Genomic DNA, 53,603 nt, shown 5'->3' with positions numbered 1-53,603 from the left:
AGATCCTCGTCACGGCCTGGTCCACCGGACAGCCGTTGCGGGTGCTGTCCGATGAAGTGGCGGAAAAAACCGCGCGGGGCTGGGAAGGCATCGCGGACTTTTCGCGCCAGCATTTCGAAGAAATGAAGCAGCTGATGATCGACGCTGACCCTTCCGTGCTCGATTGAGGACACCTCCATGACGTTTTCCGTTGTCGCCCGCTGCGCCGAGACGGGCCAGTTGGGCATTGCGATCAGCTCATCGAGCATTGCCGTGGGCGCGCGTTGCCCATGGCTGCGTCCCGGCGTGGGCGCGGTGGCATCGCAGAACATTACCTTGCCGAGCCTGGGGCCTCAGGTGCTGGATTTACTGGAGCAGGGCCTGACACCGAGTGAAGCGCTGGCGACGTTGGCCGGTCAGGATCACAGCGAGTATCGCCAGGTCAGCGTGATTGATCACTTGGGCCGCACCGCGCATTTCAGCGGTGCGCAGACCCTGGGTATTCACCACGCAGTGAGTGGCGAGCAATGCGTGGCGGCAGGGAACATGTTGGCCAACCCCGGCGTAATCGAGGCCATGGTGGCGGCGTTCGAAGCGGCCCCGGGGCACCTGGCCGACCGCCTGCTGGCCGCGATGCACGCCGGTGTGGCAGGTGGTGGTGAAGCGGGGCCGGTGCATTCGGCGGCGCTGGTGATTGTCGATGACCTGCTGTGGCCAGTGGTCAATCTGCGTGTGGATTGGGCCGATGCGGACCCGATCAGCGCCCTCGACCAACTCTGGCAAGCCTATCGCGGGCAACTGCAGGATTACATCGACCGCGCCCTCAACCCGCAGATCGCACCGGGTTATGCGGTGCCGGGAGATGACCGATGAACAGCCGCGACCTGCTGGCGCAACTGGTGCGTTTCGACACCACCAGCCGCGAATCCAACCTGGCCTTGATCGACTTCGTGCGCACCTATTTGCAAGACCACGGCGTGGCCTGTGAGCTGGTGTACAACGCGCACAAGAGCAAGGCCAACCTGCTTGCGACGATTGGTCCGGCGCAGGTGCCCGGCATCGTGTTGTCCGGGCATACCGATGTGGTGCCGGTGGACGGGCAGCGCTGGCGCGTGGCGCCGTTCGAGCTGACCGAACAGGACGGCAAGTTGTACGGTCGTGGCACGGCGGACATGAAGGGCTACATCGCTTGTGTGCTGGCGTGCGTGCCGGCGTTGGTGCAGGCGCCGTTGCGCATGCCGGTGCATATCGCGCTGTCCTACGATGAGGAAGTCGGTTGCCTGGGCGTGCGCTCGCTGATCGAGCGGTTCCACGGGCAGCCGGTCAAGCCGCTGCTGTGTGTGATTGGCGAACCCACCGAACTCAAGCCGGTGCTGGGCCACAAAGGCAAGCTGGCGATGCGCTGCCAGGTGCATGGCGCGGCGTGCCATTCGGCGTACGCGCCGGCGGGCGTGAACGCCATTGAATACGCGGCGCGCCTGGTCAGCGAATGGGTGCGGCTCGGCGAAACGCTCAAGGCGCCAGAGCATCTGGATGCGCGTTTCGACCCGGCGTTTTCTACGGTGCAGACTGGTTTGATCAGTGGCGGCAAGGCGCTCAATATCGTGCCGCAGGACTGCAGTTTCGACTTTGAAGTGCGCTCGCTGCCGGCCCAGGATCCCTGGCAGGTGGTGCAGCAACTGCGCGACTACGCCGAGTACTCCCTGTTGCCGGCGATGCGCGCGGTGAGTGCGCAATCGGCGATCAGCATCAGTGAGTTGTCGAGCTATCCCGGGCTGGCCACAGCGCCTGAAAGCCAGGCCGCCGAATGGGTGGCGCAGTTCTGTGGCTCGCAGGATTTTGGCACGGTGGCCTTTGGGACAGAGGGGGGTCTGTTCGACCAGGCCGGTATTCCTACGGTGGTGTGTGGGCCTGGCAGCATGGAGCAGGGCCACAAACCGGACGAGTTCATCAGCCTGGCGCAGTTGCAGGCCTGCGACCGGATGTTGGCGCGGGTGCTGAAGTTTGTGAGCGTGTAGGTTACCTGTGGGAGGGGGCTTGCCCCCGATGGCGATGGGTCAACTAACAATGCAGTGACTGGATGTCCGCAATCGGGGGCAAGCCCCCTCCCACCTTTGATCTTTGTTGTGCCCTCGAACTGTCAGTGCTTTGCCACGCCCACCCGCCACTGCGCAGGCGGCAGGACTCCATTGACCAGGTAATTGCCTACGATCCGCGACTTGTACACCCGCGGGTTATGGTTCGCCAGGGTGCGCGCATTGCGCCACAGCCGATCCAGCGCCTTGCTGCTGGCGGTGGCACTGGCGCCCAGGGCGTCGAACAAGGCGGTGGTCGCGGCCAGCGTCGCATCCACCACCGGGTTCACCGCCAGGCACACTTCCAGCTCGGCCAATGCAACCTGCGGATCATCGTCATGCAGTGGCTGGTCATGGGCAATCACAGACTGCGCGGTGTACTCCAGGCGTTGCGCCGCTTGCTGGGCAATCGCTTGAGCAGCGTAGGCTTGGCTCGCGACTTCGCCAATCACCTGTAGCAGTTGCACGTCCTGGCCTGCGGTGTCGGCATTGCCCGTGGTGAAGGTGCGGGCGCGCTGGCTGAGTTCTTCGGCACCGCTGAGGGCGGCGCGTCGGGCGATTCCGGCGAGGGTGCTGAGGTGGTAGAGCTGGAAGAACGACTGTCCATGGCCGAAGCGCTGTTGGGTGGGGCGCGCGTCGTTGTCCATCACCGGTGCGTGATCGAAGATGCAGGTGCCGCTGGCGGTGAGGCGTTGGCCGAAGCCGTTCCAGTCGTCGACGATCTTCACGCCGGGGGCTTTCAGGTCGACGACAACCGTATACACGGTGCCGTTTTCACCGGTCGCGATGGTATTGATCAGGTCGCTGTAGAGCGCGCCGGTGGTGTAGAACTTCTTGCCGCTGATGCGCAATGCGCCGGCGGCATCGCGGTGCAGGCGGGTGTCGAAATCGCCACGGGCTCCGTTGCCGACTTCGGTGCTGCCGGGGGAGAGCAGGGCGCCTTGGCCGAGGCGGTCCAGCCACTTGGCGCGCCAGTCGAGGTCCTTGGCGCTGAGTACGTCTTCGCAAAAACCAAAGTGGCCGCGCAGGGCCTGGGTGATGTTGGAGTCGGCGGCGGACAGTTCCGCAAGCAGCGTGAGCAGCTCGACCAGGGTCGCATCCTGGCCGCCATAACTGGCCGGCAGGCGCCAGCGCGGCAAACCCAGGGCGTTCAGTTGCTGGATCACCGTGGCGAGGCTGGCGCGTGTCTGATCCGCCTCGGCGGCCTGCGCGAGAATGTGCGCAAACAGTGGGCGAAACGGCGCGGCCAGTTGTTCGTAGCGGGCAGTGGGCGGAGCGCCCCAGATATTCAAAGCGGGAATCGACATGCAATGGACCTTGCTGAAAGTGGTTCAGGTGCTGGGGTCCAGTGGTCTGGTGACGTCACCCTAACCCAGCGGCAGCGAAGGTTTTAATACGAAAAGCAACTAGCGACCTGTGGGACGGTTCTATCGATAGTGCCCAACAGTATTAAACCCCGCGCTTTTATTGCGTTAGTTTCTACCTGACGCGACCAGACTGCATGCCCACAGATGGTTAAACCAACCCTCTAACCCTGTGGGATTTTTCATGATCAACCGTCGAACACTGCTGTCCTTGCTGGGCGTGGCCTCCCTTGCGCTCTATGGTCCGTCGGCCAGCGCCGCCGAGCCGTTGACCCTCGTCGTGGGTGACCAGTTCTTTTCCAACCGCATCGTGCTGGAGCTGTCCGGCGAGCTGAAGGACCTGCCGTACAAAGTCGACTTCAAGCGCTTCAACACCGGTTCCCCGGTAGCCTCGGCCGTGGCCAGCGGCGCGCTGGATGTGGGCATCGTCGGCGACACCCCGGTGATCAGCCTGGCCGCCAACGGCGCACCGGTAAAAGTCGTCGCCAGCACCCAGACCAGCCTTGATGGCGTGGGCATTGTGGCGCGCAAGGGCATTCACTCGGTGGCCGACCTCAAAGGCAAGACCGTCGCCATCTGGAACGGCTCATGGAGCCAGCAACTGGCGTACAAGGCGCTGGATGAAGCGGGGGTGCCACGCAGCAGCGTCAACTTCAAATACCTGCTGCCGGCCGAGGCCAGCCTGGCGTTGACCCAGGGCGACATCGACGCCTTCGGCACCTGGGAACCCTACGTGTCGTTGCAGGAAAAAGAAGGCAGCACCCTGATCCGCAACGCCAAGGGCCTGATGAGTGCGCCGACCTACATCGTGGCGTACGAGCCGGCCCTGGCGCAGAAAAGCGCGATCATCAAAGACTTCATTGCCCGCCTGACTCGCGCCCGAGCCTGGAGCAACACCCACGTCGATGAATACGCCGAAGCCTGGGCGAAGGCCAACCAGTCGGCGCCGGAAATCGCCAAGGTGTGGTTCAAGCGCGATGCAATCAAGGTGCTGCCGATCTCGCCGACGATTATCAGCGAGGCCCAGGCCACGGCGGACTTTTTGGTGGATGCACAGATGTTGAAGCAGCGGTATGACGTGGCGCCGTTGTTTGATCGGGTGCTTTAAACATTGGGGAAACAAGCGCTCATAGTATCCATCCGATGGTTGTGCAGGTGCTGAACCAGGGTTTTTTGTTCCGGCGCTCGCCGGAAACAACGAGACGATCCAGAAGCTGATGCTGGCCTTGGGCGTCGAGCTGACGGTACAGCCAATTGCAGGAGCGGGCGTGCTCGCGAAGAAAACCTAGGCATTGCGTTTATCCGGAGAGGACGCGTTATCGTTGGCGATCTTCGCGAGCAAGCTCGCTCCTGCAGGAAGGGGTTATCGCACCAGGCAGGGTTGCTTGTTGTTGAAGCGCCACCCCGGAATCAAGAATTGCATCGCCACGCTGTCATCCCGCGCGCCGAGGCCCATGCCTTTGTAGACTTCGTGGGCCTGGGCCACGGCGTCCAGGTCGATCTCCACACCCAGGCCTGGTTTGCTTGGGACCTTCACGTAACCACCTTCGATCTTCAGCGGCGCTTTGGTCAGGCGCTGGCCGTCCTGCCAGATCCAGTGGGTGTCGATGGCGGTGATGTCGCCCGGTGCTGCGGCGGCCACCTGGGTGAACATCGCCAGGGAAATATCGAAGTGGTTATTGGAGTGCGAGCCCCAGGTGAGGCCCCACTCATGGCACATCTGTGCAACACGCACCGAGCCCTGCAGGGTCCAGAAGTGCGGGTCGGCGAGGGGGATGTCGACCGATTGCAGCTGGATCGCGTGGCCCATCTCGCGCCAGTCGGTGGCGATCATATTGGTGGCGGTCTTAAGGCCGGTGGCACGGCGGAATTCGGCCATGACCTCACGACCTGAGTAACCGTTTTCTGCACCGCAGGGGTCTTCGGCATAGGCGAGTACGTGGTGCTGGTCGCGGCACAGGCGGATAGCCTCTTTCAGTGACCAGGCGCCGTTCGGGTCGAGGGTGATGCGTGCATCCGGGAAGCGTTCGGCCAAGGCGGTGACCGCTTCGATTTCGGCGTCGCCGCTCAATACGCCGCCTTTGAGCTTGAAGTCGTTGAAGCCGTATTTGGCCTGGGCGGCTTCGGCCAGGCGTACCACGGCGTCGCTGGTCAGGGCTGTTTCGTGGCGCAGGCGGAACCAGTCGTCGTCGCTGTCGGCTTCGTTGCGGTAGGCCAGATCGGTTGCGCTGCGGTCGCCGACATAAAAAAGGTAGCCGAGCATTTTTACCGCATCACGCTGCTGTCCTTCGCCGAGCAAGGCCGCCACCGGCACTTCGAGAAACTGGCCCAGCAAATCGAGCAGCGCCGCTTCCATGGCGGTGACGGCATGGATGGTGATGCGCAGGTCAAAGGTCTGCAGGCCGCGACCGGCGGCATCGCGTGAAGCAAAGGCGCTGCGCATCTGGTTGAGGATGCGCTGGTACTGGCCGATGGGCTGGCCGATCACCAGGCTGCGGGCGTCTTCCAGGGTTTCGCGGATGCGCTCGCCGCCGGGCACTTCGCCGACGCCGGTGTTGCCCGAACTGTCCTTGAGGATGACGATATTGCGCGTGAAGTATGGCCCATGGGCGCCGCTGAGATTGAGCAACATGCTGTCGTGGCCGGCGACGGGGATGACCTGGAAGTGCGTAACGACGGGAGTATTCATGGCAGGTTCCTGACGGGTCTCAAAGTGGTTTGCCGAGGGCGGCGGTGGGCACGCCGCTCGGTGGCTTCAATGCGGCAGAGGGGGCCGTCCTGGCAAAAAACACCAGGACCGCGGCGAGCACCGAGGTGCCGGCCAGGCCATAGAGGCCACCCTGGATCGAACCGGTGGTCTGCTCCAGAAAGCCGAAGGTGGTCGGCGCGACGAAGCCGCCCAGGTTACCGATGGAGTTGATCAGCGCGATCACCGCAGCGGCAATGCGCACATCCAGGTAGCCCTGGGGGATCGGCCAGAACAGTGACGACGCCGACTTGAAGCCGATGGCCGCAAAGCAGATCGCCACAAACGCGAAGATAGGCCCGCCGGTGGTCGACATGAACATCCCCGCCGCCGCAATCAGCAGTGCTGCCGCGACCCAGGCCTGCTGGAACTTGAACTTGCCGGACAACGACGCGAAGGCGTACATGGCGATGATCGAGATCAGCCACGGGATCGAGTTGAAGAAACCGACCTGAACATCACTCAAGTCGCCCATCTTCTTGATGATGCTCGGCAGCCAGAACGTGGCGGCATAGATCGTCAGCTGGATGCAGAAATACAACGCGCAGAACAGCAGGATCTGGCGGTCCTTGAGCAGCTTGCCTAGGGTCGGCTTGACGCGGGTGAGGGCTTCGCGGTCGCGTTGTTCCTGGTCGATGGCATTGACCAGTGCGTCCTGTTCCTCGCGGGTCATCCATTTGGCGTCGTGGGGTTTGGAGTCGAGCCAGAACCACACAAAGAACCCCAGCGCCACTGAGGCCAGGCCTTCAATGGCAAACATCCATTGCCAGCCGTGAAAGCCAAACCCTTCGATCTGCAACAGCGCGCCGGAAAGCGGACCGGAAATCAGTGACGCGACCGCCGAGCCACTGAGGAAAATCGCAATGGCTTTACCACGCTCCACACCGGGCAACCAGCGCGTGAAGTAGTAGATCACCCCCGGGAAAAAGCCGGCTTCAGCCACGCCCAGCAAGAAGCGCAGGATGTAGAAGTGGGTTTCGTTCTGAATGAACGCCATCAGCGTAGCGACGATGCCCCAGGTGAACATGATGCGGGTCAGCCAGATACGCGCGCCGACCTTTTGCAGCAGCATATTGGAGGGCACTTCGAAGAGGGCATAGCCGATGAAGAACAACCCGGCACCGAAGCCATACGCCGCTGCGCCGATGCCCAGGTCGTGTTCCATGTGCGTGCGCACAAAACCGATATTGACCCGGTCGATGTAGTTGAGGATGAACATGATCACGAACAGTGGGAGCACATGGCCCTTCACCTTGCTCACGGCGCGCGTGAGGACGGCATCATTTTCGGGTGTGGCAGATGCATGGCTTGAAGTGGTCACCATTCCAGACTCCCCCTGATTGTTTTTATGTGGGTTTGCGTGTCGAGTTGCCAGACATCATACAAGTTGTTTTATTTATTCTGCAACATCCTTGGGTTTTCTTGGTTGTAGAGAGCTTTACAAATTAGTTGTCATACAAGTCGATGGTTTTTTGCGCATCAACCACCCTGTAGGCGCGAGGGCCAGGTGGGGATGTTAAGCTTGCGGCTGCTCAACCCTGTGGACGCGTAATATGCCCATCGATAATGGAAGCTCTGTCCGCAGACGCTCCACCAACCTGGCCCAAGGCGTGGTCGACGCGCTGACCCAACGCATCCTGCTCGGCCAACTCAAACCCGGTGAAAAACTGCCCTCGGAATCCACCATCGTGCACGAGCACGGCGTGAGCCGAACGGTGGTGCGCGAGGCTATCTCCAAGTTGCAGGCGTCCGGCCTGGTCGAGACCCGCCACGGCATCGGCACCTTTGTGTTGGAGCAGCAGGCCCAGCAAGGTTTGCGCCTGCATGTGGACACGGTGGCCAGCGTGCGCAACATGCTGGAGTTGCGCCTGGGCCTTGAAGTACAAGCTGTCGCGCTGGCGGCCGTGCGCCGCACCGACGCCCAATTGGCCCACATGCGCCAGGCGCTGGACGACTACCAGGCTTCCCTGGCCAGTAACGACAGCTGCGTGGAGGAAGACAAACGCTTTCACCAACTGATCGCCGAGGCCACCGGCAACACCTTCTTCACCGAAATCATGCTGCACTTGGGCAATGCGATGATCCCGCGCACCCAGGTCAAGGGCGATGAGCGCGGCGGTGCCGACTTCGCCAGGCTGGGCCAGTTGGCGAACCTGGAACACGAGGCGATCTTCAACGCGATCAAACGCCAGGACCCGGACGCCGCCCGCGCCGCCATGGTGCTGCACCTGACCAACAGCCGCGATCGTTTTTCCGGGGAGCAGGGCCGTTGAACGAACACAGCTTATCCCTGCGCCTGGAGCGCGTGGCCGCTAACGTACCGGCGAGTGCGCGGCTGGCCGATATCGGCTCCGATCACGGTTATTTGCCGGTGGCGTTGCTGCGTCGCGGCCTGATCACGGCGGCAGTGGCGGGGGAGGTGGCGACCACGCCATTCCATGCGGCGCGACGTACCGTGCGCGACAATGGCCTGGAACAGCAGGTCACCGTGCGCCTGGCCGATGGGCTGGCGGCCATCGAACCCCATGACGGCATCACCGCTATCAGCGTCTGCGGCATGGGCGGCGAGACGATCCGCGACATTCTTGAAAGCGGCAAACGGCACCTGAGCGGCCAGGAGCGCCTGATCCTGCAACCCAACGGTGGCGAACAACCGCTGCGCCAGTGGCTGATGGACAACGGCTACGCGATCCTCCATGAAGAGCTGCTGCGCGAGAACCGTTTCTACTACGAGATCATCGTGGCCGAGCGCACCGGACCGGTGGCCTACACCGCCGAACAGCTGTACTTCGGCCCCCTGCAAATGCAGGCGCGCAGCCCGGCGTTCCTGGCCAAGTGGCAGCGCCTGTTGCAGCAAAAGCACAAGACCCTGGCCAGCTTCAAGCAGGCGCGGCAGGCGGTGCCGCAGGAAAAGTGGCAGGAGATTTCCCAACAGGCCAGGTGGATCACCGCGCTGCTGGCTTGATCGACCCTCATTCAAACCTGATGACCAAGGACAACCACCATGGCAGACGCCATCGACCCCACCTTCTACGACCGCGCCGACGCGCATATCGAGCTGTCGAACGCGCAGTTCCAGGCCCACGAAAACCTCGGCCAGGTCAGCGCCTCGATGATGTTTGGCACCACGCGCTTCAACGCCTGGGCGAGTGCGCGCAACTTCAAGTCCGGCGCGGAAATGGCCGATGCACGGGAGGCTATGTTGAAGTACTTCTGCGACCAGTACCGGATGATGCTTGAGGATAATCTGGATGATCACATCAATAACTTCAGCCGGTACATGGCCGGACAGACGCAAGGGTAAGCGAGGCTGTCGGGGAGTGAAAATGTAGGAGGGGGCTTGGATTTGTGGCGTGGTTACAAATCTGCGCTCAGTGATGGGTGGTTTTGCCCCATTTCAGGGCGCTTTGCGTGCACCGTCAGGTGCCAACCCGTCTGTATCCGGCCTCTCTACCAACGGCCCACATCTTGCTAGTGCCTTCCCAATCAATGACATGGCATTTTGCTGTTAGTCATTTCAAGGCTTCACCCGGCGGTGCACCGCCTGGGTCGTTTTTGGGGAGTGGTCGCACATGCACAGCCTTTTATCACCGGGTATCCGCCTGCTGGGGCGGTTCGGCTTTGCGCGCAAGTTCCAGATTCTATTCTTCCTGTTCATGCTGCCCCTGGCGGGCAGCCTGTGGATGATCGGCTCGGACTATCGCGACAAACTGACCGTGATTTCCAGCGAGCAATCCGGCGTTCGCCAACTGCTGGCCCTGGATGGGCTGGACGGCCAGTTGACGGCGCAGCGCAACCTGGCCGCACGCTGGAAAGCCGCCGATATCCTGCACGCCCCGACCCCGGCGGCGAAGGCGGCGATGGACAAGGTCGATGCGAATTTCCCACTGATCCTGCAGAGCCTGCAAGCCCTGGGGGATTCACTCAAGGCCCGGAATGCCGGCGCCGACGTGCTGGCCCGCTTCGATGCGTTGCAGGCCACGGTCAAGGGCATGGACTCCCAGTCTCTGCGCACCGTGGGCTGGTGGCCGGACGGTTACGACCGTTTCACCTCGGCCCTGACCGCCATGCAAACCCTGCGCGAACAGATCACCCTGGACGCCGGCCTGATTCTCGACCCGTGGCTGGAAACCTACCTGTTGATGCAGATTTCCACCCAGTACACGCCGGACCTGATCGAGCGCATCGGGCGCATGGCCAGTGTCGGCCAGTCGTCCATCGCCTCGGGGCAATTCACCTTGCAAAGCCGTTTGCAGATGCGTGACCTGCGCGGCCGTATCGGCGATGCGCGGGACCAATTGGTCAAGGCGGCGGCCTCGCTCAAGGCCAAGCAATATGCCGGCCTGGAACCCTGGACCACCCAGTACGACACCAGCCTGCAACGCCTGGACAACGAACTCAAAGTGCTCGACGACGGCGTGTTCGGCGGCACCATCAAGCTTGATACCGCGGCCTTTGAAACCAGTGTCGACGGCATGCTCGACAGCCTGGGCGCGCTGCGTAACCAATCCCTCGACTCGCTGGATGCGCGCCTGGGTCACTACCGTGACCGTTCGTTGCAGAAATTTGTCCCCGTCGCGGCCCTATTCAGTCTGCTGGCCCTGGCCGCACTGTACCTGTTCATGTGCCTGCAAGCCTCGATCCGCCGCAGCGCCAGCGGCATCACCACCCTGGCCGAGTCCCTGCGCGACGGCAACCTGTGCGTGGAGGTGGCGGTGGAAGGGCGCGACGAACTCGCGGCCATCAGCACCGCGCTGAACGTGGCGGTGGTGCAACTGCGCACCAGCCTGCTGGGGGTCAATCACGAGACGCAGCAACTCGGCTCGGCGGTGCTCACCCTCAATTCGCAATCGGGCAGCACCCTTACCGAAGTCGAAGACCAGCAACACCAAATCAGCCAGATTGCCGCCGCTGCGACCCAGCTGGCCGCCACTTCCCTGGGCGTCGCCAAAAGCTGCGAGCACGCCTCGGGCAGTGCCCAGCAGACCCGGCGTATTGCCGAAGACAGCAGCCGTGACAGCCAGCGCACCACGGCCAGCATCCAGCAACTCAACCAACGCCTGACTGATACCGCCGATGCGCTGGAGCAAGTCAGCCAGCAGGGCCAGCAGATTCAGTCGGTGGTCGACACCATTCGCGGCATCGCCGAACAGACCAACCTGCTGGCCCTCAACGCCGCCATCGAAGCCGCGCGCGCCGGCGAGCAGGGCCGTGGTTTTGCGGTGGTGGCCGATGAAGTGCGCAGTTTGTCGCAGCGCACCCAGGCCTCCACCGCACAGATCGCCGGTACCGTGGACAGCCTGCGCGCCACGGTCAGCCAGGCGGTCACCCTGATGGGCGCCGCGTGTGAACAAGCGCTGGCGGATGCGGAGTCCGTCACCGGGCTGGGCACCCGTCTGGGCGAGATCGCCGGGGCGGTGCAGCAGGTGACCGACACCCTGGCGCAGATCGCCACCGCCGTCGAGGAACAAGCGGCGACGGCGGATGAAGTGAGCGGCAACATCCAGCAAGTGGACCAGGCCGCCGGGCGCTTGCTCGACGGTGCGCGGGCAGTGAACCGCGCAGCCGACACCCTGAGCAAAGGCAGCCAGGCGTTGAGCGATAACACGGCGCGGTTCCGCCTGGGCTGAGCAATGGGATGAACCTTCGGCGGATATGGGGCTCACTTGTCAGGTAGCCCTGTGTTCTTGCCGAAAGGAATCCGCATGCCCGCCACGCCCCTCCCGCACGGCCCCGTGATTCGCGAACTGAGCCTGCGCGCCGTCATCACCGGCACCTTGCTCGGCATTCTGCTCACGCCCTCCAATGTGTACGCCGGGTTGAAGATCGGCTGGTCGTTCAACATGTCGATCATTGCCTTGCTGATCGGCTATGCCATCTTCCAGGGATTGGCCAAGCGTGCCACCGAACCACTGCCGTGGACCTTGCACGAAAGCAATATCAACCAGACCGTCGCATCGGCCGCCGCGTCGATCATTTCCGGCGGGTTAGTGGCGCCGATCCCGGCCTATACCTTGCTCACGGGCAACCAGTTGGACGCTGTGCCGATGATCGCGTGGGTGTTCTCGGTCAGTTTCCTGGGCATTTGGATCGCCTGGTATCTACGGCCGTCTCTGCTGAATGACCACGCGTTGAAATTCCCCGAAGGCATGGCCACCCTGGAAACCCTGTTGCACATTTACAACCACGGTCGCGAAGCCGCGACGCGTTTGAAGGTGCTGCTCAGCGCCGCGCTGCTCTCCGGTTTGGTCAAGTGGGTCGATACCTTTATGTGGGCGTTCCCGCGCTGGTCGCCCAGCGCGCACTTGGAGCGCCTGACGTTCACTGCCGACCCTTCGCTGTTGCTGGTGGGCTTTGGCGGCATCATCGGCATTCGCGTGGGCCTGACCCTGCTGCTCGGCGCCCTGCTCGCCTGGGGCGGGCTGGGCCCCTGGTTGTTGGCGCAACACCTGGTGACATTGCCTGCGGACACCAGCGGCCCACAGTTCGCCGCGCTGGTGGAGTGGTTGCTGTGGCCGGGTGTGAGCCTGATGGTGTGTTCCACCCTGGCCTCGTTGACGATACGTTTGTGGGGTTTGTACCGATCGACCCAGTCCAGCGGCGGCTCGACGTGGACCCTGCCCAAGCCCGGGCCCGCCGCTGGGTTTGCGCTGTCGATCGGGCTGGTGGTGAGTCTGCAGGCGCTGCTGTTCGGCATCGACCTGGGAATGGCGTTGCTCACCATTCCGCTGGCGATCTGCCTGGCTGCCGTCGCCGCGCGCGTGGTGGGGGCCACCGGCATCCCGCCCATCGGTGCCATCGGCCAACTGTCCCAATTGAGCTTCGGCATCGTTGCGCCGGGGCAGGTGCCGATCAACCTGATGAGCGCCAATACCGCTGGCGGTTCAGCCGGGCAATGCACGGACCTGATGAACGATTTCAAGGTGGGCAAGGCCATTGGCGCCACACCGCACAAACAAGTGATCGCGCAGATCCTGGGGGTTTTCATCGGCAGTATCGTCGGTGTATTCGCCTACCTGGCACTGATCCCCGACCCGCAATCCATGTTGCTCACCGAAGAGTGGCCGGCACCGGCGGTCGCCACCTGGAAAGCCGTGGCACAAACCCTCACCCATGGGCTCGACTCGCTATCGACCAGCATCCGCTGGGCGATTGCCATCGGCGGCTTGGTTGGCGTGCTGCTCGGCGTGCTGGACAGTACCTTGCCTGCCCATCGCGCCCGCTTCCTGCCGAGTGCCGCGGCATTGGGCCTGGCCTTCGTGCTGCCGGCTTCGGTTTCGCTGATGATGGCCCTGGGCGCCATACTGACCTGGCTGGTGAGCTGCCGCTGGCCGAGCCTCACCGAGCGTTTTGCGATTACCGCCGCTGCCGGCTTGATCGCGGGGGAGAGCATCACCGGCGTCGGTGCTTCATTGTGGTCGATGGTGAGGTGACGCATGGCTCGGCAAACGCCGAGCCTACCGTCCCGGCCTCAGGCGATCTTCACATTCATGGTGATCTTCGCCGTAAACACCTTCACCCCGCCCTCATCGAAAATATCCACCGGCACGATCTTGTCGCCAGCCGTTGACCAGTCAATGCCACTGCCATCCGCCACCGCACGTATGTTCGACTTGGCCTTCGCCAGGTACTCCACGGTCATGCCCTTGGGAATCCATCTGGCGCCTTGGGCAATCGACACATCCGTCATCGTGCCGCCGGCCAATTCCGCCGCGTTGCACAACGCAATCGCATGCACCGAGGCCAGGTGGTTGGTGATTTCCTTGCGAAACGGCACGTTGACCACCGCATGGCCTGGGCGCAGTTCGGCGATTTCAGGGTTGATGGTGCTGAAGTAGGGCGCCACCTGGCAGGCCATCTGGCTGAAGGCGGCTGGGCCTACGCTGTTGAACATGCTGAGAAACTGACTCATGGATTTCCTCCTGATAGGTTTACAGAATAATATTCTGTGACGGAACAATATTCTGTAAATTCCAAGGGTGTCAAGCCATGCCTTCTCTAGCGGCTGCTGTACCTTTAGACTCCGCACATTTGGCGAGCGACTTCATGCACGCACCTGATCTGATCGAGCGCACCTTCCCGGGCCGACGCAGCGACCTCAAGCGCAGCATCCTGCGCGAGGCGCTGGCCTGCTTTAACGAAGTGGGTATTGAAGCCACGAACATCGAAACCATCCGCGCGCGGTGCGACACCAGCGTGGGTGCCATCTACCACCATTTCGGCAGCAAGGAAGGCATCGTCGCCGCGCTGTTTTTTGCCGCGCTGGAGGACCAGGCCGCCCTGCGTGAGCACTACCTGACGCAGGCGCAAACCGCCCAGGCAGGTGTGCAAGCGTTGGTGTGCAGCTATGTGGAGTGGGTGGACGCACAACCCGACTGGGCGCGCTTTGTGTTCCAGAGCCGTTTCGCCGTGGCCAACGGCCCGTTCAAGGATGAATTGCTCACCCGCAACAAACAGCGCAATCGGCAATTGACCGAGTGGATGAGCGAGGAGGGCCGCGCTGAAGCGTTCAGCCACATTCCCGCCGAGCTTTTGCTCTCGCTGATCATTGGCGCAGCGGAAAACTACGCCCGGGCGTGGTTGTCCGGGCGGGTCAAGAAAAGCCCGAATGCCTATGCGTCGTTGTTGGCCCAGGCGGCGTGGGCGTCGATCAGCCAAACGCCTCCTCAATAAACGCCTCGAGTGTCTTCTCTTCCAGGATCTCCATGGAGAAGTGCCCGAAGCGCTTGGGCAGCCAGATAATGCGCCCGCCAGAAGGTGACTGCAGGTTCTCGCGGGCCAGGGGCACGCCGTTTTCATTCTCGGGTTGCACACCGGCGGCGATCAGCTCGTCATAGGCGACCTCGATGTCCGGCGTGGTGTAGCAGTGGCGGTAAATCATGCCTTCGCCGTGGGCGTCCAACAGCTCGCGCAGATTCCCGACAATCGGCTGGACCAGCATGAACCGCTCTTGCCCCATCAGCACCACGGCATAGCGCACATGCAGACCGCCGCGTTCCCACACGAAAGTCTTTGAGATGCGTGCGTTGAGGATGTACGCGTAATAGGCGCAAGCCTCCTCGAGGTTTTCAACCAGTATGTCGACGTGACTGAACTTCAGGTCCATGGAGGAACTCCTGTGAAATCGATCCCCATGGTAACCACGCGTGTTTGTCGCGTTGAAATTTAATTGTCGGCACTCCCGGACGCTGGCGTAGTCTGTTTCCAAGACATCCTTTCGCTCCGCGGAGTACTCAATGATCATCGTCCACCACCTCAACAACTCACGTTCGCAACGCATCCTGTGGCTGCTCGAAGAACTCGGCCTGCCTTACGAGATCAAGCGCTACCAGCGTGACCCAAAGACCAACCTGGCGCCGCCGGAACTCAAGGCCATCCACCCGCTGGGCAAATCCCCGGTGATCGAAGACGGTGGCCAGGTGTTGATCGAGTCCGCCGCGATCATCGACTACCTTATCCGCCATCACGGCCAGGGCCGCCTGCAACCGGACCCGGCCAGCGCTGCCTATGACACCTACGTGCAATGGCTGCACTTCGCCGAGGGCTCGGCCATGTTGCCGTTGATGCTCAACCTCTATGTTGGCCGCCTGGGTGAAGCCGGCGCGCCGTTGCATCCGCGTATTGAATCGGAAGTGGCCAACTACCTGGGTTATCTGAACGACGCGCTGGCGGATAAAGCATACTTGCTGGGCGACGAGCTGAGCGGTGCGGATATCCAGATGAGCTTTATCGGCGAAGTCGCCGGGGCCCAGGGCAAATTGCAGGCCTACCCGCACCTGGCGGCTTGGGTGGCAAAATTCCAGGCCCGACCTGCGTATCGCAAGGCAGTGGAGCAGGGTGGGGAGTATGCGTTTGCCAAGTGACGCGGGCTAGGCAAAGCGGGCCAGGCTCATCAAACACCTGGTCCGCCGCACTTGCAATCAAACGAACAGCGTAATCGCCCCGGTCAACAACGACACCCCGATCATCAGCAGCGAGAGCAATACCGCCCACTTGACTGTGCTCTTCTGAAAGTCCCCGAGGTCTCGGTCAATCATCCCCACCAGCAACAAGGTCGATGCCACCAGCGGGCTGATTTGATGCACTGGTTGACCCAGTACCGACGCGCGGGCAATGTCCATCGGGCTGATGCCGTAAGCCGCCGCCGCGTTAGCCAGGATCGGCACCACGCCAAAGTAATAGGCGTCGTTGGACAGCAGGAACGTCAACGGCATACTAGTAATTGCCACCACTAGGGGAAACAAATGCCCCCAGGACGGCGGGATGGCGTGGACCAGTAACTGGGCAATTGCGTCGACCATCCTGGTGCCGGAAAAGATCCCCGCAAACACCCCGGCTGCAAACACCAGCAGCACCACGACCATGGCATTGCCGGCATGGGCGAGCATCCGTTCTTTCTGCAGGTTCAGGTGCGGGTAGTTCATCACCAGCGCCACCATGAAGCCCAGCAAAAAACTGATCACCGAATTCAGCAGCCCGGTGACCAGGCACACCATCACGATCAGCACGAGGATCAGGTTGGGCACCACCATCCGTGGTTTTTTATGTTCTCCCTGGCCGATGATCGATTCGATGTAGCAATCATCACCGCCACTGGCCAGGTTCACCACGCCCATGCGCCTGCGCTCGCGCCGCCCCAGCAGGAATGCGCTGTAGAGCACACCGAGCGCACCCACTGCCATGGTCGGTAGCAAGGGGATGAAGTACTCGGCGGCATCCAGCCCGAGTACGGCGATCACCCGTGTGGCCGGGCCACCCCAGGGGGTCATACCGCCCATGACGCTGAGCGACAACACGCACAGGCTCGCCAGGATCATCGGGTTCATGCCGATCCGCTTGTACAGCGGCAGCATCGCCGCGCAGGTGATCATGTAGGTCGTGGTGCCGTCACCATCCAGGGCGGTGGTCAACGACAGGATCGCGGTGCCCATGGCGATCTTGACCGGGTCCCCGTTTACCACCCTGAGGATCAGTTTGATCATGGGGTCGAACAAGCCGGCGTCAAACAGCACGCCGAAAAACAGAATCGCGAACAGCAACAAGGCGGCCGATGGCGCGACCAGCTTGATGCCGTCGAGCATCATTTTGTCAGTGGTGAGCGCGAAACCTGCCAGGATCGAAAAGATCACTGGCACCACGACCAACGCCACAATCGGCGAAAGCCGCTTCGCCATGATCAGGTAGGTAAACACCACGACCATCGATAAGCCGAGAAATGCCAACATGTCAGGTACTCTTGTTTTTATTGGGAATGTCGCAGGCGTTGTCAGTGGGCGACGGTGGCACCCACTATTCCGTGGCGTTCGAGGGCCTTGGCGACGAAGCCGCTGGCCTTGGCCCGCTCGACGAATTGGTGCAGCAGGTCGGCGGCTTCCTTGCCATACGCATGGGGCACGCCCATGGCCTGGCGGATCTGCATGAAGCGCCCCGGCAGCAAGCGCAGGCCGGGCAACCGCGCGGCATCGAACTCCAGCTGCTGCTTTACGCCCGCCGCCACATTGGCACCGCTGGCCAAGAAGGTCTCGACCACGGCAGGCGAGGTGGGGGAGCGAACAATTGTGGCGTGCTTGAGCTCGCGTGTCAGGTGCAAGTCATAGGCGCTGCCTTTGCCCACCACCAGTTCAATTCCGGGCATATCCACTTGGGCGTTGTCGTCCAGGGGCGAATCGTCCCTGACCAGGTAGCAGCCTTCGATCAACACGTAGGGTTCGGTAAACGCCAGTTGCTCGGCCCGCGCCGGGTCGATGGCGAAGAAGCCGAAATCGGCGCGGCCCGCTGAAACCGCCGCAACTGATTCCCCGGCACTCTTGAACACGCACAGCGCCAGCGTCAGCCCGAGCTCGGCGGCGAAGGCGTGGGCCAGGTCCACCGATACGCCAACGGCCTGGCCGGCGTCATCCAGTCGCGCGAGGATAGGGTTGCCCACATTGATTGAGGCTCGGATCACACCGGTGGGGGCCAGTGTGAAAGGGGATCGGTTCATCTCAGGCCACCCGGCTTGCGTACAGGTCAAGCAAGCGCTGGGTCGGGGCCTCCACCGGCACGCCGTCGCGCAGATAGCGCTGCATCTTCTTCAACTCGATTTCACCGGGGACAATCACCGGTGCAACCGGATCGATGGCCGGGCTCTGGTGCAGGATGGCGGCGAAGTCGGTCATGCGTTCCTGCAGCCAGGCCGAGGAGCCCAGGCGCGCCGTGTTGATCAGAATGAAGAAGTGCCCCAGGTTTTGCGGCTCGTCCGGCGCATCCACCCAGGACTTCACGTGGGTCAGGTAGGCCGCATCCGACAGCAGGCCGGCCAACAGGTCGACGACCAGTGCCAGGCCGTAACCCTTATGGCCGCCAATCGGCAACAGAAAACCGTCCAGTGCTGCGCGCGGATCGGTGGTGGGTTTGCCGTTGGCGTCTGTGGCCCAGTTGTCCGGGATAGGTTCCTGACGGGTGAGCGCGTTACGGATCTTGGCGCGGGCGACCACACTCATGGCCATGTCGAGCATGAAGTGGTTGCCATCCGGGTTCGGCACGCCAAAACCCAGTGGGCTATTGCCCAGCCGCGCGTCACTGCCGCCTGATGGCGCAATCGTGGTGGTCGCGTTGCTGCCAATGATGCTGGCGAAACCGTGCTCGGCCGCAATGTAGGCATACGGCGAAACAGGCCCGAAGTGGTTGCTGCCGCGGGCCAGGACCAGGCCAATCCCAAACTGCCGGGCCATCTGCATGCCGGCCTCCAGTGCGACCATGCCGACCAGCGGGCCGACCGCATTACGCCCTTCAACCCGTGCAATCGCCGGCGCGACGCTTTCCACCAGCGGCTCGGCCGAGGCGCTAATACCGCCGGACTCAAGCCGCTCGCCGTAGGACTCGATGCGGCTCAAGCCGTGAGTGGTCAAGCCGAACAGATCGGCCAGCACCAATACGTGACTCACCAGGTTGGCGGCATGCTGGGAGAGTCCCAGGCCTTGAAAGGCAAGGCTCCCGAGGCGGCGCAGGTCTTCACATGCAATGGCGGGCAGTTCGTTGTTGTTATTCATGGATAAGGCTCGTTGATTCGACTGAATTGACAGCGTGCAGCGCGGCGATTAAAAAGAGAAATGCAAATAAAAGTGTGATCTATGAGGTAAACGCATGAATTTTGATCTCGCGGATCTTCGCGGTTTTCTCGCGGTGGCCGACCTGGGAAGTTTCAGCGCGGCTGCCCAAGCGTTGCACTTGTCGCAATCGGCACTCTCCCGGCGAGTCGACAAACTGGAGCAGGCGCTGGGTGTGCAGTTGTTCGAACGCACCACGCGGCGTGTCGAACTCTCCACCATCGGCCGGGGGTTCCTGCCGCGTGCGCGCAACGTGCTGAATGAACTGGAGAGCGCGTTGATAGGCTTCCACGATCTGGCCTACCGTCTCTCCGGCGAAGTCACGATTGCCTGCGTGCCCTCTGCCGTGGCGTATTTCCTGCCTGATGTGATTCGGCTATACCACGCCAAATACCCGGGCATCCGGGTGCGGGTGATCGATGAGTCGTCCTCGGCGATCTTGACCGTCGTGGCCAGGGGCGAGGCGGACTTCGGCCTGACCTACATCGGCACCCAGGACGCCGATGTGGTCTTCCAGCCGTTGCTGGAGGAAGAATTTGTGGTGGCACTGCAGGTCGGTCACCCGCTGACCAAGCGCGCCTCCCTGACCTGGGATGACCTGGCCGGGGTCGACTACATCAGCCTGGCACAAGGCAGCGGCAATCGGTTCTTGATCGACCAGGCCCTGGCCCACCGCGATGTGCGGCCGCGCTCATTCTGCGAAGTGAAGCATGTGCCAGCGTTGGTGAGTCTGGTGGAGGCGGGGTTGGGTGTTGGCGTCGTGCCCAAATTGGCGATGCCGGCCAATGGGCATGCGACGCTGGCCACGCGGCCGCTGACCGACCCGGCGATCAGCCGCACGCTGGGGCTGATATCCCGGCGTGGGCGGGCACTGTCGCCGGTGGCGCAATTGCTGTTTGACCTGCTGATGGCGGTGAAAAAGTAGCCTCAGCGCTGCTGCAACGCCACCTTCAGCCCCAGCCCCATAAACAGCGTGCCGATGATTTTTCCTTCCCAGCGCCGCAGTTTGGACAGCCCCTTGATGCCTCGGCTCAAGGGGCGGATGGCGAGGGCGAGCAGGCTGGTGTACACCGCACTGAGCACCGAGAAAATCAAACCCAGCACCGCGAACTGCACCAGTGATGAGCCGGCTTCCGGGTGCACGAATTGCGGCAGGAAGGCCAGGAAGAAAATCGCGGTTTTCGGGTTGAGCAACTCGGCACCGACCGCCTGGAAAAACGCCTGGCGCGGCGTGACCGCCGGCAACGTCAGCCCTTTCTGTGTGCCGGTCTTGGCCATGAACGCGCGGACGCCCAGGTAGATCAGGTAAGCCGCGCCGGCCCACTTCACCGCGTTGAATGCGGTGGCCGAGGTCATCAGGATCGCCGACAAGCCCAGCGCCGCGCCCAGGGTATGCAGCAGGTCGCCGCACGCCACCCCCAGGCCGGTGGCGACCCCGACCTTGCGGCCGCCCTGCACGGTGCGGGTGATCACCAGCAACACGGACGGGCCGGGGATCAGGAACAGGCCGATCACGACGGCGACATAGGTAATGAGGGCGGCGAGTTCAAACATGATGGGCACTCTCGGAACGGGGCTCGACCGCCAGTTATCCCCAACTGAACGTCGTTTACAACTGTTAACGGATTCAACGGCGCAATCGCTATAGGCTTTGCGTGGTCCTTCAGGAGTCCTCGACCATGAACCTGCGAGCTGTCGTCGCCACGTTGTTTGCCTTTGCCCTTTTGCTGCCGTCACCGGCCGAAGCCTCGGCGCCTATCACCCGTGTCGCCATATATCGTGGCCTGGCAGGCTGCGATGACTGTTCGGAAAACGTGGCAAAGGCCCTGCAGCGCATCAACCCCAACTACCGTATCGACTTCGTGGGCGCCGACGAGCCTATCGACATCACGCCGCAAACCCTGGCGCGCTACGACCTCTACGTGCAACCCGGCGGCGGCCAGGACATCCCCGGCGCTTTGCGCAGCCTGGGCGATGCGCGCAGCGAGGCGATCCGCGATTACGTGGCCAACGGCGGGCGCTACCTGGGCTTGTGCATGGGCGCCTACCTGGCGGATGACAGCAACCTCGGCCTGATCCCGGTGGACCTCGACGGCGAAGCCGGCCGCCCCGGTTTCGAAGTGCCCGACAGCGCCGACGCCGCCGTGCAGGTCACTTGGGACGGCAAGCCTGACCAGGTGTTCTTCCAGGACGGCCCGTACTTCCCCAAGGTCGCGCCCTACACGGCCATCGCCACCTACCGCAACGGCGACATTGCGGCGGCGCGGTATACCTTCGAGAAGGGCGTGGTGATCCTGAGCGGCCCCCATCCCGAAGCCAGTGCGCAGTGGTTCGAGAACGCTGAAATCCCGTTGAGCCAAATGCCCCGGGGGGACCTGTTTGGTTCGCTCATACGGCACTTCTAACCGCCTCTTCATTCCTTGTGGTGAGCGGGCTCATTGTGGTGGACAGGCCCGTTCATCACACGTTGAGTACGACTGCGGCTAAAACACAATGGGCGATCAGCCGGCGCGTCGGTGTGTTCTTGCGTGGCGTGGAGCGCCTAATCAGCGCACCACATCCAGCGTCTGGATTTCATTCACATAGTGGGTCTGGCTCGACGTCGACTCCAGCGTCAGGGCCACCCCCAGGTCCTCGATAAACGCGCGCGACGACGTGTAGCCGTCCTGTTCGCAGGCCAGCCGGATGGCATCGCCTGTCAACGATGCAAACACCTGGCGCGCCGGGAAGCGCTCGCCGACCTTGCAGGTCAAGGTGGTCTCGGTCGGTTTGTCAGTGGGCTTGACCGGCACATTGGCCATCTTCAGGTGCGCACTCAGGGTCTGGCCCGGTGCCCAACTGGTCGGCAGTTTTACCTCGGCCTCGCGGGTCTGCAGCACCTGGCCTTCGCCTACACCGTTCATTTTCGATTTCAGCTGGATCAGGTCCGCCAACATCAGTCGGTCCACGTTGAAGGCGCTGCCGTAGGCCTCATTCTTGACCAGCAAACCGCCCTCGGCCTTGAACCGGATGGTGATCGGCGCGTCCTTGCCCGCGGCATTCCTCGACAGGTAGGTGTAGCTCAACGTCTTGAACCTGGGCTGCAACAACGGTGCATCGAGGCTCTGGAGCACAGTGGGCGGTACCGGCACATCGGCGAGATTGGTGTCGGCCACTGTGCGCGGGTAATCGACCGGCGCGATGTCCGGCCGCAGCAGCGCGACCAGGCCGGGAGTCACACCGCCCTGCACCGAACAACTCACACGGGAATGCTGGCCCTCCGGTTCCACGATCAGCACCCGTTCCACATGGCGCAGCCCCGGTGCCTTGCCCGGCATCGGCTTGATCGCCTGCCAGCTGTTGCCCACCTTCAGCTCGCTGCGCGTGTATTGCCCTTCGCCTTTTTGCAGCGCAGCGGGTTGGTCCAGCAGTGCGGCAAAGCGCTGCGCGACCTCATCAATGTTGCCGTCCACCGTGAAACCCCAGAAGTAATACAGGCCCAACGGGCCGAGATCGCTGACCTCATCGTTGTAGGACAGCAACTTCAAACCGGCGATGGCCGGCGCGCTCACCGGCACGGCGGTGGCCTTGGGGTCGGTGCGATCGCGTACCGCGATCCAGCTGAAGTCCTTCTCTTGCTTGAGCGGCGCGTAGGCCTGCCAGGCGTCGCGGTGGGTGTTCAGGCTGCTGAAAAAACTCGCGTCGCAGCGGGTGAAGGCCTTGAGGGTGTCGACCAGGGCGGCGTCGTCGGCGTGGGCCATCGAAGGCGACAGCAGGGCAGACGCGAGCAGGGCAGCGGAAAGCGGCAACTTCATGGGGCGGGATTTCCTTTTCAGCGGGCGGAGAGCAGGGCGAGGCATTATCCAGCAGTTGGGCGCCAGGCTCTAGTTGGCTGAGCGGGTCAGGCGCAAACGCCAATTGCCGCCGTGCTGGGTTTGGCAGGCTTCTTCGGAGTCAAGTTGAACGCAGCGCGGCAACGGCACGGGTGGGATGTCGGCATCGTGCAGGGCCGCGGCTGTGAGTTCGCGGATGCGTGCGTCCAACCCGGTCGCCACCGCGTGGTCTTTATTGGCGCGGGTGTCGAAGACCCAGGTGATGCGCAGGCTTTGAGGGAAGTCGGCGTAGTTGACCGTGTGCGTCAGCCATTCAAACCCCGGGATTTCAGCCTTCGCTGTTTCGCAGGCGTCAGTCAGTGCTGCGACCAGTTGGCGTTCGATACCAACGGTTTCACGTTTGGACAGGGCCATGTATAGCTCCGAATGCAGATCAATTATAGGCGCTGTCGAGCTTCAGCGAGGCTGCTATGGGATCACCTCGGTGTCCAGATAGCGCGACGCGCCAGGGCTACGCCTGAGCTCTCAGCGCACTGATGATAAACCCATGCAGGCTGTTGACCGCCTTGGATCCGCGCGAAGCCCGACTACGTAGAATCGACACCTCCATCGGTTCGATAGCGCCCAAGCCGTGTTCGCTGCTCAAGACCTGCAAGGACGGCTGCACGGTGCACTCTGTAATCGCAGCAATCGCCAGCCCACCTTCCACGGCGGCGAGCTGGCCGGCCAGGCTGGAGCTGTTGTACACCACTTTGAACTGGCGGCCCTGTTGCGCCAGTGAATTCACCGCATACCGGCGCGCCAGGCTTTCGCTTTCGTAGACGGCGATAGGCACCGGGTCGCGGCGCCACAGCTCGAATTGCGCGGAGCCGACCCACACCATCGGCTCCTTGAACAGAAACGTCCCTGTGTGCGGCGAGTCCCTGGACACCAGCGCAAGATCAAGGTCGCCGCTGCGCAAACGCGGGATCAGGGCGGTCGACTGTTCACAGGTCAGCTCGATGTCGACCCCCGCATAACGCGGCGCAAAACGTTTGAGCAGCGGCGTGAGGTACTTGGCTGCGTAGTCCTCGGCCACCCCCAGGCGGATACGCCCGGTCAACGCCTCGCCGTGAAACGCTGCCTGGGTCTCGGCGTGCAGGGCGAGCATGCGACGGGCATAGCCCAGCAGTGTCTGGCCGTCATCGGTCAGTTGCAGGTGCCGCGGGCCACGGTTGAGCAAGGGCCGGCCCAGGGCAGCCTCGAGTTTTTTCATCTGCATGCTGACGGCGGACTGCGAGCGGTTCACCTCATGGGCCGCCCCCGACAGCGAACCGGCATCCACCACGGCGACGAAGCACTTGAGCCAATCGATCTGCAAATCGCTGGAAGACATGGCGATAACCTTTATTCGTTAATCGAATGGCTGCGACGTGAATTATGCGCTTTTCACGGTCGTTGTTCATTTGCAAGATAGCAGTCAAAACCACCCATTGCGGACTTGATCATGCCCTTCGAGACCTGGTTGCTCTACCTGATCACCTGCTGCGGGATATCCGTGGTGCCAGGTCCGAATGCGTTGCTGGCGCTGACCCATGGCGCGCTGCACGGCAGTCGCAGAACCCTGTTCACCATCAGCGGCGGCGTGCTCGGTTTTGCCTTGGTGCTTGCGCTGTGCGCGCTGGGCCTGGGCGCACTGATCCAGGCCTCGGCCACCGCGTTCACGGCCTTGAAGATTGCCGGCGGGCTCTACCTGATCTGGCTGGGCTACGGACTGTGGCGCGCCGCCCCCGTCAGCCTGGAAACAGCGGCCACTTCCAGCCTGCGACGCTGGTCGCTGTTCCGCCAAGGGTTGGTCTCGGCCCTCTCCAACCCCAAGGCGTTGCTGCTGTTTACCGCGTTTATCCCACCCTTCCTCGACCCCCACAGAAACATCATCACGCAGACCGCCATCATCGCGCTGACCTACGCCGTGGTGGAGTTCGTCGTCGAATACCTGGTGGCCAGCGCCGCGCACCGGGTGCGGCCATGGTTGGCCCGCACCGGGCGGCGGTTCAATAAAGTCTGTGGTGGGTTCTTTGTGTTGTTCGGGGTGGCGTTGCCGTTGCATAGCTGAGGGCGAGACGTGGCTCAGAAGTTATCGCCCCAATTGCACAACTTGCTCTCACCCAACGGCACCCGAGTGCCCTCAATCTTGCCGACCAACATGCGCTTGAGCGTCACCCCGCACTTATAGCGACCCGCTGCATCCAGTTCATAGTCCTTCCCCGCCTCAGGCACGAAAGTGAACATGTTGTAGCAACGATTGCCGATGTAGTGAAGCGCGATGGGCTGCCCGGCCGGCACCCGCAGTTCGCTCATCACCGTGCCATCCGAATACCGCTCCACGGGCGCCATGCCCAGGCTTTCGCCGTTGCGGTCTGCATAGCCCTCTCGATTGGCCACCATCACCCCCGCGCCGGGCAGGCGGAAGTTGATGCAGTTGGAATTGGGCACGGCGCGCACCATGCCATCGCTCATCACACGCAGGCGCACGGTTTCAGCGCTGGTGGGCGTGGCGTAGGGCGTGGAGAACGAGCGCACATCCGTCAATGCGCCGCAGCCGGTGAGGGCGGCGAGGAGGGTGAGGCAGATGAGTGGCTTGAACGGGCGCGGGGAGTTGAGCATGGTGTCGATTCCATTCGTAAGGGGTTCGATAAGCGGGGTCAGGCAACCGAAGCACGTAGCCGTTGCCACTCACTCCAGCAGTCTTCGGCGACGATATCTGGATAACCTCGCTCGGTTTCCATCGCCAGCGCGGTGCTGAACGGCAGCGCGATACAGGTGGCTGCATCGCGGATTTCACACACTTCGGCTTCGGTCAGCGGCGTGCCTTTTTTCGCCTCGGCGGCGGTGAGTACAGCCACAAGGGCGGGGACAAAAACCAGGCATAGCGGATCGGTGGACATCGAGTGCTTCCCTGCGTGAGTGGTGCAAAAGGCGCCAGTGTAAACGTGGGGCGGGTGCTTGGGGGAGGGCGTATTCAATATCTCGCCCGCGCTGTCGATAACCTCTGCTGATGTGATCAACAGGAACGCCGTGCGCAGGAAGCCAGATGATGATTTTCGATGTCAATCGCTACGCCCAGATCTACTACCAGAATATCCAGCCCTCACCGGGTAACGACTACCCCCGACTCAAGGCGTGGGAGTTTCTCTATGAATACATCTGGGACGAATCCCGCCCTCGCTGGGCTGACCTCATCAGCGAAGAACAGATCGACACCACCGCCCTGCATATCGGCTTCTACCTGGCGAACTGGGGGATGTTCCGTGGCTCCTCGGGCCTGCTGCAGAACAGCAACCTGGACCTGATGAAAGCCTTGGCCAAGCGCCTTTTTACCGGCCAGGGCCCGGAGTTGTTTGAACTGTCCCTGGATAATTTCGCACCCGGCGCACCGGACCTGGCGTACAACCAAGCCTTGTTGGACAGCGTATTGGCCTCCATGGAGACCTTGGCCACCAACGTCTCCTGGACCGACACCCTCAAGACCAAAATCCTGATGGGGGTCTGGGGAGAGTGCCCGGCGCTGGACCGTTTCTACATTGCCGCCTGCCGCGATCTGTTCCCACGTCGCGCGTTCATCACCACCGCCAGCGGGAAGGGGCTGACGGCGTTGGCGGGCGTGGTGGAGCAACTGAATCCTTCACCCCTGCCGTTGAAAACGGGGCGTCTGGAGCTGCCGTATCCTACGGCGCGGGTGATGGATATGGCGTTGTTTCAGTATGGGCTTGGGTTGTAAGCCTTGTGTGGAAAACGCAGAAATAGGGGCAGACCATCATTATTGAAAACGTGGTCTGACCCCCGGCACCTGACCCCCGGCACCGTAGACATCTCCAGCCTATGATTGAATGGTCCCTAGTCTCCTAGACACCTATGAGCAGCTGCTTTTAGCCGTTTTCTGCCTCTCGCCAAGGGCAGCGATCGGCCAGAAGCTGACGGTGGCTACAGGCAGAAATCGACCCAAAGCGGCCCTTCACGGAAAGCAATTAATAGCCAATTCCGTCGAGATGGGCAGCAAATGCCCAATAGTAGACAGGGTGCGGTCAGGCAGATTCGTCAATGTTTTTGGAGGCTCTGGCATTAAGGACGATGCAGCCCCGTAGCATCCCGCCAGTACAATGTTTCTTCAAACTGGAAGCTTATCAGGAAGAGGGACGAGCACACCTGAGCGATGGATTGGGCTATTTTGTCCAGATCTTCCATAGCAGACTGCCCCTCCGGCTCAGGGCCTTTGATTCTGATGGTACAACGCATAGCGACACTGAAGTCGACACCCTTCATATCCTCAGCGTAAATCATAGAGTCAGCGATTACGCCATCGGTACTCAGCATTAGTCCCGAGATAAAGGCAGCTTCCAAACCGCCGCCAACTGCGTTGATTTCCCAGGCGCCAGCATTCTGTAAGGCTTTTTCCAGTATCGGGGCTGTGAGCGCATTATCAGCTTCCAGGTACAGATCAAGACTCATTTGAAACCCTTCTTCCTGCGGGAGCATTTGCACTAAAAGTTTTGAGTACGATTGTCGCGGCAGTGTATTGGTCAGCGGTTCGAATGTCTGCTCCTGGCCGAAAGCAGACCCGGAACTTCATCGGTAAAGTCGAAGGCTTAGCCCGGCTCCGGAATTGATCAATTTCATGGGTAGCAAAGTCGCCGAATCGTAACTGCCGCATACGACGATTCGGCGAGCACTCAGCTAGTGGCTGGAATTTGTGTTATTCAACGAAGGCACGGTTCTTCGCGGTCGAGGAGTCTTGCCGTCATGAGCACACCCAATTCGCTCAGTTGGTGAATCGCCAGTGCAATGTCACGGTGCTTACCGCTGAGGTCTTCCGAGAGATCGAGCAGAAGAGTGCTAACCGAGCTAAAGGTCTCGTAGCTATTGGTAATGAGGCTTTCAGTACTGGCGTCGGAACTGACGGTAAAGAGGATGGTTGGGTCAGATGAGGCTTTGCACATATTCGTAATTCCCTAGTTTGGCCGTCACCCCATCGCTACTAAACGAGTGAAAACGTGGTCTGACCCCAATTCTCCGGGCGGGTAGTCATTTGATCGTAACGACGACCTTGCCTTTGGCTCGTCCCTGTTCGACGTATTTCAGAGCCTCTGCCGTTGATTCAAAGGAAAACGTTCGATCAATCACCGGGTTGATGATACCCGCCTCAACCAGTGCGCTGATTTGTTGCAGTTGGGTACCGTTGGCGCGCATGAACACGAACGTGTACTTGATGTCCTGCTTGCGTGCCCTGCGCCGAATGCCGAGGCTCAGCAGACGCATAACCTGCTGCAATGGCCAGGATAACCCTTGCTCCTGTGCGAACAGCGCAGTGGGCGGCCCTGAGATGGAAATCAGTTGGCCGCCGGGTTTGAGGACCTTGAGTGACTTGTCCAAAACATCGGTGCCGAGGCTGTTCAACACCACGTCGTAGCCGTTTAAGACATTTTCGAAATTCTGCTTTTTGTAGTCGATGACCACGTCAGCCCCCAGCACCTTGACCCATTCGACATTCGCGGTGCTGGTGGTTGTGGCGACAAAGGCACCCAGGTGTTTGGCAAGTTGGATGGCAATGGTGCCGACGCCGCCGGAGCCTGCGTGAATCAACACCTTCTGGCCCTTTTGTAGCCGGGCGGTGTCGACCAGCACTTGCCAGGCAGTCAGTGCCACCAAGGGCAGGGAGGCGGCTTGCGCCATGCTGGTATTGGCTGGTTTCAGGGCGATCGCGTTCTCGTCCACGGCAATCCTTTCGGCGAACGTGCCGATCCGTCCTTGCGGCGGGCGAGCGTACACTTCGTCACCTGGTTTGAAGCGTGTCACATGCGAGCCGACTGTCACCACTACCCCCGCCAAGTCGTTGCCCAGAATCAGCGGAAACGAGTAGGCCAGGATCAGCTTGAACTCGCCTGTGCTGATCTTCGAGTCCAGAACGTTGACACTGCTGGCATGGACCTCGATCAAGACGTCGTGGGCACCCACTTCAGGGGCTGACGCTTCGTCGATGCGTCCGGGTTGCTTGCCGTAGCGATCAATAAGAAATGCTTTCATCGAGGTGCGGCTCTTGTCGGTTGTAGGGAGGGTAGTCGGTGCGTGGTCAGGCATCGAGGAACGCCTGCGCCTTGGCCACAAAATCAACGTGGTGCTGGAAAATCCCGCCGTGACCGGCATCCTGATAAATCACCAGCTCTGCGTTGGGGATACGCTTGGCCAGTTCAAACGAATTGATGCTGGGCACCATGATATCGGTGTCGCCGTTGACGACCAGCGCAGGTGCCCGCAAGCGTTCGAGGTCTTGCGGCGGCTGTTTGCCCCACGCGGTGATCGCTTTCAACTGGCGCAGGAAAGCACGGGGCGTCGGGCCTTGGTCACGATTGTTCTTGCGGGCTTGCAGGCGCTGCAAATACTGCGCGGCAGATCGACGGCCATTGGCCGTAGAAGTGAAGAACAGGTAGAATTTCGGATCGCGCAGGGTCAGCAGGCCTTTGAGAATCAATGGCCACGACACCGCGCCAACTTTGCCGATACCGCTGCCGCCAGCCGGCCCGGTGCCGGTCAGAATCAACCGCCGCACCCGATCAGGCGCCTTCAGAGCGATGTCCTGAGCGACGAAGCCGCCGAGGGAGAATCCGAGCACATCAACGGTTTCCAGCCCCAGCGCACGGATCAACTGAATCGCATCGTCGGCCATCTCACCAACGGTCAGTGGCGCGGTTCCACCCGAGCCGCCGATGCCACGATAGTCGGTGGTAATGACGCGTCGGGTTTGCGCCAGACCATCGATGATTGCGGGATCGAAGTTATCGAGCACCGCGCCCCAATGGTTGAACATTACAAGGGGCACACCGGTAGTGGGGCCGATATCGCGGTAGGCGAATGGAATACCGTTGACCGTGATCGATTGGTTCGCAGCGTTGATGAACGACGTTGGCGAACCCGAAAGGGGATTTGTCTGGGCTGAATTCATTACCACTCCCGATTTCTGGACGGATTCGATGCAACGCCTTGCGCTTGCATCGAATCCGCCCCAAATGCTCACTACCTGAAGATCACTCTGGAGTCTGGTAACGCTGAGCAACCGCGGACTGACGTATTTGCCCGATCAGGCCCAGTCGTGCGCCCTGCAGGACATCCCAACGCTCAGCTTCGTGCAGCGGCGGAATGGTCACGGGTTCGCGACGATCGAAACCGACGAGAGCGGCATCCACCAGATCGCCCACTTCCATGATTTCACTCAGGGTGTTGATGTCGACGCCGGAGCGATCCCATATTTCCGTACGCGTGGCGGCCGGCAGCACGGCCTGCACGTAGACGCCTTGAGGCGACAGTTCCAGGCTCAAACCTTGGGACAGGAAAAGCACAAAGGCCTTGGTCGCACCGTAGACCGTCATGCCGAATTCCGGTGCGAGGCCTACAACCGAACCGATGTTGATGATCGAACCTTCACCGGCCTTGGCCAGGCGTGGAGCGATGGCGCTGGCGAGCCGAACCAGCGCCGTGGTATTGAGGGCGACCAGTTGCGCCACTTTATCGGTGCTTTGCTCGACGAAATGACCGGACAGTGCAGCGCCGGCGTTATTGACGAGGATCCCGATGTGGGCGTCGTCGCGCAGACGGTTTTCAACGTTGCTCAGATCGCCGGGTTGAGTCAGGTCCGCCGGGATCACATCGACGTTGACGTTGTGTTCGCTGCGTAAGCGCGCGGCCAGTACATCCAGGCGCGTCTGATCGCGGGCAACTACCACTAGATCGTGGCCGCGTTGTGCAAAGCGTTCGGCGTAGACGGCGCCAATCCCGGTGGAGGCGCCAGTGATCAAAACAGTTGGGCGAGTGCTCATGGGGTATCTCTCTTTCAGGATATGAGAAACAGAACGAGCTCAGCTTGCGCTGATGCTCGATTCAGCCAGTGTCGGGTAATCGATGTAGCCTGCCGCGCCGCCGCCATAGAGGGTGGCGGGATTGAACGCGGACAACGGCGCGCCACGTTTCAGGCGTTCCACCAGGTCCGGGTTGCCAATGAAGGGGCGACCGAAGGCGATCAGGTCTGCCTGGTCTTCAGCGAGCCGCGAGGTGGCCAGATCGAGGTCATAGCCGTTGTTGGCGATGTAGGTGTTTTTGAAGCGCTGGCGCAGGGCGGCGAAATCGAAGGGCGCCACGTCACGCGGGCCGCCGGTCGCGCCTTCGACCACGTGTAGGTAAACCACGCCGAGGGCGTCGAGTTGTTCTACGACGTAATCGAATTGCGCCTGCGGATCGCTGCTGGATACGCCATTGGCCGGCGACACTGGTGACAGGCGTACACCGGTGCGGTCGGCACCGATCTCACTAACCACAGCCTCCGTCACTTCGAGCAACAGACGAGCACGATTTTCAATCGAGCCGCCGTAAGCATCGGTGCGCAGATTGGCGTTGTCCTTGAGGAATTGATCGAGCAGGTAGCCGTTGGCACCGTGAATTTCCACGCCATCGAAGCCAGCGGCGATCGCATTGGCCGCCGCCTGACGGAAGTCGCTGACCACTCCCGGCAGTTCGCTGATGTCCAGTGCGCGAGGCTCGGAGACGTCTTCGAAGCGATTGTTGACGAACACTTTGGTGGCGGCGCGTAGCGCAGAAGGGGCCACGGGGGCAGCGCCGTTTTCCTGCAGGTCGACGTGCGAGACGCGGCCGACATGCCACAGTTGCAGAAAGATTTTTCCTCCCTTGGCATGCACGGCATCAGTCACGGCGCGCCAGCCATCGATCTGTGCCGGCGTGTAGATTCCCGGGGTGTCTTGATAGCCCTGTCCCTGCCGGGAAATCTGCGTGGCTTCGCTGATCAGCAAGCCGGCGCTGGCGCGCTGGCTGTAATAGGTCGCCGCGAATTCGCTAGGGACGAAGCCTTGACCGGCGCGGTTGCGTGTCAGCGGCGCGAGAACGACGCGGTTTGATAGCGTGAGGCTGCCTAGTATGCAAGGAGTGAACAGAGTCTGCTTGGTCATCTGATGAATCTTCCGTGCCCGTTGATGAAGATCAGTGGTGCTTGCATTTATGATGATGATCGAAATCTAAACTGTCAACAATTTTGATTATAGGTGACATCTATGTATCATCGGACTTAGGATTTCCCGGGAAACACGAGGTATTGCAAGTGAGAGTAACCAAGGCCCAGGCGCAGGCAAATCGAGAGCGCATCGTTGAAACCGCCTCAGAGCTGTTCCGTGAGCGGGGCTTTGACGGCGTCGGCATTGCTGATCTCATGGCGGCCGCTGGTTTCACTCATGGTGGTTTCTACAAACATTTCGGGTCGAAGGCAGACCTGATGGCCGAAGCCTCGGCGTGCAGTCTGGCCAAATCGCTGACAGCCGCCCAAGCTCTGGATGTTCCGGGCTTCATCAACGTCTACGTGAATAGAGAGCATCGCGACGGACGCGGCAGTGGTTGCACGATGGCCGCGCTGTGTGGCGACGCGGCGCGTCAGGCGGACGATGTGAAAGCGACGTTTGCCGAAGGCATAGAACACACCCTGCAGACGCTAGAAGAGAAATACCCGACAGGAACGGATCCTGAGTCGGGTGAGGGCAGAAAGAAAATGATCGACCTGCTTTCACGTGCCGTCGGCGCGATTGTTTTGTCGCGCGCCTGCCCGGATGACTCCGCACTTGCTGATGAAATACTTGAAGTGTGCCGGGCAGAAATGGTTGCTTCATTGCCGGTCGATGAGGTGGAGCCGGTGTAGAGACGGCGCTCATTCAAAGAGTAGCTTCAGTAGAAGTGCGATGATTATGCTCGGAGCAGAAAGTTAATTTGAGTCCAAAACGATGGGGCGCGAATGACGGCTTTTGGCCGAGAGTAGCCATTCATCAAAGGCCGTTTTGAGTCCACTGAAAAGGGGACGAATTGATTCTTCATGGATCAATACGTCCCCCATTTTTCATACTTCGACTCAGCGACTGATCCGCCTCGTCTTCTGGATAGCTATGGTCAGCCAGCGGAGGGGGGCTCACGGTCAAGGAGCTTGGCTGTGAGTAACACGCCCAGTTCACTCAATTGGTGGATAGCCAGTGCAATATCTCGATGTTTGCCGCTCAGATCGTCGGATAGATCGAGCAGAAGGGTACTGACAGAGGCGAAGGTTTCGTAGCTATTGGCAATGAGGGCTTCATTGCTTGCGTCTGGAGCAACGCGAAAGAGCGCGGTTGAATCCTGCATGACGTGAGACATAAAGATATCCTGACTTGGGCCACCCCCTCCCCGCTACTAAACGAGTGGGTGGCAGCTGTACGCAGGTTAGTAGACCGGTGGATATCTAAAGCCGGCGCGTCCGAGGACGCCCTGCGCACAGCCGCCATCAAGCACAGACGTTATGTCTGACTGATGAAGCTCATGCACATTCAGATAACCGATCCGGGCTACTAAACCCGATCACCGAGAAATTCAGCGACCGCGCCACCTTAGTTTCGACCATCCCAGCGCACAAGCCGGCGGATTCTGACCCACGCGTAGGCAATCGGGCAAGCCACTGCCCAGCTTTGGGAATTGTCCTAGGACACCGCCCTCACACCGTCACCACGATTTTCCCCACCTGCTGGTTCGCCTCCAAAAACCGATGCGCCTCCTGCACCTCATCCAACGCAAATGTCTTCGCAATCACCGGCGCCAACGCGCCCGACGCCAGCCCGTCCAGAATGAACGCCTTGGCCCGCGCCAACGCCGCCGGGTTGGCGACGATCTCGGCGTACAGATACCCCTTGAGCGTCAAGCATTTGCCTAACACGGTAAACAACGGAAACGGCGTCGGCTCCGAGCTCAGCGCGCCGTACTCCAGCAAGATGCCGCCTCGGGCCATGCTCTGGGTGAGGGCTTCGAAGCCCGGCCCGCCGATGGGGTCGAACACCACGCGGGCGCCTTGGTCGTGGGTGAGTTGCATCACGCGTTCGACCAGGTTTTCTTCGTCGCTGACGATGACGTGCGCTGCGCCGGCATCCAGCAGCGCCTGTTTTTTTGCACGGGTGCGGGTCACGCCGATGGCGGTGGCGCCGACGCTGCGGGCGATCTGGAAGGCGGCGAGGGCGACGCTGCTGGAGGCGGCGGTGACCAGCACGGTGTCGCCCTGGGTCAGTTTGGCCTGTTCCACCAGGGCGCCCCAGGCGGTGACGTATTGCATCCAGCATGCGGCGGCTTGCACAAAGCTGATGCTTTGCGGGTGTTTAACGGTGAGGTGGGCGGGCACGTTGGCGACTTCGCCATAGGTGCCCCAGCGGGCGATGTCCAGCGGTGGGATGACGCTGACGGCGTCGCCCACCTGCAGGTCGGTGACACCGGTGCCGACCGCTATCACCACACCGGCCGCTTCGTAGCCCAGGCGACTGGGGAATTCGGCTTCCTGCAGATAGGCGTGGTTGCGGAACATCACTTCGGCGCGGTTGAGGCCGAAGGCTTTGACGTCGATTTGGACCTCATCGGCGGCGGGGGCGGGGACGTCTACGTCTTCGAGTTTCAAGACGCTGGCGTCGCCGTAGGCGTGAATCCGGACGATGCGTGCCATGGGGGCTGACCTCGGGGTTGATCGATAAGGCGTTCAATGTAGGCCGCAGGCGGATGGAGATAAAGCACAAACGCCTGCCCGTGCCTCAAGCCTTGGCCAACCTGCGCGCCTCAATCCGCTCAAACAGCCACATCCCCAGCGCCATCGCCAACACGAACACCCCCACCTGCCATTGCCCGGTCAGCAACAACGCCACCGCCGGGCCGGGGCACAGCCCGGCGATCCCCCAGCCGACACCAAACACCACACTGCCGAGCACCAGCCGCCGGTCGAGGGTGCGCCTGGTCGGCATCTTTATCGGCGCGCCCAGCAACGCGGTGCGGCGCTGCCTGGCGACGTAGAAGAACACGCTGCTGACGGCGAGCGCGCCGAGCATGACCAGCGCCAGGGACGGGTCCCATTCGCCGGCCAGGTCGAGAAACCCGAGCACCTTGGCCGGGTTGGTCATGCCGCTGAGGTACAGCCCCAGGCCGAAGAGCAGGCCGGCGATCAAGGCGGTCAGTTTGCGCACGCTCAGGCTCCCATCAGATGGCGGATGATGTAGACAGTGGCAAACCCGCTGCCCATGAAGCACGCCACCGCCACCAGCGAGCGCAGCGACAGGCGTGACAGCCCGCAGATCCCGTGCCCACTGGTGCAGCCGGCGCCGTAGCGGGTGCCGAGGCCCACCAGCAGCCCCGCCAGCACCAGCGCGGCGCCACCGGCCTGGATCGACGCGCCAGGCAAGGTGGCGAACAGTGACCACAGCCAGGGCGAGGCGAGCAGGCCTAGCAGGAACAGGGCTTTTTCGGCGCGGCCTTCAGCGTGTTTGGCCAGCAGGCTGCCGAGCAGGCCGCTGATACCGGCGATGCGCCCGTTGAGCAGGATGAACAGGCCGGCGCTGAGGCCGATCAGTGCGCCGCCGAGCAGGGAGGCCCAGGGGGTGAAGTCGGGGGAGAGCGTCATGGTGCAGGGCCTGCGGGGCGGGTGGGGGATCCAGCTTAGCGCTATCACGGTGTTGTGGGGCAGTGTCATGAAAAAAGGCCGCCCGGTGAGCGCGATATGCGCAAAAGCCGCGCCTTTCTGTGCCAGCCGGTCTACCATGCCACCCCGGCAGTGGTTCCACGCGCTACCGAATTCTCTCTTTTAAGGTATCGCCCATGTCCATCGACCAGATCAGCCTGCCCAAGGGCGTCGGCCCCCACGCCACCAAGCTGTTCGACGCCATCACCGGCGCCGCCACCCCTGAGGAACTCAATCGCGCCGGCGGCAAGGCCGAGGGTTTTGTGCTGGGCCTCGAGTCCACCAAGGCCATCAAGAGCCAGGTCGCCGAGTCGTTGTATGTGGTTTACGACGACGCGGCGGCGCATCGGGCTAGTGAGTTGAAGGGCTGAGATCAGAAGCCCTGGCTGACGCTGATCCCGCGTGAGATCGAAAAGCGCGGGTCGATCAACTGCAACCCTGGTTCACCCTTCACCCGGCCGACGGTCACGTGGTAGGTCTTTGGCGCTTCGGAGAGGTTTTCCGGGTGGCGCGTGAGTTTCTCAATCGCCGGGTTTTTCGCCCACGGGGCGACGGGCTTCTGGCGGATGTCCACGGTCACCTGCCAGGATTTTTCCACGGCCGGTCCCATCTGGTCAGTGTTGACCTCGGTGCTCTGGACCCTGGCGATTTCATAGCCCTGGGCGTAGCAGAACCCGGAGGCCTGGGGCACGTGGGCGGCTTTACCTGGTTCGGTGAGGGTGTAGGTCTGGTCGCTCTTGACCAACAGGCCTGCATCGACCAGCGCATCGAAGGCCGGTGCGTTGCCCTTGGACACGCTGCGGGTGAAGCTGTCGCCCAGGGTTACGGGGAAGTCTTTGAACATCGGCGCGCTGATGCAGGAAGCCCCTTCCAGGCGGGGTTGCAGGGCGGCTTGAATGTCGGTGTCGGAAGGGCTCTCGCTGCAGGCGGTTAGCAACAGGCTGCTGGTGGCAACGAGGGCCATGGTGGTGATTCGCATCGTTTTATCCTTGACGATTGGGGCCGGTTTTTAGCCCGCGGCAAAGTGTATAGAAATCCTGCTGTCACGAAACCCTCCACACCGTGGTGTAACCTCTGCCGTTCGAGCGCGTCACGGATAACGGAGAGCCCATGACATTGACTGTCGAAACCTTGCTCAACCTGGCCATGGCCAACCCCATCAACGCCGAAATCACCGCGCGCCTGCCTGACCTGGGTGTGGACCAGTGCTTTCTCACGGCGGGCTGCCTGTTCCAGGCGGTGTGGAATCATCAGTCGAATTTGCCGGCGGCCCATGGCGTAAAGGATTACGACGTTTTCTACTTCGATACCGACCTGCCCTACGAGGCTGAAGACGCTGTGATCCGTGCGGCCGAGCGCTTGTTCCAGGACCTGGGCGTCAACGTCGAGGTGAAGAACCAGGCGCGGGTGCATCTGTGGTACGGCGAGCGCTTTGGCCGGCCTTACCCGCAGTTGCACACGGCCAGGCAGGGGATTGACCGTTACCTGGTGGCGGGCACGTGCATCGGCCTGGAGATTGCCACGGGGGAGGTGTATGCGCCTTATGGCTTGGAAGATGTGGAGCAGGGCGTGTTGCGCATCAACCCACTGCATCCTGAGCGGGCGTTGTTTGTGCAGAAGGCCCGCAGTTATCAGGCGCGGTGGCCTTGGCTGAACATCGTGATGCCCTGAATCGCAGTGAACTTTTACCCGCTTGCTACGCGTCAAAGTTGAAATACCCAGCCAAGGACCGCCCATGACCTTCTTCATCTTCCTGCTCGCCTGCGCCGCCGCTGCCAGTACCGGCATTATCTTCAAGCCGGGAGCCTGGTACGACTCCCTGGTCAAACCCAGCTTCACCCCACCCAACTGGCTGTTCCCGGTGGCCTGGACGATCATCTATCTCTTACTGGCCTGGGCCGGTTATCGCCTCAGCCTCATTCCGGGCAGCCAAATGGTGCTGGCCTTTTGGGCCGCGCAGATCGCCTTGAACACCCTGTGGACGCCGGTGTTCTTCGGCGCCCATCGCATCCTGGCCGGGATGGTGATTATTGCGGTGCTGTGGCTGACCGTGGCGACCATGGTGGTACTGGCGGTGCAACTGGATTTGATCACCGGCTTGATCCTGTTCCCCTACCTGGCGTGGCTGTGCGTGGCAGCGGCGCTGAACTTTTCGATCCTGCGGAATAACCGCTGATGGCCCACAGAACCTGGCCCGCCAGTGACCCGGAACTGGCCGAGATGCGCCGCTTCAACCAGAAGCTGGCCTGGATGCCGCGCTTCAAAATCCGTAATCGCGTCACACCGCGCCTGATCCAGGCGCTGTTGCGCACCAGCCAAATGCTTAAGAAAGCGCCGGCTGCTGAATGCAAACTGGTCGACTCTATCCCCGTGCGCATCCTGCGGCCGAGCGGCAAGCCCAAGGGCGTGTTGCTGGATATCCACGGTGGCGGTTGGGTGATCGGCAATGCGCAGATGGATGACGACCTCAACCTGGGCATGGTCAACGCCTGCGAGGTGGCGGTGGTGTCGGTGGATTATCGGCTGGCGGTCGACACGCCGGTGCAAGGGCTGATGGACGACTGCCTGGCGGCGGCGCGTTGGTTGCTCACGGCCGATGAATTTGTCGGCCTGCCGGTGTTGGTGGTCGGCGAATCGGCCGGCGGGCACTTGGCGGCGGCGACATTGCTGGCGTTGAAGCAATGGCCGCAACTGCTCCAGCGCGTATGCGGGGCGGTGTTGTATTACGGCGTCTACGACCTTACCGGCACCCCAAGCGTGCGCGCGGCGGGGCCGGACACCTTGTTGCTGGACGGCCCGGGCATGGTCGAGGCGCTGCGCATGCTGACCCCGGGGTTGAGTGATGATGAGCGTCGGCAGCCGCCGTTGTCACCGTTGTATGGCGACTTCGAGGGCCTGCCGCCGGCGTTGATGTTTGTGGGGGAATTGGACCCGTTGAAGGATGACACGCTGTTGATCGCTGAGCGGTGGCCGGGGGCTGAGGCGCATTTGTTGCCGGAGGCGGCGCATGGGTTTATTCATTTTCCGGTGGTGATGGGGGGGAGCGTGCTTGCTTATAGCCGCCAGTGGATCAGTGCCCGACTGGGGAGATGATCATTCAAGCCGCCATGTAAGCGTGCGTACGTCTGGGATAAAGGGCAGTGGGGTGTGCGAGTTGCGCCTGTGAGTGCTGCCGGCAAGACGGTAAAGGCTGATCCATTGAACTTAAAAACTGATCGATGAGTCAGGTTAATCAGCTGCTCTTCTTCACCTCCCAGGACTTTTCCATGCGCGAATACACCCTCAGCTACCTGTTCAACGATGAATCCCGCACCCACGTGTTCGAACTTGAGCAATCCCGGTTGTCGATACATGAGGCGGCGTTGCACCTCCTGCAGCTGCATTTCGGCGATGCCGAGAATGGCTTGATCCTGCCCCCTGCGGATGCAAGCCCGGAAGAAATTCTGGAGCAGGCGCAGGTGTTGGGGATTACGCAGATAGCCATTGTATGAGCCCAAGGCTCAGCATTCAGGCGGTCGCGACGGCGGATATCCCTGAGGTATTGAGGTTCGTGCTGCAAGCTCGTTCCGAGCTTTTCCCCAAGCTCAATGCAGAGGGGATGCCGGCAGACTTGGCGCGTTTCGAGGCGGTCTATCTGCAGGGCCATGGGCAATTTCTGATCGCTTGCGCTGAGGGGCAGATTGTCGCTGCCATTGGCTACCTACCCTATGATGGACGTTTCCCGCAGTTGAATTACCAAGGCCGCAAGACGGTGGAAGTGGTGCGGTTGTTTGTGCTTCCCGCCTTCCGTCGTTTTGGCCTGGCGAGGCAGTTGTACCGCGCACTGGAAGCGCTGGCGCAGGCGGATGGGGTTGAGGTGATGTACCTGCATACCCACCGATTTTTGCCGGGGGCGATTGAGTTCTGGGTTCGGCAGGGGTTCGAGGTGGTGGATGTGGAAGCAGACCCGGTATGGCGGACGACGCATATGCAGCGGTCCCTGTAGGCCTGTTGTGGCGAGCGGGCTTGCCCCGCGTTGGGCTGCGCAGCAGCCCTGAAACCCTGCGCCCCGGTTCGACCTGGAGGAATGCAGCGGCCTTATTGGGGCTGCTTCGCAGCCCAACGCGGGGCAAGCCCGCTCGCCACGATAAACCGCTATTCCAGTATCAAGCGGAACGCAGCCGCAGGATCTGCGCCCCATCAAACGGGTCCGTCAGGTAATGCGCCTGCACGCCGAATGTCTCGTGCAACCGCTGCGGCGTCAGCACTTGCAGCGGTTTGCCCAGCGCCACCAACCGCCCGCGATCCAACACTGCCAGGCGGTCACAGGTCAGTGCCTGGTTAAGGTCATGCAGCGCAATCAAGGTCGTCACGGGCAGCGCCTGCACACCCTTCAAGATCGCCAGCTGATGCTGGATATCCAGGTGATTGGTCGGCTCATCCAGCAACAGAATCTGCGGCCGTTGCGCCAAGGCGCGGGCGATGTGCACGCGCTGGCGTTCACCGCCCGAGAGGCTGCGCCAGGCGCGGTGGCTCAGGTGGGTGGCGTCGACGTCGTGCAGGGCCTGGCGCACGATGGCATCGTCCTCGCTGGACCACGGGCTCAGCGCCGACAACCATGGCGTACGGCCCAGGGCCACGGCGTCGAATACGCGGATGGCGTCGTCGGTGTCGGCCTGTTGCTCCACCACGGCCAGTTGCTGCGCGATGGCGCGGCGGGACAGCGTGCCCAGGCGCTGGCCGCCCAGCAGCACTTCGCCGGACGCTGGTGCACGTAGCCCGGCCAACAGCTTGAGCAAGGTGGATTTACCGGATCCATTCGGTCCGACAATCCCCAGGGTTTCACCCAACTGCACGTCCAGATGAACATCCCGCAGCAACTCGGCCTCGCGCACCTTGAAGCCCAACCCGCTGCAACTGAGTACCGTCATCGCGCATTCCTCCTGCCGATCAGGATCAGCGCAAACACCGGTGCACCGACCAGCGCGGTGACCACGCCGACCGGAATCACCTGGCCCTTGATCAGCGTGCGCGACAGCACATCCGCCGCAATCAGGAATAACGCGCCACCCAAGGCGCTGGCGGGCAACAGCCGCGAATGCCCGGTGCCAAGCAACAGGCGCACGGCATGGGGAATCACCAGCCCGACAAAACCGATAGAGCCGACAATCGACACCATCACTGCCGTCACCAGCGCCGCGCAGCCCACCAGCACAAATTGCACGCGGCGCACCGGAATACCGAGGGACGCCGCCGAGTCGCTGCCAAAGGTAAACGCATCCAGCGCCCGGCGGTGCCACAGGCACACGGCCAAGCCGGCGACCGCCACCGGCACCGCCAGCCACACCGAGGGCCAACGCACGCCGCTTAGATTGCCGAGCAGCCAGAACAGGATGCCGCGCGCCTGTTCGGAGCTGGCCGACTTGGTGATCAGGAACGCGGTGAGCGCATTGAACAATTGCGAGCCGGCAATACCGGCGAGGATGATCTGGCCGGTGCCACTGACCGAACCGCTGGCCCGCGCCAACAGGATCACCAGGGCAAACGCCGCCATCGCGCCGATAAACGCGCCCGCCGACAACGACACCAAGCCGCCGCCCACACCCATCAACGCCACCAGCACCGCACCGGTCGAAGCGCCGGCGCTGATGCCCAGCAAGTAGGGATCGGCCAGCGGGTTGCGCAACAGCGATTGCAAAATCACCCCGCAGGTGGCCAGCCCGGCACCGCAGGCGGCGGCGACCAGGGCGCGGGTGAGGCGGTAGTTCCACACCACGCCTTCATCGATGGGGTCGAGCACGTAGCCGGCGCCCCACAGTTTGTTGGCGAGTACCTGGAGCACCACCTGTGGCGAGATGGCGGTTTCACCAATGGCCACGCCGGCGAGGACGGCAAGCAGGAGCAGGGCCAGGGCGAGCAGGGCGCGCATCATTTTGGCAGGTCGTAGCCGTCGATGGCCGTGGCCAGTTGTTCAAGGCCGTCGAACATGCGGATGCTGGCCTGCAACGCCAGGGCGTCGAGGATGATGATGCGGTTGTTTTTCACCGCGTCCATGTTGCGCGTTACCGGGTCGCTGCGCAGGAAGGCGAGTTTCTTTTCATGGTCGTCGGCCGGGTAGCGGCGGCGGTCCATGCGCGCGATGACGAGGAAGGTCGGGTTGGCCTTGGCGATGGTTTCCCAACCCACGGCGGGCCACTCTTCATCGGACTGCACCACGTTGGAAAGGCCCAGGGTTTGCAGCATGAATTCGGGAATGCCCTTGTGGCCGGCCACGTATGGGTCGCTGGCCATCTCGGCACTGGAGAACCACACCAGCGCGCTGGCCTGCTTGAGGCCTTTGCCCTGCACGGTGGCGACGGATTTGGCCAGGCGCGCCTTGAGTTCGTCGTTCAGCTGCTGGCCGCGCTCCTGCACGTCGAAAATCTGCGCCAGTTGGCGGATGCTTTTATAGATGGTCTCGATGCGAAACGGCTCCAGCCGTGTGCCGTCGGCGCCCACCAGGTTGTCCTTGCCTTCACAGTCGGAGGGCAGCAGGTAGGTGGGGATCTTCAGTTCATGGAACTGCTCGCGGGTGCCGACCACACCTTGCGCGCCGACCACCCATTCCAGCTCGGCGGCCACCAGTTGCGGGCGCTTGGCGATCACGGCTTCGAAGCTCGGTTCGTTGTTGGCCAGGCGCTCGATTTTATCGTTCTGTGCCTTGTACTGCGGCAACACACTGTTGAACCACAGCGAGGTGCCGACCACTTTATCGGCCACGCCCAGGGCATACAGCATCTCGGTGGCGGCCTGGCCGATGGTCACGCTGCGGGTGGGAGCTTGCGCAAAGGTGATCTGGCTGCCGCAGTTTTCCACCGTCAGCGGGTAGTGAGTGGGCGCGGCTTGGGCCAGGGCACAGAAGCCAACGCCTGTGAGCAGGGCGGTAACGCGTGGCAGCATGGGGCGATCTCCGAGTGAAGCGTACGTGCCATTCGGAAATTCACTCTCGGGCTCCGGGGGAGCGACAGGCAAGAATGTCCTTCCCGGACACCCCGCCGGTTAGTGATTGAGCTTGGGCCGGCAGGTCTCCTGACTGATGCGTCGTCGCCAGGCTCCAGCCTTCCCGGACGAGGTCCAGTGGCATCGAGGAGCAGGCTCGGCATCTACAGTTGCGGGGGCAGTTCCGGTTGGCGCGGGTGTACCGCGCCTCGGATTCCCTATTAGTCCCGTTTGGGAACCGGCGCGGTATGGTAGTTGATTAAGGCGGGGCGACATAGCCCACGGCGTGCCCGGTCAGAGACGAATGTCCTCGGGCCCCTGGATCAGCGCTTCGATGCGCGTGCCGGTGGCGCGTTCTTCGTTGCTGAAGCCGTCGTAGTCGGCCAGGTTGCCGAAGCGGATGCCGGTCAGGCGCTCGATCTGGATCACGCTGCGCTGGTAGGTGCGCAGTTGGCCGAACACCAGGTCCAATTGGCCCAGTTCGCGGCTCTGATCGATCATGTAGGCGCTGGCCGAAGGCTTGCCGTCATCGCTCAGGTAGGCGACCACCTTCCAGAACGCCTTGGGGATCTGCACGCCCCGGTAAATGCGGTCGTCGTCGGCGAACACCGGGCCGCTGAACACCGTGGCCCGGGCTTTCCAGCGTTGGGTGTTGTCGAGGATGTAGTCTTCGAGTTCCAGCCAGGTCTTCTGGTTGAACCCGCTCATCTGCGGCGAGCAGTTGGTGAAGTGGAAGGTGTCGAGGTTGGCGGTTTGCGCCACGTCGCCCCAATTGGGGTCCTGGCGGCGCACCAGGTGGCCGCGGTCCAGGCCATTGCCGGCGTAGAGCGCTTCGCCGACTTGGGCGTCGACCGGCAGGCGGCCATCGTAGGCCCAGGTGTCGTTGCTGCGGATGATGTCCACATGCTGGCCGCCGTCGATGTTGACGCCCACATACAGCGCGAGGCGCTTGGCGCGTGACATCGTTATGGAGAAGTGCGTGTAGTCCAGGCGCTTCTGGGCATCGCTCGCCAATGCTTCTTCCAGTGTGGGCCAGGGCACCCCGAAGCTGCCGAGAAAGTCTTCTGCGTAGCCACTTCGGTCCTTCAAGTCTTTGGCCGGTGTGACGCGGGGTGTCGCTGCCCTGGCCTCCAGCAGCGTGGGGCTCGGCGCGATCAACGGGCGCAGGTCGGCGAGCCGGGGGCGGTAGGCGAGGTCGATTTTGGTTTTACGTGCGGGCATCGGTCAGTCCTCCTTGGATAAACACGACTGCAACATAGATTAATGACAATTGATCATACGCACTAACCCCTGGGGGCTATCCTCAAACGGTCACCCGGACGTTCAGCACACGCCAACAAGGAGCCAGCCCATGTGTGATCGCCATTACCGTAACCCGATTTTCTGCCTGATCCCGCCCTATATGCTCGACCAGATCGCGCGTAACGGTGACAAAGCGCAACGGGATGTCGCGCTGCGTACCCGCGCCAAGGACAGCACCTTCCGCTCGCTGCGCATGGTCGCGGTGCCCGCCAAGGGCCCGGCGCACCTGGCGCTGGCCATGGGCGCCGACAAGCGACGCTCGATCTACAGCGCCGAGGGCAGCGACAGCCTGCCGGGCAAACTCATCCGTGGCGAAGGCCAGCCCGTCAGTGGCGACGCGGCGGTGGACGAGGCCTATGATGGGCTGGGTGCCACCTTCGACTTTTTCGATCAGGTCTTCGACCGCAACTCCATCGACGATGCCGGCATGGCCCTGGACGCTACCGTGCACTTTGGCCAGAACTACAACAATGCGTTCTGGAACTCGACCCAGATGGTGTTCGGGGATGGGGACGGCGAGCTGTTCAACCGCTTCACGGTCGCCCTCGACGTGATTGGCCATGAGCTGGCCCACGGTGTGACCGAGGATGAGGCCAAGCTGATGTATTTCAATCAGTCCGGCGCGTTGAACGAGTCGTTGTCGGACGTGTTCGGTTCGTTGATCAAGCAATATTCGTTGAAACAAAAGGCCGAGGACGCCGATTGGCTGATCGGCAAAGGGCTGTTTACCAAGAAGATCAAAGGCACCGCGCTGCGCTCGATGAAAGCCCCCGGCACCGCGTTTGACGACAAGCTGCTGGGCAAGGACCCTCAGCCCGGACACATGGATGATTTTGTGCAGACCTACGAGGACAATGGCGGGGTGCATATCAATTCCGGTATTCCCAACCATGCGTTTTACCAGGTGGCGACGAAAATCGGCGGGTTTGCCTGGGAACGTGCCGGGCGCATCTGGTACGACGCGTTGCGTGATGCGCGGTTGCGGCCGAACTCAGGGTTTTTGCGCTTTGCACGCATTACCTACGATGTTGCCGGTCGCCTCTACGGCGCGAACAAGGATGAGCAGAAGGCGGTCAAGGAGGGCTGGAAGGCGGTCGGTATTTCAGTCTGACGTGAGGAGCAACCATGCAAATTTCGCTGAAGGAAAACGGCGGGCCTGCTTTTTTTCCGGGCCTGGCCAAGCCGCGTACGGTTGAGCTGGACAGCCTGCCCGAGCAGGACCAGCAGGAGTTGCGGCAGTTGGTCGAGGCGTGCGACTTCTTTCAACTGCCGCAAAGCAGTGAACCCGCGCCCGGTAACCCGGGCCAGGTGCATTACACCCTGACGGTGAAGGAGGACCAGCGCGAACACACGGTCTGTGTGCTCGCGCCAGTGAAGTCGCAGGCGCTGGAGGGGTTGGTGCAGTGTGTGCGGCGGCATATTCGTGCATAAACAATTTCAGGCCACCGCATGCCTGTGGTGAGCCACAGGTCAGGCGCTGCTCTGATTTATGTGCGATCCAGCCACACGGTCTGCGCGTTGCAGAATTCGCGGACACCGAAGTGCGACAACTCGCGGCCGAACCCGCTTTTCTTGATCCCGCCAAACGCCACCCGAGGGTCGGAGACACTGAAGGCATTGACGAAGATGCCGCCGGTTTCCAGCTGATTGGCGATGTCCCGCGCCTTCGCCGGGTCGCGGGTGAAGATGCTCGCGGTAAGGCCGAACTCGCTGTCATTCGCCAGGGCCACGGCGTGGTCGGGGTCGCGGGCGGTGATGATCGAGGCCACGGGGCCGAACAGTTCCTGTTTGAACGAGGTCATCTGGTCGGTGACGTTGGCCAGTACGGTCGGCGCATAGTAATTGCCGGTGCCGGGTACTTTATGGCCGCCCAGCAGCAGGGTCGCACCTTCTTCCAGGGTGGCCTGGACCTGGCCATGCAGCTCGTCGCGCAGGTCGAAGCGGGCCATCGGGCCGATGTAGGTGGTGGCTGAAGTCGGGTCGCCCATCACCAGGGCGCGGCTGGCTTCGAGGAATTTGGCGGTGAAGGCTTGCACCACGCCTTCCTCGATGATCAGGCGCTTGGCGGCGGCGCAGACCTGGCCACTGTTCTGGAAACGGCCGATCAGGGCGGCTTGTACGGCGGCATCGAGGTCGGCGTCGTTGAGCACGATGAACGGGTCGGAGCCGCCCAGTTCCAGCACGCATTTTTTCAATGCGGCACCGGCCTGGGAGCCGATGGCGATCCCGGCGCGCACGCTGCCGGTGAGGGTGACGGCGGCGATGCGTGGGTCGGCGATGGCTTGGGAGACGCCGTCGTTGGTCACGTTGACCACTTCAAACAGGCCTTTGGCAAAACCGGCGGTGTGGAACGCCTGCTGGATCAGGTAAGCGCTGCCCATCACGTTGGGTGCGTGTTTGAGCACGTAGGTGTTGCCGGCCAGCATGGTCGGCACGGCGCCGCGCAGCACTTGCCACACCGGGAAGTTCCACGGCATCACCGCGAAGATCGGACCCAGTGGGCGGTATTCGATCTGGGCGCTGCCGTTGTCCACCTGCGTCGGTTCCGGGGCGAGCATGGCCGGGCCATGGGCGGCATACCACTCGCTGAGCTGCGCGCATTTTTCGATTTCGGCACGGGCCTGGGCGATGGGTTTGCCCATTTCCAGGGTGATCATCTGCGCCATGTCTTCGGCTTGTTCGCGCAGGGCGCTGGCCAGGCTCAGCAGCAACTCGGCGCGCTGGCTGACCGGCTGGCGGCGCCAAGTGCGGAAGGCGAGGGTGGCGCGCTCAAGGGCGGCATCCAGTTGCTGCGTGGTTTCATACGGGTAGCTGCCGACCGTTTCGCCGTTGGCCGGGTTGATCGAGAGGGCATGGGTAGTCGCGTTCATGGCACCGTCCTGCTGAATGATGAGGTTGGGTTCAGCCTACGGGGCTATATCTTTTCTGGAAACTGAATAATATTAAGCAATATATTCACGATTGGAGAATGACTTGGACCTGGTGCAGCTGGAAATCTTCAAGGCCGTTGCCGAGCAAGGCAGCATCAGCGCCGCCGCGCAGTTGATTCACCGCGTGCCGTCGAACCTGACCACGCGCATCAAGCAACTGGAGCAGGACCTGGGCGTGCAATTGTTTATCCGCGAGAAAAGCCGCTTGCGTCTATCGCCGGCGGGCTGGAACTTCCTCGGCTATGCGCGGCGCATCCTCGACTTGGTGCAGGAGGCCCGTGCGACAGTGGCGGGGGAGGAGCCCCAGGGTGCGTTTGCCCTCGGTTCGCTGGAGAGCACGGCGGCGGTGCGTATCCCGGCGTTGCTCGCGGCGTACAACCAGAAACACACCAAGGTCGAGCTGGACCTGAGCACCGGGCCGTCGGGCACGATGATCGAAGGCGTGTTATCGGGGCGGTTGGCGGCGGCGTTTGTCGACGGGCCGGTGCTGCATGCCACCTTGGAAGGCGTGGCGGTATTCGAGGAAGAGATGGTAGTGATCGCGCCGCTGCATCACGCGCCGATCACCCGGGGGCAGGATGTGAATGGCGAGAACATCTACACTTTCCGCTCCAACTGCTCGTATCGGCACCATTTTGAGCGCTGGTTCTCACAGGATGGCGCGGTGCCGGGCAAGATCTTCGAGATTGAGTCGTACCACGGCATGTTCGCCTGCGTCAGTGCCGGCGCCGGGCTGGCGCTGATGCCGCGCAGCATGCTCGAGAGCATGCCGGGGTCGGCGGCGGTGAGTGTGTGGCCGCTGACGGACAACTTCCGGATTTTGAATACCTGGCTGATCTGGCGGCGCGGGACGGTGTCGCAGAGCCTCAACAGCTTTGTAAAGCTGTTGGAGGAACGCGATCTGGTTGCTTCCTAGATTGTGATTGGTATCAGCCGCCGAATTGCAGGGTGCCCATGGCCAGTTTTGCCATGATTGCAGTTGCGCCCAACTGCACCAGCCACAGCGCCAGGCCGCCAAGGAATACACCGAGCGCCACTTGCAGTACCAGGCTCTTCTGGCGCTTTACTTGCGGTGCACGCGGGGGGAAGTGGTCCAGCTCGTCGCGGTCGGCACGCAGGTCCAGGTCGTCGTTTCTCATAAGGTACTCACAGCAAAGGGGCGGTCGAGGTTCAGTCTAGGGGCTGGAGACGAAAAAGGGGAAGCCATCGGCTTCCCCTTCTGGTGCAACGGCTACAGGTTTACAGCACCTGAACGATTGCCTTTGTGACTGCATCAATGTTCGACTGGTTCAACGCCGCCACACAGATACGACCGGTATCCAGTGCGTAGATGCCGAATTCGCTGCGCAGGCGGGTAACTTGCTCAACGGTCAGGCCGGAGTAGGAGAACATCCCGCGCTGGCGGCCGACGAAGCTGAAGTCGTGCTCCGGAGCAGCCTTGGCCAGGGTGGCGACCATCTGCTCACGCATGCCACGGATGCGCAGGCGCATTTCAGCCAGTTCGGTTTCCCACTGGGCGCGCAGCTCAGGGCTGTTCAGCACCGCTGCCACGATGGCCGCACCGTGGGTTGGCGGGTTGGAGTAGTTGGTGCGGATCACACGCTTGACCTGGGACAGGATGCGCGCGCTTTCTTCCTTGGACTCGCCGACGATGGACAGTGCGCCCACGCGTTCGCCGTACAGGGAGAACGACTTGGAGAACGAGCTGGACACAAAGAAGGTCAGGCCCGATTCAGCGAACAGGCGCACAGCGGCGGCGTCTTCGTGGATGCCGTCGCCAAAGCCCTGGTAGGCCATGTCGAGGAACGGCACCAGGTTCTTGGCCTTGACCACGTCCAGCACGTTCTGCCAGTCGGCCGGGCTCAGGTCGACGCCGGTCGGGTTGTGGCAGCAGGCGTGCAGCACCACGATGGATTGCGGCGGCAGGGCGTTGAGGTCTTCGAGCAGGCCGGCGCGGTTCACGTCATGGGTGGCGGCGTCGTAGTAGCGGTAGTTCTGCACCGGGAAGCCGGCGGTTTCGAACAGCGCGCGGTGGTTTTCCCAGCTCGGGTCGCTGATGGCGACGACGGCGTTGGGCAGCAGTTGCTTGAGGAAGTCAGCCCCCAGCTTCAGCGCGCCAGTGCCGCCGACCGCTTGTACGGTGGTGACGCGACCAGCGCTGAGCAGTGGCGATTCAGCGCCGAACAGCAGGGTTTGCACAGCCTTATCGTAGGCTGCGATGCCATCGATCGGCAGGTAGCCACGGGCGGCGTGTTGCGCCACGCGAATGGCTTCCGCTTCGGCAACGGCACGCAAGAGTGGAATCTTCCCCTCCTCGTTGCAGTAAACGCCCACGCCAAGGTTGACCTTGGTGGTTCGTGTATCGGCGTTGAATGCTTCGTTGAGGCCCAGGATAGGGTCGCGTGGTGCCATTTCGACAGCGGAGAACAGGCTCATTTTTGCGGCAGCTCTATGGGGGGTAGGAGGGACGTGTCGCGCTCCAGCCGAATGCACTAGAGCGGTGCACAAACGGGGAGCTAGTATAGAGGCCATCACCGTCGAGGGCGACAGCCGAAATGGCTTTTCGGCCAAGTTTTTCGGTTTATTTGCTGACCGTTAGTCTTATTGCAACATTGATCCGGCACGGCACGTAGGACGATGGTCTTGAAACCCGTCACATTCGGCACCACTTCTACAGCTATCATGGTTTTTTCCTGCAACCTGCGATGATCATTCGCGGGTTGCCGAGCTATTTCGTCCCTGGCGGTTTCGAGTCTGGGGTGACTTCACGAGGTACGTTATGTCGGATTTCCAACTCGTCACCCGTTTTGAACCCGCCGGCGATCAGCCGGAAGCCATTCGCCAGATGGTCGAAGGCATCGAGGCCGGCCTGGCCCACCAGACGCTGCTCGGGGTGACCGGTTCGGGCAAGACCTTCAGCATCGCCAACGTGATCGCGCAGATCAATCGTCCTACCCTGGTGCTGGCGCCGAACAAGACCCTGGCCGCGCAGCTCTATGGTGAGTTCAAGGCGTTCTTCCCGAACAACGCGGTGGAGTACTTCGTTTCCTACTACGACTACTACCAGCCCGAAGCCTACGTGCCGTCCTCCGATACCTTTATCGAGAAGGATGCGTCGATCAACGACCACATCGAGCAGATGCGATTGTCGGCGACCAAGGCGCTGCTGGAGCGCAAGGACGCGATCATCGTCACCACGGTGTCGTGCATCTACGGCCTGGGCAGCCCGGAAACCTATTTGAAGATGGTGCTGCACGTCGACCGCGGCGACAAACTCGACCAGCGCGAACTGTTGCGTCGCCTGGCCAGCCTGCAATACACGCGCAACGACATGGACTTTGCCCGCGCCACCTTCCGGGTGCGCGGCGATGTGATCGACATCTACCCGGCCGAATCCGACCTGGAAGCGATCCGCATCGAGCTGTTCGATGATGAAGTCGAGAGCCTGTCGGCCTTCGATCCGTTGACCGGCGAGGTGATCCGCAAGCTGCCGCGCTTCACGTTCTATCCGAAAAGCCACTACGTGACCCCGCGTGAAACCCTGATGGGCGCTATCGAAGGCATCAAGACCGAGTTGGCCGAGCGCCTGGAGTACCTGCGTTCCAACAACAAGCTGGTGGAAGCCCAGCGCCTGGAACAGCGCACCCGTTTCGACCTGGAGATGATCCTGGAGCTGGGCTACTGCAACGGCATCGAAAACTACTCGCGCTACCTGTCGGGACGCGAGTCCGGGGCGCCGCCGCCGACGCTCTACGATTACCTGCCGCCGGATGCATTGCTGGTGATCGACGAATCCCACGTCAGCGTGCCGCAGGTCGGCGCGATGTATAAGGGCGATCGGTCGCGTAAGGAAACCTTGGTGGAATACGGTTTCCGCCTGCCGTCGGCGCTGGATAACCGGCCGATGCGCTTTGATGAGTGGGAAGCCATCAGCCCGCAGACTATTTTTGTGTCCGCCACGCCGGGCAACTATGAGGCCGAGCATGCCGGCCGTGTGATCGAGCAATTGGTGCGGCCGACCGGCCTGGTCGACCCGGAAATCGAAATCCGCCCGGCGTTGACCCAGGTCGACGACTTGCTGTCGGAAATCACCAAGCGCGTGGCCCTGGATGAGCGGGTGCTGGTCACCACGCTGACCAAGCGCATGTCCGAAGACTTGACCGACTACCTGGCCGACCACGGCGTGCGCGTGCGCTACCTGCACTCGGACATCGACACCGTGGAACGCGTGGAAATCATCCGCGACCTGCGCCTGGGCACCTTCGATGTGCTGGTGGGGATCAACCTGCTGCGCGAAGGCCTGGACATGCCGGAAGTGTCGCTGGTGGCGATCCTCGATGCGGACAAGGAGGGCTTCCTGCGTTCGGAGCGCTCGCTGATCCAGACCATCGGCCGTGCCGCGCGTAACCTCAATGGCCGGGCGATCCTGTACGCGGACCGCATCACCGGTTCCATGGAGCGGGCGATTGGCGAGACCCAGCGCCGTCGCGACAAGCAGATCGCGTTCAATCTGGAAAATGGCATCACGCCCAAGGGCGTGTTCAAGGACGTCGCCGACATCATGGAAGGCGCCACCGTGCCAGGCTCGCGCAGCAAGAAGCGCAAGGGCATGGCCAAGGCTGCCGAGGAGAGCGCCAAGTACGAGAACGAACTGCGCTCGCCGAGTGAGATCACCAAGCGGATTCGGCAACTGGAAGAGAAGATGTACCAGCTGGCGCGTGACCTGGAGTTCGAGGCGGCGGCGCAGACGCGGGATGAGATTGGCAAGTTGCGCGAGCGCTTGCTGGCCGTTTGATTGGTGGTGGTTTCATCGGGGGCAAGCCCCCTCCCACATTTGACGGTGTTCACATATCGACTGTGGGAGGGGGCTTGCCCCCGATAGCCGCGCCTCGGTTTTCCAGAAATCCCCCAGGCTGTTACCATTCGCCCCTTGTTTCAATTTTCAGTTTTATCGCCCATTCGAGACCTGCCATGACCACCGTCCGCACGCGCATCGCGCCATCGCCTACTGGGGATCCCCACGTCGGCACTGCTTACATCGCCTTGTTCAACTACTGCTTTGCCAAGCAGCACGGCGGTGAATTCATCCTGCGGATCGAAGACACCGACCAAGTGCGCTCCACCCGTGAGTCGGAACAGCAGATTTTCGATGCCTTGCGCTGGCTGGGCATTACCTGGGCGGAAGGTCCGGACGTTGGCGGACCGCATGGCCCGTATCGCCAGAGCGAGCGTAGCGATATCTACAAGCAGTACACCCAGCAACTGGTCGACATGGGCCATGCGTTCCCGTGCTTCTGCACCGCAGAAGAACTGGACCAGATGCGCGCCGAGCAACAGGCCCGCGGCGAAACCCCGCGCTACGATGGCCGCGCGCTGCTGCTGTCGAAAGAAGAAGTGGCCCGTCGCCTGGCCGCTGGCGAGCCTCACGTGATCCGCATGAAGGTACCGAACGAAGGCGTGTGCGTGGTGCCGGACATGCTGCGCGGTGACGTCGAGATCCCGTGGGACCGCATGGACATGCAGGTGCTGATGAAGACCGACGGCCTGCCGACGTACTTCCTGGCAAACGTGGTCGATGACCACCTGATGGGCATCACCCACGTATTGCGCGGCGAAGAATGGCTGCCGTCGGCGCCGAAGCTGATCCTGCTCTACGAGTACTTCGGCTGGGAACAACCGCAGCTGTGCTACATGCCGCTGTTGCGTAACCCGGACAAGAGCAAGCTGTCCAAGCGCAAGAACCCGACCTCGGTGACCTTCTACGAGCGCATGGGCTTCATGCCGGAAGCGATGCTCAACTACCTGGGCCGCATGGGCTGGTCGATGCCGGACGAGCGCGAGAAGTTCTCGCTGCAGGAAATGGTCGATAATTTCGACCTGTCCCGCGTGTCACTGGGCGGGCCGATCTTCGACATCGAGAAGCTGTCGTGGCTCAACGGCCAGTGGCTGCGTGATCTGCCGGTGGAAGAGTTCGCCAGCCGTGTGCAGCAGTGGGCGTTGAACCCCGAGTACATGATGAAGATCGCGCCGCTGGTGCAGGGCAGGGTGGAGACGTTCAGCCAGGTCGCACCGTTGGCCAACTTCTTCTTTGCCGGAGGCGTGAACCCGGATGCCAAGCTGTTTGAATCCAAGAAACTCTCGGGCGACCAGGTTCGCCAACTGATGCAGTTGATCCTGTGGAAGCTCGAAAGCCTGCGCCAGTGGGAGAAGGATGTGATCACCGCCACGATCCAGGCGGTGGTGGAGTCCCTGGAATTGAAATTGCGTGATGCCATGCCGCTGATGTTTGCCGCGATCACCGGGCAGGCCAGTTCCGTGTCGGTGCTTGATGCGATGGAAATCCTCGGCCCGGACCTGACCCGTTTCCGCCTGCGCCAAGCCCTTGATTTGCTTGGTGGTGTATCGAAGAAAGAAAACAAAGAGTGGGAAAAGCTGCTGGGCGCCATCGCCTGAGCACACGGTTGAAACGACGAAACCCCGGTTTTCCGGGGTTTCGCTGGTAAGTGATTGTTATCCCGGCAAAAAATTTTGGAAATTGTTGAAAATAAATTTGACACGTTTCCAAACCGCCATTAAGATTCGCCCCGTCCTCACCGATGAGGGGCTATAGCTCAGCTGGGAGAGCGCTTGCATGGCATGCAAGAGGTCAACGGTTCGATCCCGTTTAGCTCCACCAATTTACAGGTTCAAGGTCTGGCCACACCGTCCTTGAATCGATCAGTTCTCAGCGCTGATCAGATGTACAGAAGGTTTTGTCCCCTTCGTCTAGTGGCCTAGGACACCGCCCTTTCACGGCGGTAACAGGGGTTCGAGTC

At 61.9% G+C, this 53,603-nt stretch carries 59 protein-coding genes, 1 tRNA gene and 1 riboswitch (1 of these 61 running past the window's edge); of the genes, 28 read left to right on the top strand and 32 right to left on the bottom strand.

Features of this window, described 5'->3' with window-relative positions; genetic code table 11:
* The 3 genes in view from BFN10_RS13990 to argE are tightly spaced (at most 10 nt apart) and all read left to right on the top strand, a layout consistent with a single transcriptional unit that may run on beyond the window.
* Window positions 1–167, top strand: the 3' portion of a protein-coding gene (locus BFN10_RS13990) for a class II aldolase and adducin N-terminal domain-containing protein (protein WP_071490167.1). 565 nt of this gene lie to the left of the window's left edge; the window shows 167 of its 732 coding nt (coding positions 566–732); the start codon falls outside the window, past its left edge; the stop codon is at window positions 165–167.
* 10 nt (window positions 168–177) lie between these two features.
* A complete protein-coding gene (locus BFN10_RS13985) occupies window positions 178–852 on the top strand; it encodes a DUF1028 domain-containing protein (protein WP_071490166.1) in 675 nt (224 codons plus the stop codon).
* A complete protein-coding gene (argE, locus tag BFN10_RS13980; RefSeq protein WP_071490165.1) occupies window positions 849–1,997 on the top strand; it encodes an acetylornithine deacetylase in 1,149 nt (382 codons plus the stop codon). Before BFN10_RS13985 ends, argE begins: the two co-directional genes overlap by 4 nt.
* A 122-nt stretch (window positions 1,998–2,119) precedes the next feature.
* Here argE and BFN10_RS13975 read toward each other — a convergent pair whose 3' ends face one another.
* A complete protein-coding gene (locus BFN10_RS13975) occupies window positions 2,120–3,361 on the bottom strand; it encodes an acyl-CoA dehydrogenase family protein (RefSeq protein WP_071490164.1) in 1,242 nt (413 codons plus the stop codon).
* Window positions 3,362–3,602: 241 nt separating this feature from the next.
* Between BFN10_RS13975 and BFN10_RS13970 the strand changes: the two genes are divergently transcribed.
* Entirely contained in the window at window positions 3,603–4,526 is a 924-nt protein-coding gene (locus BFN10_RS13970; protein WP_071490163.1) for an ABC transporter substrate-binding protein, read from the top strand.
* Between the two features lie 255 nt (window positions 4,527–4,781).
* On the opposite strand, the gene gudD is transcribed toward BFN10_RS13970, so the two are convergent.
* A complete protein-coding gene (gene gudD / locus BFN10_RS13965; protein WP_071490162.1) occupies window positions 4,782–6,107 on the bottom strand; it encodes a glucarate dehydratase in 1,326 nt (441 codons plus the stop codon).
* Between the two features lie 19 nt (window positions 6,108–6,126).
* Complete coding sequence (locus tag BFN10_RS13960; RefSeq protein WP_092250746.1) at window positions 6,127–7,485, bottom strand: MFS transporter; 1,359 nt, start codon at window positions 7,483–7,485, stop codon at window positions 6,127–6,129.
* Between the two features lie 232 nt (window positions 7,486–7,717).
* Here BFN10_RS13960 and BFN10_RS13955 point away from each other — a divergent pair, with 232 nt between their 5' ends.
* The 5 genes from BFN10_RS13955 (at window position 7,718) to BFN10_RS13935 (ending at window position 13,597) form a co-directional block, all read left to right on the top strand.
* Window positions 7,718–8,437 carry a FadR/GntR family transcriptional regulator gene (locus BFN10_RS13955; protein ID WP_071490160.1) on the top strand — a complete coding sequence of 240 codons (720 nt, stop codon included), beginning with the start codon at window positions 7,718–7,720 and terminating at the stop codon, window positions 8,435–8,437.
* A complete protein-coding gene (locus BFN10_RS13950; protein WP_071490159.1) occupies window positions 8,434–9,129 on the top strand; it encodes a tRNA (adenine(22)-N(1))-methyltransferase in 696 nt (231 codons plus the stop codon). The genes BFN10_RS13955 and BFN10_RS13950 overlap by 4 nt, the downstream gene beginning before the upstream one ends.
* Window positions 9,130–9,168: 39 nt before the next feature.
* Window positions 9,169–9,468, top strand: coding sequence for a DUF3144 domain-containing protein (locus tag BFN10_RS13945; protein WP_071490158.1), 300 nt, complete (start codon window positions 9,169–9,171; stop codon window positions 9,466–9,468).
* 268 nt (window positions 9,469–9,736) lie between these two features.
* Entirely contained in the window at window positions 9,737–11,794 is a 2,058-nt protein-coding gene (locus tag BFN10_RS13940; protein ID WP_071490157.1) for a methyl-accepting chemotaxis protein, read from the top strand.
* A 75-nt stretch (window positions 11,795–11,869) separates the two neighbouring features.
* Window positions 11,870–13,597, top strand: coding sequence for an OPT family oligopeptide transporter (locus BFN10_RS13935; RefSeq protein ID WP_071490156.1), 1,728 nt, complete (start codon window positions 11,870–11,872; stop codon window positions 13,595–13,597).
* Between the two features lie 38 nt (window positions 13,598–13,635).
* Here the strand turns inward: BFN10_RS13935 and BFN10_RS13930 are convergent, their stop codons facing one another.
* The gene (locus BFN10_RS13930) at window positions 13,636–14,076 is read right to left on the bottom strand and encodes a hotdog fold domain-containing protein (protein WP_071490155.1); all 441 of its coding nucleotides are present in this window, start codon (window positions 14,074–14,076) and stop codon (window positions 13,636–13,638) included.
* 134 nt (window positions 14,077–14,210) lie between these two features.
* On the opposite strand from BFN10_RS13930, the gene BFN10_RS13925 reads away from it, so the two are divergent.
* Complete coding sequence (locus tag BFN10_RS13925; RefSeq protein ID WP_071490154.1) at window positions 14,211–14,837, top strand: TetR/AcrR family transcriptional regulator; 627 nt, start codon at window positions 14,211–14,213, stop codon at window positions 14,835–14,837.
* Here BFN10_RS13925 and BFN10_RS13920 read toward each other — a convergent pair.
* A complete protein-coding gene (locus BFN10_RS13920) occupies window positions 14,815–15,270 on the bottom strand; it encodes a VOC family protein (RefSeq protein WP_071490153.1) in 456 nt (151 codons plus the stop codon). The two genes, BFN10_RS13925 and BFN10_RS13920, sit on opposite strands and share 23 nt — an antisense overlap.
* Before the next feature lie 130 nt (window positions 15,271–15,400).
* Between BFN10_RS13920 and BFN10_RS13915 the strand changes: the two genes are divergently transcribed.
* Window positions 15,401–16,027, top strand: a complete 627-nt coding sequence (locus tag BFN10_RS13915) for a glutathione S-transferase family protein (protein WP_071490152.1) — start codon at window positions 15,401–15,403, stop codon at window positions 16,025–16,027.
* 57 nt (window positions 16,028–16,084) lie between these two features.
* Here BFN10_RS13915 and BFN10_RS13910 read toward each other — a convergent pair whose 3' ends face one another.
* The 3 genes from BFN10_RS13910 to BFN10_RS13900 are packed head-to-tail and all read right to left on the bottom strand — an operon-like array spanning window position 16,085 to window position 19,195.
* A complete protein-coding gene (locus tag BFN10_RS13910) occupies window positions 16,085–17,389 on the bottom strand; it encodes a CitMHS family transporter (RefSeq protein WP_071490151.1) in 1,305 nt (434 codons plus the stop codon).
* Between the two features lie 41 nt (window positions 17,390–17,430).
* Window positions 17,431–18,147, bottom strand: coding sequence for an ABC transporter substrate-binding protein (locus tag BFN10_RS13905; protein WP_071490150.1), 717 nt, complete (start codon window positions 18,145–18,147; stop codon window positions 17,431–17,433).
* A 1-nt stretch (window position 18,148) separates the two neighbouring features.
* Window positions 18,149–19,195 carry an Ldh family oxidoreductase gene (locus tag BFN10_RS13900; RefSeq protein ID WP_071490149.1) on the bottom strand — a complete coding sequence of 349 codons (1,047 nt, stop codon included), beginning with the start codon at window positions 19,193–19,195 and terminating at the stop codon, window positions 18,149–18,151.
* Window positions 19,196–19,289: 94 nt separating this feature from the next.
* Between BFN10_RS13900 and BFN10_RS13895 the strand changes: the two genes are divergently transcribed.
* Window positions 19,290–20,177 (top strand): LysR family transcriptional regulator, encoded by an 888-nt coding sequence (locus BFN10_RS13895; RefSeq protein WP_071490148.1) that lies wholly within the window; start codon window positions 19,290–19,292, stop codon window positions 20,175–20,177.
* Window positions 20,178–20,179: 2 nt separating this feature from the next.
* On the opposite strand, the gene BFN10_RS13890 is transcribed toward BFN10_RS13895, so the two are convergent.
* The gene (locus BFN10_RS13890; RefSeq protein ID WP_071490147.1) at window positions 20,180–20,806 is read right to left on the bottom strand and encodes a LysE family translocator; all 627 of its coding nucleotides are present in this window, start codon (window positions 20,804–20,806) and stop codon (window positions 20,180–20,182) included.
* 125 nt (window positions 20,807–20,931) lie between these two features.
* Between BFN10_RS13890 and BFN10_RS13885 the strand changes: the two genes are divergently transcribed.
* Window positions 20,932–21,657: a BPL-N domain-containing protein gene (locus BFN10_RS13885; RefSeq protein ID WP_071490146.1), complete on the top strand. Its 726-nt coding sequence runs from the start codon at window positions 20,932–20,934 to the stop codon at window positions 21,655–21,657.
* A 141-nt stretch (window positions 21,658–21,798) separates the two neighbouring features.
* On the opposite strand, the gene BFN10_RS13880 is transcribed toward BFN10_RS13885, so the two are convergent.
* The 3 genes from BFN10_RS13880 to BFN10_RS13870 form a co-directional block, all read right to left on the bottom strand.
* Window positions 21,799–23,046 carry a hypothetical protein gene (locus tag BFN10_RS13880; protein ID WP_071490145.1) on the bottom strand — a complete coding sequence of 416 codons (1,248 nt, stop codon included), beginning with the start codon at window positions 23,044–23,046 and terminating at the stop codon, window positions 21,799–21,801.
* Between the two features lie 69 nt (window positions 23,047–23,115).
* Window positions 23,116–23,478 (bottom strand): hypothetical protein, encoded by a 363-nt coding sequence (locus tag BFN10_RS13875; protein WP_071490144.1) that lies wholly within the window; start codon window positions 23,476–23,478, stop codon window positions 23,116–23,118.
* 97 nt (window positions 23,479–23,575) lie between these two features.
* Window positions 23,576–24,439 carry a LysR family transcriptional regulator gene (locus tag BFN10_RS13870; protein ID WP_071490143.1) on the bottom strand — a complete coding sequence of 288 codons (864 nt, stop codon included), beginning with the start codon at window positions 24,437–24,439 and terminating at the stop codon, window positions 23,576–23,578.
* Window positions 24,440–24,550: 111 nt separating this feature from the next.
* Between BFN10_RS13870 and BFN10_RS13865 the strand changes: the two genes are divergently transcribed.
* Window positions 24,551–25,159 (top strand): LysE family translocator, encoded by a 609-nt coding sequence (locus BFN10_RS13865; protein WP_071490142.1) that lies wholly within the window; start codon window positions 24,551–24,553, stop codon window positions 25,157–25,159.
* Between the two features lie 14 nt (window positions 25,160–25,173).
* Here the strand turns inward: BFN10_RS13865 and BFN10_RS13860 are convergent, their stop codons facing one another.
* Complete coding sequence (locus BFN10_RS13860) at window positions 25,174–25,710, bottom strand: hypothetical protein (RefSeq protein ID WP_071490141.1); 537 nt, start codon at window positions 25,708–25,710, stop codon at window positions 25,174–25,176.
* Window positions 25,711–25,748: 38 nt separating this feature from the next.
* Window positions 25,749–25,991 carry a hypothetical protein gene (locus BFN10_RS13855; RefSeq protein WP_071490140.1) on the bottom strand — a complete coding sequence of 81 codons (243 nt, stop codon included), beginning with the start codon at window positions 25,989–25,991 and terminating at the stop codon, window positions 25,749–25,751.
* A gap of 149 nt (window positions 25,992–26,140) precedes the next feature.
* Between BFN10_RS13855 and BFN10_RS13850 the strand changes: the two genes are divergently transcribed.
* Window positions 26,141–26,824, top strand: a complete 684-nt coding sequence (locus BFN10_RS13850) for a hypothetical protein (RefSeq protein WP_071490203.1) — start codon at window positions 26,141–26,143, stop codon at window positions 26,822–26,824.
* Between the two features lie 341 nt (window positions 26,825–27,165).
* Here BFN10_RS13850 and BFN10_RS13845 read toward each other — a convergent pair whose 3' ends face one another.
* The 6 genes from BFN10_RS13845 to BFN10_RS13820 all read right to left on the bottom strand — a co-directional run bounded on the left by BFN10_RS13845 (window position 27,166) and on the right by BFN10_RS13820 (window position 32,051).
* Window positions 27,166–27,552, bottom strand: a complete 387-nt coding sequence (locus BFN10_RS13845) for a hypothetical protein (RefSeq protein WP_071490139.1) — start codon at window positions 27,550–27,552, stop codon at window positions 27,166–27,168.
* A gap of 248 nt (window positions 27,553–27,800) precedes the next feature.
* Window positions 27,801–28,040, bottom strand: coding sequence for a DUF6124 family protein (locus BFN10_RS13840; protein WP_071490138.1), 240 nt, complete (start codon window positions 28,038–28,040; stop codon window positions 27,801–27,803).
* An 85-nt stretch (window positions 28,041–28,125) separates the two neighbouring features.
* Window positions 28,126–29,124, bottom strand: coding sequence for an NADP-dependent oxidoreductase (locus BFN10_RS13835; RefSeq protein WP_071490137.1), 999 nt, complete (start codon window positions 29,122–29,124; stop codon window positions 28,126–28,128).
* 46 nt (window positions 29,125–29,170) lie between these two features.
* Entirely contained in the window at window positions 29,171–30,040 is an 870-nt protein-coding gene (locus tag BFN10_RS13830; RefSeq protein WP_071490136.1) for an alpha/beta fold hydrolase, read from the bottom strand.
* Window positions 30,041–30,122: 82 nt separating this feature from the next.
* Window positions 30,123–30,911 carry an SDR family NAD(P)-dependent oxidoreductase gene (locus BFN10_RS13825; RefSeq protein WP_071490135.1) on the bottom strand — a complete coding sequence of 263 codons (789 nt, stop codon included), beginning with the start codon at window positions 30,909–30,911 and terminating at the stop codon, window positions 30,123–30,125.
* Between the two features lie 39 nt (window positions 30,912–30,950).
* Window positions 30,951–32,051, bottom strand: a complete 1,101-nt coding sequence (locus tag BFN10_RS13820; RefSeq protein WP_071490134.1) for an alkene reductase — start codon at window positions 32,049–32,051, stop codon at window positions 30,951–30,953.
* A 149-nt stretch (window positions 32,052–32,200) separates the two neighbouring features.
* Here BFN10_RS13820 and BFN10_RS13815 point away from each other — a divergent pair, with 149 nt between their 5' ends.
* Window positions 32,201–32,788, top strand: a complete 588-nt coding sequence (locus BFN10_RS13815; protein WP_071490202.1) for a TetR/AcrR family transcriptional regulator — start codon at window positions 32,201–32,203, stop codon at window positions 32,786–32,788.
* 245 nt (window positions 32,789–33,033) lie between these two features.
* On the opposite strand, the gene BFN10_RS13810 is transcribed toward BFN10_RS13815, so the two are convergent.
* From BFN10_RS13810 to BFN10_RS13795, 4 genes are all read right to left on the bottom strand, one after another.
* A complete protein-coding gene (locus BFN10_RS13810) occupies window positions 33,034–33,273 on the bottom strand; it encodes a DUF6124 family protein (protein ID WP_071490133.1) in 240 nt (79 codons plus the stop codon).
* A 334-nt stretch (window positions 33,274–33,607) separates the two neighbouring features.
* Window positions 33,608–34,597 (bottom strand): zinc-dependent alcohol dehydrogenase family protein, encoded by a 990-nt coding sequence (locus BFN10_RS13805; RefSeq protein WP_071490132.1) that lies wholly within the window; start codon window positions 34,595–34,597, stop codon window positions 33,608–33,610.
* A gap of 85 nt (window positions 34,598–34,682) precedes the next feature.
* A complete protein-coding gene (locus tag BFN10_RS13800) occupies window positions 34,683–35,108 on the bottom strand; it encodes a DUF6691 family protein (protein WP_071490131.1) in 426 nt (141 codons plus the stop codon).
* Window positions 35,109–35,110: 2 nt separating this feature from the next.
* Window positions 35,111–35,542 (bottom strand): YeeE/YedE family protein, encoded by a 432-nt coding sequence (locus BFN10_RS13795; protein WP_071490130.1) that lies wholly within the window; start codon window positions 35,540–35,542, stop codon window positions 35,111–35,113.
* Between the two features lie 194 nt (window positions 35,543–35,736).
* Between BFN10_RS13795 and BFN10_RS13790 the strand changes: the two genes are divergently transcribed.
* Window positions 35,737–35,970, top strand: a complete 234-nt coding sequence (locus BFN10_RS13790; RefSeq protein WP_058425621.1) for a hypothetical protein — start codon at window positions 35,737–35,739, stop codon at window positions 35,968–35,970.
* Window positions 35,971–35,972: 2 nt separating this feature from the next.
* On the opposite strand, the gene BFN10_RS13785 is transcribed toward BFN10_RS13790, so the two are convergent.
* Window positions 35,973–36,578 carry a hypothetical protein gene (locus BFN10_RS13785; RefSeq protein ID WP_071490129.1) on the bottom strand — a complete coding sequence of 202 codons (606 nt, stop codon included), beginning with the start codon at window positions 36,576–36,578 and terminating at the stop codon, window positions 35,973–35,975.
* A gap of 131 nt (window positions 36,579–36,709) precedes the next feature.
* Here BFN10_RS13785 and BFN10_RS13780 point away from each other — a divergent pair, with 131 nt between their 5' ends.
* The 5 genes from BFN10_RS13780 to BFN10_RS13760 all read left to right on the top strand — a co-directional run bounded on the left by BFN10_RS13780 (window position 36,710) and on the right by BFN10_RS13760 (window position 39,584).
* Entirely contained in the window at window positions 36,710–37,270 is a 561-nt protein-coding gene (locus tag BFN10_RS13780; RefSeq protein WP_071490128.1) for a nucleotidyltransferase family protein, read from the top strand.
* A gap of 64 nt (window positions 37,271–37,334) precedes the next feature.
* The gene (gene tspO, locus BFN10_RS13775) at window positions 37,335–37,775 is read left to right on the top strand and encodes a tryptophan-rich sensory protein TspO (protein ID WP_071490127.1); all 441 of its coding nucleotides are present in this window, start codon (window positions 37,335–37,337) and stop codon (window positions 37,773–37,775) included.
* On the top strand, window positions 37,775–38,692 hold the full coding sequence (locus BFN10_RS13770) for an alpha/beta hydrolase fold domain-containing protein (protein ID WP_071490126.1): 918 nt from the start codon (window positions 37,775–37,777) through the stop codon (window positions 38,690–38,692). Before tspO ends, BFN10_RS13770 begins: the two co-directional genes overlap by 1 nt.
* Before the next feature lie 173 nt (window positions 38,693–38,865).
* Complete coding sequence (locus tag BFN10_RS13765) at window positions 38,866–39,090, top strand: hypothetical protein (RefSeq protein WP_071490201.1); 225 nt, start codon at window positions 38,866–38,868, stop codon at window positions 39,088–39,090.
* Complete coding sequence (locus BFN10_RS13760) at window positions 39,087–39,584, top strand: GNAT family N-acetyltransferase (protein WP_071490125.1); 498 nt, start codon at window positions 39,087–39,089, stop codon at window positions 39,582–39,584. The genes BFN10_RS13765 and BFN10_RS13760 overlap by 4 nt, the downstream gene beginning before the upstream one ends.
* Window positions 39,585–39,744: 160 nt before the next feature.
* On the opposite strand, the gene BFN10_RS13755 is transcribed toward BFN10_RS13760, so the two are convergent.
* The 4 genes from BFN10_RS13755 to BFN10_RS13740 form a co-directional block, all read right to left on the bottom strand.
* A complete protein-coding gene (locus BFN10_RS13755) occupies window positions 39,745–40,509 on the bottom strand; it encodes an ABC transporter ATP-binding protein (protein ID WP_071490124.1) in 765 nt (254 codons plus the stop codon).
* The gene (locus tag BFN10_RS13750; protein ID WP_071490123.1) at window positions 40,506–41,510 is read right to left on the bottom strand and encodes a FecCD family ABC transporter permease; all 1,005 of its coding nucleotides are present in this window, start codon (window positions 41,508–41,510) and stop codon (window positions 40,506–40,508) included. The genes BFN10_RS13755 and BFN10_RS13750 overlap by 4 nt, the downstream gene beginning before the upstream one ends.
* Window positions 41,507–42,517 (bottom strand): ABC transporter substrate-binding protein, encoded by a 1,011-nt coding sequence (locus tag BFN10_RS13745; RefSeq protein ID WP_071490122.1) that lies wholly within the window; start codon window positions 42,515–42,517, stop codon window positions 41,507–41,509. The genes BFN10_RS13750 and BFN10_RS13745 overlap by 4 nt, the downstream gene beginning before the upstream one ends.
* 102 nt (window positions 42,518–42,619) lie before the next feature.
* Window positions 42,620–42,814, bottom strand: a riboswitch (cobalamin riboswitch).
* 36 nt (window positions 42,815–42,850) lie between these two features.
* Window positions 42,851–43,777 carry a DNA/RNA non-specific endonuclease gene (locus BFN10_RS13740; RefSeq protein WP_071490121.1) on the bottom strand — a complete coding sequence of 309 codons (927 nt, stop codon included), beginning with the start codon at window positions 43,775–43,777 and terminating at the stop codon, window positions 42,851–42,853.
* A gap of 130 nt (window positions 43,778–43,907) precedes the next feature.
* On the opposite strand from BFN10_RS13740, the gene BFN10_RS13735 reads away from it, so the two are divergent.
* Entirely contained in the window at window positions 43,908–44,969 is a 1,062-nt protein-coding gene (locus BFN10_RS13735; RefSeq protein WP_071490120.1) for a M4 family metallopeptidase, read from the top strand.
* Between the two features lie 14 nt (window positions 44,970–44,983).
* Window positions 44,984–45,289, top strand: a complete 306-nt coding sequence (locus BFN10_RS13730; RefSeq protein ID WP_071490119.1) for a protealysin inhibitor emfourin — start codon at window positions 44,984–44,986, stop codon at window positions 45,287–45,289.
* A gap of 56 nt (window positions 45,290–45,345) precedes the next feature.
* Here the strand turns inward: BFN10_RS13730 and BFN10_RS13725 are convergent, their stop codons facing one another.
* Window positions 45,346–46,728, bottom strand: a complete 1,383-nt coding sequence (locus BFN10_RS13725; protein ID WP_071490118.1) for an aldehyde dehydrogenase family protein — start codon at window positions 46,726–46,728, stop codon at window positions 45,346–45,348.
* Between the two features lie 103 nt (window positions 46,729–46,831).
* On the opposite strand from BFN10_RS13725, the gene ptrR reads away from it, so the two are divergent.
* Window positions 46,832–47,704 (top strand): putrescine utilization regulator PtrR, encoded by an 873-nt coding sequence (gene ptrR, locus BFN10_RS13720; protein WP_071490117.1) that lies wholly within the window; start codon window positions 46,832–46,834, stop codon window positions 47,702–47,704.
* A 13-nt stretch (window positions 47,705–47,717) separates the two neighbouring features.
* Here ptrR and BFN10_RS13715 read toward each other — a convergent pair whose 3' ends face one another.
* Entirely contained in the window at window positions 47,718–47,927 is a 210-nt protein-coding gene (locus BFN10_RS13715; protein WP_071490116.1) for a hypothetical protein, read from the bottom strand.
* 100 nt (window positions 47,928–48,027) lie between these two features.
* Window positions 48,028–49,224 carry an amino acid aminotransferase gene (locus BFN10_RS13710; protein WP_071490115.1) on the bottom strand — a complete coding sequence of 399 codons (1,197 nt, stop codon included), beginning with the start codon at window positions 49,222–49,224 and terminating at the stop codon, window positions 48,028–48,030.
* A gap of 343 nt (window positions 49,225–49,567) precedes the next feature.
* Here BFN10_RS13710 and uvrB point away from each other — a divergent pair, with 343 nt between their 5' ends.
* The 3 genes from uvrB to BFN10_RS13695 all read left to right on the top strand — a co-directional run bounded on the left by uvrB (window position 49,568) and on the right by BFN10_RS13695 (window position 53,464).
* Entirely contained in the window at window positions 49,568–51,583 is a 2,016-nt protein-coding gene (gene uvrB / locus BFN10_RS13705; protein ID WP_071490114.1) for an excinuclease ABC subunit UvrB, read from the top strand.
* A 176-nt stretch (window positions 51,584–51,759) separates the two neighbouring features.
* Window positions 51,760–53,241 carry a glutamate--tRNA ligase gene (gene gltX / locus BFN10_RS13700; RefSeq protein WP_071490113.1) on the top strand — a complete coding sequence of 494 codons (1,482 nt, stop codon included), beginning with the start codon at window positions 51,760–51,762 and terminating at the stop codon, window positions 53,239–53,241.
* Between the two features lie 147 nt (window positions 53,242–53,388).
* A tRNA-Ala gene (locus BFN10_RS13695) sits at window positions 53,389–53,464 on the top strand.
* Window positions 53,465–53,603: the final 139 nt, after the last annotated feature.

It is taken from the genome of Pseudomonas extremorientalis (assembly GCF_001870465.1).
GTDB lineage: Bacteria > Pseudomonadota > Gammaproteobacteria > Pseudomonadales > Pseudomonadaceae > Aquipseudomonas > Aquipseudomonas extremorientalis.
Note: the sequence above shows the minus strand (reverse complement) of the source record. Positions and strands in the feature narration are given on the sequence as shown.

Excerpts from the sequence above, each read along its gene's own strand:
- BFN10_RS13985 (WP_071490166.1), top strand. The coding sequence starts at position 178 with ATGACGTTTTCCGTTGTCGCCCGCTGCGCCGAGACGGGCCAGTTGGGC.
- argE (WP_071490165.1), top strand. The coding sequence starts at position 849 with ATGAACAGCCGCGACCTGCTGGCGCAACTGGTGCGTTTCGACACCACC.
- BFN10_RS13975 (WP_071490164.1), bottom strand. The coding sequence starts at position 3,361 with ATGTCGATTCCCGCTTTGAATATCTGGGGCGCTCCGCCCACTGCCCGC.
- BFN10_RS13970 (WP_071490163.1), top strand. The coding sequence starts at position 3,603 with ATGATCAACCGTCGAACACTGCTGTCCTTGCTGGGCGTGGCCTCCCTT.
- gudD (WP_071490162.1), bottom strand. The coding sequence starts at position 6,107 with ATGAATACTCCCGTCGTTACGCACTTCCAGGTCATCCCCGTCGCCGGC.
- BFN10_RS13955 (WP_071490160.1), top strand. The coding sequence starts at position 7,718 with ATGCCCATCGATAATGGAAGCTCTGTCCGCAGACGCTCCACCAACCTG.
- BFN10_RS13945 (WP_071490158.1), top strand. The coding sequence starts at position 9,169 with ATGGCAGACGCCATCGACCCCACCTTCTACGACCGCGCCGACGCGCAT.
- BFN10_RS13940 (WP_071490157.1), top strand. The coding sequence starts at position 9,737 with ATGCACAGCCTTTTATCACCGGGTATCCGCCTGCTGGGGCGGTTCGGC.
- BFN10_RS13935 (WP_071490156.1), top strand. The coding sequence starts at position 11,870 with ATGCCCGCCACGCCCCTCCCGCACGGCCCCGTGATTCGCGAACTGAGC.
- BFN10_RS13930 (WP_071490155.1), bottom strand. The coding sequence starts at position 14,076 with ATGAGTCAGTTTCTCAGCATGTTCAACAGCGTAGGCCCAGCCGCCTTC.
- BFN10_RS13925 (WP_071490154.1), top strand. The coding sequence starts at position 14,211 with ATGCACGCACCTGATCTGATCGAGCGCACCTTCCCGGGCCGACGCAGC.
- BFN10_RS13920 (WP_071490153.1), bottom strand. The coding sequence starts at position 15,270 with ATGGACCTGAAGTTCAGTCACGTCGACATACTGGTTGAAAACCTCGAG.
- BFN10_RS13915 (WP_071490152.1), top strand. The coding sequence starts at position 15,401 with ATGATCATCGTCCACCACCTCAACAACTCACGTTCGCAACGCATCCTG.
- BFN10_RS13910 (WP_071490151.1), bottom strand. The coding sequence starts at position 17,389 with ATGTTGGCATTTCTCGGCTTATCGATGGTCGTGGTGTTTACCTACCTG.
- BFN10_RS13905 (WP_071490150.1), bottom strand. The coding sequence starts at position 18,147 with ATGAACCGATCCCCTTTCACACTGGCCCCCACCGGTGTGATCCGAGCC.
- BFN10_RS13900 (WP_071490149.1), bottom strand. The coding sequence starts at position 19,195 with ATGAATAACAACAACGAACTGCCCGCCATTGCATGTGAAGACCTGCGC.
- BFN10_RS13895 (WP_071490148.1), top strand. The coding sequence starts at position 19,290 with ATGAATTTTGATCTCGCGGATCTTCGCGGTTTTCTCGCGGTGGCCGAC.
- BFN10_RS13890 (WP_071490147.1), bottom strand. The coding sequence starts at position 20,806 with ATGTTTGAACTCGCCGCCCTCATTACCTATGTCGCCGTCGTGATCGGC.
- BFN10_RS13885 (WP_071490146.1), top strand. The coding sequence starts at position 20,932 with ATGAACCTGCGAGCTGTCGTCGCCACGTTGTTTGCCTTTGCCCTTTTG.
- BFN10_RS13880 (WP_071490145.1), bottom strand. The coding sequence starts at position 23,046 with ATGAAGTTGCCGCTTTCCGCTGCCCTGCTCGCGTCTGCCCTGCTGTCG.
- BFN10_RS13875 (WP_071490144.1), bottom strand. The coding sequence starts at position 23,478 with ATGGCCCTGTCCAAACGTGAAACCGTTGGTATCGAACGCCAACTGGTC.
- BFN10_RS13870 (WP_071490143.1), bottom strand. The coding sequence starts at position 24,439 with ATGTCTTCCAGCGATTTGCAGATCGATTGGCTCAAGTGCTTCGTCGCC.
- BFN10_RS13865 (WP_071490142.1), top strand. The coding sequence starts at position 24,551 with ATGCCCTTCGAGACCTGGTTGCTCTACCTGATCACCTGCTGCGGGATA.
- BFN10_RS13860 (WP_071490141.1), bottom strand. The coding sequence starts at position 25,710 with ATGCTCAACTCCCCGCGCCCGTTCAAGCCACTCATCTGCCTCACCCTC.
- BFN10_RS13855 (WP_071490140.1), bottom strand. The coding sequence starts at position 25,991 with ATGTCCACCGATCCGCTATGCCTGGTTTTTGTCCCCGCCCTTGTGGCT.
- BFN10_RS13850 (WP_071490203.1), top strand. The coding sequence starts at position 26,141 with ATGATTTTCGATGTCAATCGCTACGCCCAGATCTACTACCAGAATATC.
- BFN10_RS13845 (WP_071490139.1), bottom strand. The coding sequence starts at position 27,552 with ATGAGTCTTGATCTGTACCTGGAAGCTGATAATGCGCTCACAGCCCCG.
- BFN10_RS13840 (WP_071490138.1), bottom strand. The coding sequence starts at position 28,040 with ATGTGCAAAGCCTCATCTGACCCAACCATCCTCTTTACCGTCAGTTCC.
- BFN10_RS13835 (WP_071490137.1), bottom strand. The coding sequence starts at position 29,124 with ATGAAAGCATTTCTTATTGATCGCTACGGCAAGCAACCCGGACGCATC.
- BFN10_RS13830 (WP_071490136.1), bottom strand. The coding sequence starts at position 30,040 with ATGAATTCAGCCCAGACAAATCCCCTTTCGGGTTCGCCAACGTCGTTC.
- BFN10_RS13825 (WP_071490135.1), bottom strand. The coding sequence starts at position 30,911 with ATGAGCACTCGCCCAACTGTTTTGATCACTGGCGCCTCCACCGGGATT.
- BFN10_RS13820 (WP_071490134.1), bottom strand. The coding sequence starts at position 32,051 with ATGACCAAGCAGACTCTGTTCACTCCTTGCATACTAGGCAGCCTCACG.
- BFN10_RS13810 (WP_071490133.1), bottom strand. The coding sequence starts at position 33,273 with ATGTCTCACGTCATGCAGGATTCAACCGCGCTCTTTCGCGTTGCTCCA.
- BFN10_RS13805 (WP_071490132.1), bottom strand. The coding sequence starts at position 34,597 with ATGGCACGCATCGTCCGGATTCACGCCTACGGCGACGCCAGCGTCTTG.
- BFN10_RS13795 (WP_071490130.1), bottom strand. The coding sequence starts at position 35,542 with ATGACGCTCTCCCCCGACTTCACCCCCTGGGCCTCCCTGCTCGGCGGC.
- BFN10_RS13790 (WP_058425621.1), top strand. The coding sequence starts at position 35,737 with ATGTCCATCGACCAGATCAGCCTGCCCAAGGGCGTCGGCCCCCACGCC.
- BFN10_RS13785 (WP_071490129.1), bottom strand. The coding sequence starts at position 36,578 with ATGCGAATCACCACCATGGCCCTCGTTGCCACCAGCAGCCTGTTGCTA.
- BFN10_RS13780 (WP_071490128.1), top strand. The coding sequence starts at position 36,710 with ATGACATTGACTGTCGAAACCTTGCTCAACCTGGCCATGGCCAACCCC.
- tspO (WP_071490127.1), top strand. The coding sequence starts at position 37,335 with ATGACCTTCTTCATCTTCCTGCTCGCCTGCGCCGCCGCTGCCAGTACC.
- BFN10_RS13770 (WP_071490126.1), top strand. The coding sequence starts at position 37,775 with ATGGCCCACAGAACCTGGCCCGCCAGTGACCCGGAACTGGCCGAGATG.
- BFN10_RS13765 (WP_071490201.1), top strand. The coding sequence starts at position 38,866 with ATGCGCGAATACACCCTCAGCTACCTGTTCAACGATGAATCCCGCACC.
- BFN10_RS13760 (WP_071490125.1), top strand. The coding sequence starts at position 39,087 with ATGAGCCCAAGGCTCAGCATTCAGGCGGTCGCGACGGCGGATATCCCT.
- BFN10_RS13755 (WP_071490124.1), bottom strand. The coding sequence starts at position 40,509 with ATGACGGTACTCAGTTGCAGCGGGTTGGGCTTCAAGGTGCGCGAGGCC.
- BFN10_RS13750 (WP_071490123.1), bottom strand. The coding sequence starts at position 41,510 with ATGATGCGCGCCCTGCTCGCCCTGGCCCTGCTCCTGCTTGCCGTCCTC.
- BFN10_RS13745 (WP_071490122.1), bottom strand. The coding sequence starts at position 42,517 with ATGCTGCCACGCGTTACCGCCCTGCTCACAGGCGTTGGCTTCTGTGCC.
- BFN10_RS13740 (WP_071490121.1), bottom strand. The coding sequence starts at position 43,777 with ATGCCCGCACGTAAAACCAAAATCGACCTCGCCTACCGCCCCCGGCTC.
- BFN10_RS13735 (WP_071490120.1), top strand. The coding sequence starts at position 43,908 with ATGTGTGATCGCCATTACCGTAACCCGATTTTCTGCCTGATCCCGCCC.
- BFN10_RS13730 (WP_071490119.1), top strand. The coding sequence starts at position 44,984 with ATGCAAATTTCGCTGAAGGAAAACGGCGGGCCTGCTTTTTTTCCGGGC.
- BFN10_RS13725 (WP_071490118.1), bottom strand. The coding sequence starts at position 46,728 with ATGAACGCGACTACCCATGCCCTCTCGATCAACCCGGCCAACGGCGAA.
- BFN10_RS13715 (WP_071490116.1), bottom strand. The coding sequence starts at position 47,927 with ATGAGAAACGACGACCTGGACCTGCGTGCCGACCGCGACGAGCTGGAC.
- BFN10_RS13710 (WP_071490115.1), bottom strand. The coding sequence starts at position 49,224 with ATGAGCCTGTTCTCCGCTGTCGAAATGGCACCACGCGACCCTATCCTG.
- uvrB (WP_071490114.1), top strand. The coding sequence starts at position 49,568 with ATGTCGGATTTCCAACTCGTCACCCGTTTTGAACCCGCCGGCGATCAG.
- gltX (WP_071490113.1), top strand. The coding sequence starts at position 51,760 with ATGACCACCGTCCGCACGCGCATCGCGCCATCGCCTACTGGGGATCCC.